Genomic DNA, 57,671 nt, shown 5'->3' with positions numbered 1-57,671 from the left:
ACGTGTCGTCACGGGCGCCGACAGGCGCGTCAAGCGCTTGTAGCCGATATAGGTGTGGATTTGCAGGGTGCGCCAGCGGCCGCTTTCGAGGATGTCGATGGCGAAATCGTCGACGCGCACGCCCTTGCGTATATCCTCGGCGGTGCGGATGACGTCAAAGGTCTGGGCCTTGGGCAGGTCAAAACGGATCCATGCTCCCGCCTTGTCCGAGGTGCGCGCCGCCCAGAAACCATTGGCTTTCAGGGCCTGCGCCGGGCCGAAACCCTCGCCATAGGTCGATGAGGCCGTCACCTTGGCCCCGGTGGCCAGATTGCGGGCAAAGGTCTTGTCCAGAATGGCTTTCCAGCCACTGAGTGAGGCCACATCGGCATCGGGCACGCGGCCGCGACGGTCGGGGGCGAGGTTGAGCAGCAGCGTCGTGCCGCGCCCCACCGACTCGAAATAAACGCGTGTCAGATTGGCAGGGGTGCGCGGAGACTCATCGGCATGCCAGAACCAGCCGGGCCGGATTGAGGTATTGGTCTCCGCCGGGTTCCAGATCTTGCCGCCGCGCACACCAGCATTGCCTTTGGCCATGGTGTATGGGGTTTCATCGACCGTGGGCCAGCAGGGATCACCGGCCTGACCATGCTCATTGCCGACCCAGCGCACATCCATATGCTCATCGGCAAACATGACGGCGTGCGGCTGGTTCTTGCGGACAATGGCGCGGACGGTGTCCCAGCCGTAATAGGTGAGGGCGTCAATCTTGCGCCGTTCACGCGCGCCGCCGTAATAGCCGTCACCGCCATTGGCGCCGTCGAACCACACCTCAAACAGCGGGCCGTACTGCGTCGTCAGTTCTTCGAGCTGATTATGATAGTATTCGACATAGGCCGGGCGGCCATATTCGGCGTGGTTGCGGTCCCACGGCGACAGATAGACACCGAACTTCAGACCGTGCTTGCGACAGGCTTCGGCCATTTCGCCGACGATGTCGCCCTTGCCGTTCTTGTAGGGGCTGAACTTGACAGAATGCTCGGTGTAACGGCTGGGCCACAGACAAAAGCCGTCATGGTGCTTGGCCGTCAGAATTATGCCCTTAAGACCGCCCCCCTTCGCCGCCAGTACGATCTGATCGGCACTGAAATCGGTGGGGTTGAACAGGCCAACTGGCTCGTCGCCATAACCCCATTCGCGATCGGTGAAGGCGTTCATAGTGTAATGCATGAAGCCATAGGTTTCGAGCCGCTGCCAGTCATATTGACGCGCCGACGGAGTTGCCCCGAAGGGCACTGGGCCTTTGGCCGTGCGCGCCAGGGAGGGACCGCCAACCAGACCGGCGAAAACAGACAGGGACAGGGTACGGCGATCCATCATCATGGCCAATTTGCCTCTTTGGTTCATAATTGGTCCCACCCTAATTCAGCCGGATGCAATTGCAAGCCTTAAGTCCGTGTCCCAATTTCCTTAAGTCAGTGTCCGGATTTTTTCGCTTTCAATGCTGAAAATGTAAGGGTTTGACTTGCTTCTGCCTCTCGAAAAACGGTAAGCACTGAAAGTGTGAGGTGATCGCTGACCCACAGGAACAGTTGAAGGTTTTGGCGAGTAAAATGTATTTAATATGTATCGTCCAATCCTGGAGCGTCGGATATCACTACCTCCCGCCTCGCTTTTTGGGGTGTGGAGGCGTACGCGCAATGCTCGAAAATGCAAACTTCCAATTGACTGAAAGCCAGAAGCCCCACATGAAATGTCAGGGGAAATACTGGAAGTGACATGAATAAGTCAGCTCTGCGCTCTGCTTTTCTGAAGGATGACGGCGGCCACGCCTATATGCTCATCCGCAACGCTATTCGTGACGAGATCACTGAGGGCAAGCTGAAGCCGGGGGTGGCACTCGCCCCGGAGCGCGAACTGTGCGTACTCTACGGGGTTTCGCGCATCACCGTGCGTAAGGCCGTGGAGGGGCTGGTCGAAGAGGGGCTTCTGACCCGCACGCGCGGGTCCGGCACCTATGTGTCAACCCCGGCGATTACGCGGGTCGAAAAGAACTTTTCGATCCTCACTTCGTTTTCCGAAGATATCCGCTCACGCGGTTATAAGCCGTCCAGTATCTGGCTGAAAAAGACCACCAGCATGACGACTCCGGAAGAAGCGCTGGCGCTGGGCCTTTCGCCTGGCTCGCAGGTCCACCGCCTTCACCGCATCAGATGCGCCGACGGTGTGCGCGTGTGTCTGGAGTTTGTGGTCGTCCCGGCGCAGTTCCTCCCATCGGTCGATGTGGTGGAGGAGTCCCTATATGAAGCGATGGCGGTTGCCGGCAGCCGGCCGGCGCGAGCCCTGCAACGCCTGCGTGCCGCGCCCCTGAGCGAGGCGCATTCCGAGTTGTTGGGTGTACAAACGGGCGCCTGCGGCCTGTTTATCGAGCGCCGCGGCTTCCTCTCCAACGGCACCGCCGTGGAATTCAGCCAGTGCTATTACCACGGCGAGGCCTACGACGTGATCGCCGAACTGGGCTGACTTGGCCTCGGGGTCCCAAATGTCTCTTGTCTCCGGACGCATCCAGTAGCGGCTTTGAATCGCGGCGGCACACCGTCGTGCGGTCGTGCCCTTCGCGGGTAAGGCGGAATGATTGCATCTCGAGTCGCTAATCCCTCCTGGCAAAGGTGCAGGCTATGGACAGGCGACAAGTTCGTCTATATCCAATACCTATATAGAACCTCTGCATTACCTTTGAAGGACCTGCCAATGGGATTGAAGTCACCCCATCACTCGCACTGGATGCTCTGGGGCTGGTTTGTCTGTGTTCTCAGCGCGCTGATATGTGTGAGTGCTGTGGCTGCACAGGCGCAGCCGATAGCGACGGCGCCGGCCCTCTATCCCGCACCCCAGTCCCTCACCCTGACCGGGCCCGATCTGAAGCCAGGGAGGTCTTTGCTTCTAGTAAAGGGCGACAAGGTTGATGCCGAAACCGAAACGCTGGTGCGCATCGCCCTGACAACGGCAGGGGTCCAAATGGTCCGCGTGGTCAAACGCCTGCCGAAGCGCTTTACCGGCGACTATGCGGTGATCGGCACGGTCAACGACGCCGAGGTCAAGGCGGCGCTCAGCGTGACAGGTGGGGCGGTTCCCACACGTCCCGAATCCTATCTACTGACCACCCGTCAGCAAGCCTCCGGGGCTTTGATTGTGCTGGCGGGTGCAGATGGCGACGGCCTCTATTACGGCGCCCAGAGCCTGAAGCAGTTGATTGCGCAGGGTCGCCTCCCGGCGCTGACGATAAGTGATTATCCGTCCATGCCAGTGCGCGGCACTATCGAAGGCTTTTACGGCAAACCGTGGAGCATGGCGCAGCGCGCTGCCCATATCGCCTTTCTGTCGGGCCTTAAGGCCAACACCTATATCTACAGCCCCAAGGACGACATCTATGCGCGCGACAAGTGGCGCGAACCGTACCCGGTTGAGACGTTGAAAGACTTGGGCGGGCTCGTCGCACAGGCCAACCGACACCATGTCAACTTCGTCTATGCCGTCTCACCGGGGCCGTCCATCTGCTACAGCGATCCGGCCGATCTGGCGCACATCCGCGCCAAGTTTGCCGCCCTGCGTAGCGTAGGGGTGCGCAGCTTCTACGTGGCGCTCGATGATATTGAGTATAAAAAATGGAACTGTGCGGCCGACGAAGCGGCCTTTGGGCCGTCCGGCGACGTAGCGGCGGCGAAGGCCCAGGCCAGCCTCCTGAACGCCGTTCAGGCCGATCTGGCCGCCAGCGGGCACGGCGAACTCATTATGGTGCCAACCGAATATTACGACGCCAAGGTTTCACCCTATAAGACGGCGCTGGCTGCCGCGCTTGATCCGCGCGTGGTTATCCAGTGGACGGGCACGGACACCGTGCCGCCGTCAATTTCAGTGGCCGATGCGCGAAATGCTACCAAGGCCTTCGGACGCAAGACGCTTTTGTGGGACAATTACCCTGTTAATGATTTCGGTGAGTCTGCCGGACGTTTGCTGATGGCCCCCTATGCGCGGCGTGAGGCCGGTCTGTCGGCCGAACTGAGTGGCATTGTCTCCAACCCGATGAATCAAGAGGTGGCCAGCCGCCCGGCCGTAATGGGATTGGTAGCCTTTGCGTGGAATGATCAGGCCTATGAGGCTGAGCGCACCTGGCGGGCCGCGGCGCGTGACCTGGCCGGGAATGACGCGCAGGTAACGCAGGCACTACTGACCTTTTTCGATACCCAGCATCTGGCCCCGACCTTCGGCAATCAGCCGTGGCAGACGCAGGCTCCGCGCCTTAAAGCCGTTATCAACCGCGTGCGAGATGCGTTGGCGGGGACAGATATGGCAGAGCGTCGGGCGGCGCTGAGCGCCCTGTCGCAATGGGCAGATGATCTGAGTGCCGCGCCCGACCGCATCCGCGCCGGCGTGACCGACAAAGGCTTTGTCGAAGAGGCAGCTCCGTGGCTTACGGCAACCGCCCTGTGGGGCAAGGCTTTGCGTCTGACGGTCGATGGGCTTCAGGCAACCGATAACCGAACGGCCATGGATCGCTTCGCGGCGGCGCAAGCTTTGTCAGAAGAGGCCTCAAAACTGCGCTCTATTCCGGGCGCGACCCGTCCTGAGGGACCGATCAAAGTCGCCGACGGCGTGCTCGACGTGTTTATCAATGAGGCGCCCGGATTAGTCTATTGGCCACCCGAGGGCCAATGACAACGGCACTAAGGAGTGGCTGACTTTAGAGATCGGTCGCAATGGTCCAGCGGAGCTATCGTTTCTACCGGCTAAAAGCGGACGGGCAACCGGTGGCGCAGTGGACCCAGGGCAACGCCGGGGCTCTATCATTGCAGCGAAGGCCTCTTTAGCGGTGAACTGCCTTATCGCTTGTTTGCTGACAGCGACATGCAGTCAGACGGAACGGATGCTAGTCCCGAAGTGCGCAATAGCTTTGAGGGCTGACGCCCGCCTTTGGGCCTGGGTTCAGCGGGAGCTCATCAAAACCTGTTTTCGTACTCACTCGCCCGAAAAAGCCTGACTTTCTCTCTAACCGGCTGCATGATCATTTATCGCATCTGGAGGTCACAATGAAAGTAGCAGGGTTTGCAGGTGGGCTCAGCTTAGGCCTTCTTCTAGGTCTGGTGGTCCCGGTTTGGGCGCAAGGCGAGGCGTCACGCGTCGCGGCGCTCGAAGCGCGCCTATCAGCGCTCGAGAGACGTCTTCCTGATCCTTCGGAGCGAAACCTAGAGTTATCGGCGAGTGATCAGCTGCGTTTGACAGTTGGACAGTCTTCAATGACGATGAAAAAAGATGGCAGTATTGACCTTCGTGGCGTCGACATTCATGTGCTCGCCAAAACCGTTGAGGTCAAAGAAACCGGGTCAGTCGCCGTTCGCGGCAGCAAGATCGGCGGAAATTAGTCGCACGCATCACCCCTGTAGATGAGCCAAATTTGTTCTATTTGCTCTCTTCCCTTCATTTGGAGAAGAAATTCTTTGTCTCGCAGGAAAAATGGCGACAGGTTTTGTCTTCTCAAGGGCTTATAATGCTTGTGTTTTACAAAAGAGGAGTTTTATTGCTAAAATTTAATGTATCAGCATGCATCTGATCGGCAATATCAAAGCCTCTATATCACGTAAAGACACCGTCGCCTCGCACAATTTATGTAATGAAGGGTCGCCAAAATGCAAGATTTTGCTTTGATTTCGAATCCGGGCGAGCAGTTAGGGATCGCCCTACTCGTCATGATGATTGTGTTCATAGTCCACTCAATGAAACGCCAAAAAGCCAAGTCTGTCCTCATTCGCGACTTAAGAAATGGCGAGATTACGCCTGCAGACTATGAAATGAGCGTTTCCAAAATTGATAGCGGCCTATGGAGGCGAGCGTTAGTTTATGCAACAGTGGCGACTATCGTCACAATAATGACGCTCTTTGGAAATGGCATTATTTTCTTGTTTTAAATTTTTGTAGAAATTCAGCATTACCCATAAAGAAAATACCTAATTTTATGACTATAATAAAATTTTGCACTGGAAAAAGCGTGTGAAACATTTTTTGCTATTCTACAGATATCATTCAGATTACCCAACTAAACGTGAGGCATTCCGAGTTGAGCACCTGAAGTTAGCGAGGGCTGCATCCGCTGAAGGAAACCTTCTTCTAGGGGGAGCACTTGTTGATCCAGTAGACACGGGGGTCTTGCTGTTCTCAGCGCAGACAGCGGACGTGGTCCACCGGTTTGCGCTGGCAGATCCCTACGTGATCAATGGACTGGTTGAATCATGGCAGGTACGTGAATGGCACACGGTTGCGGGGCAAAATGCGGCATTCCCTATGGATTGAAGGGCCGTCTCGTTCGCGGCTTCCAGATTATTGGCCCCTGAAAGGTGATTTTAGCTTTTGTGCGGACATCGGAATGGCTTTTGAGCCGTTTCTGTTTGCGATCTCGGTTAACGCCTAATGGTATACCCGAAGAGGCTGTCATTGGGGCACGTGACACCCGTAAGACGCGCAGTTATCAGATCTGCCGCCATGGCCGCAAAGGTGATTCCGTTGCCTCCAAACGCAAATACCCCGTAGCAGTTTTGACGACCTGGGATTGGACCTATTGTCGGAAGTCCAGTGACGCTGTTCCCGAAGGCGCCGCACCACGATGTCTCGGCGGTTGCATCGGCCTGAGGGAACAATTGACTCAGCTTTTCCTCGAGAACTTTAGTCTTTGCGGAAAGTTTCGCCTCGCAATGATCTTTGCCATGCCAGATTTCATCTTCCCCGCCGCACATTATCCGCCCGTCGGAAGTTGTTCTGGCATAGAAATAAGGAGAGGACGCTTCTGCGATAAGAGACTCGTGTCGCCAAAGCCGCTCTGGCTGGGGCTTTGTGACCATAACATAGGTTCCAACCAGAGAACTGTTTTCAGGCAGAAGTTCAGGGTCAACGTGATATCCGGTTGCATAAACGACATACCGGCAGCTTACGTCAAAAGAACTTGTTTTCACGAGCACCCGATTGCCAGGTACCACCTCCACGACCTTCTCCGGGGCGACAATTTGCGCCCCTAATGATTGGGCGTGCGCTAAGAAGCCTAAGGTGAGAAGAATTGGATCAGCCGTAAAATTGCCCTGGCAATGGATCGCTGCAGTGTGCCTAAACTCAAATTCGCGCGACAGCGCCTCTGAGGACAGTAGCGAACAGTATAGACCCGCTGCGCGACGTAGCCTTACTTCATCATCCATCTCCGCCGCGGACAGGAGGTTGCCCGCAAGTAAAAGCGAGGGTCGATGGCGTAAGTCGCACTCAATTCCGAGATGATTTATCCTGCCGTAAAGACTGTCGAGCGCTAGGCGTGATCTCTGCCAAGCCTGAACGGCGCTGTCACAGCCTATCTGTGCCGTCAATTTCAATAAGGGCTGATCGAGATCGTATTGCAAAAGCGCAGTGCTCGCACGAATAGATCCCTGCAACGGCGGCCGTTGGTCAATGATGACCACCTCCAGCCCCGCTTCACTTAGTGCGGACGCGAGTAAAGCCCCCGTTATGCCCGCACCTACGATAACAACATCCGCGCTTATGCCTGATGTGAGAAAGGTCGTCGTAACTGCGCCTGCGCGCGCTGACCACGCCGGGGCACCCGACCAGAGCTTTTGTGGGGTTTCGAACATTGGAGCACTCCTCATGTAAGGAGTGCCCTAGTCAGCATCGCCCGAGCGATGCCTAAATTGACCGCGCTTTATAATGAATTTGAAAGCCCGGTTTAAACGCTCATTATGGCAAAATGGGCCAACGGGGCCAACGCGTCCAGAGCGCTGCTCCCAAATTCCTAGACATCAAAAACGAAAACGCCAGAGAGCCCGCTTTGGGTCACGGTGGGGGTGGTTGGCAAGTGGCTGACCAGCAGCGCTCAAGTTGCGGACGCGTGCCCGGTCTAATAGAACCAGGCACGCGCATCGCTTCAACGCAGGTCTCCGCACACGATCCAGCATAAGCGGAGACTGGACGGGTCACTTGGCGTCGATAAACGCCTGATTGACCTCAGCCGATTTGGCCGCTTTCAACGCGCTACAGGTTTTCATCGTCTCCAGCGTGCGGTTGAAGGACAACTCTCCCCGACCGGCGGCGATCACCTTCGGCCGCATCAGGGCGTCGATCTCGTCTGCCTTGGCGGCGTCGCAATAGACACCGGGCAGCGAGGCAATGCGGCCAGCGCTGAAAATGCCCGCGCCAGCAGAGAAGGACGCATAGTTGGCTTTCAGCCAGGTAAAGGCCGTGTCGCGCGTCTCGCGGCTATAGAACAGTCCCCCCAGGAGGCTGATCTTTTCGGAATTACGCAGCCGCTTGTCATTCATGGCGGTATTTAGAACCCAATCCGCCGTATCAAGCTTGGCGCCGGCCGTGACCGCGCCCAGCGCCCGGCCACGGAAACCTTCCTGCGTCGAAGTGACGGCGCGTTCAAACATCGCTTTTGCGGCGGGCAGGCCACCTTCCTGAACGTAGATGCTGAGGCCGCTGCCTAGATAGGTCTGGTCTAGCGCATTGGTGTTGCCATTTAGATAGGCCGTCGCAGCGTCGAGCAGGGTTTTGCGGACAGACGTGTCTTTGGCACTTCCGGCGAGCAGGCTAACAAGGCCACGGCGACGCGACTGAAGCTCTGCGGCTTCGGCCTTGTAGGCCCCATTGGCCGGGTTAAAGCCCATGGCGCCCAGACGTGGGCCATAGATGCCTCCGATGACCCCACGGTATTTGGCTTCGGTTTCGCTGGCCACCATTCCGTCGCCCCACAGGCCTGTCAGGCGTTCGCCCGCGCCGATGGCGACGCTGGAGTCCGGATTGTCGGCCAGAGCCTTGGCCGCGGTGATCAGCTCTGCGGCAGGCAGTTTACCGGCCTCAAACTGCGCCCAAAGGCTGTCGATGGCGGCAATACCTTCGGCGGCGGGCAGGGTCGCTCCGGTGGCCAGCAGCGCGTCCCAGTCGCTGGGGGTCAGCGAGAAGCGATAATAGCCCGTGCCGCCCGCGTTGGGGATGATGGCGCCAGGTTTCGCCGCACCCAGATCCACAGTCGTCTTGTCCATAAGCGTGCAGTTGCGCTCTGACCCTTCGCGCAGACAGACCGGGATGATCCAAGACTGGGGCGTCAGGGTGCTGCCGTAGTAGCTGTAGCGCGACTGGGTGCCAATAAGGCGACCATCTTTGCGAACAATATCGACAACCGGTACGCCTTGTTGGTTGATAAAGCTCTTCATCGACTCCAACACGCGTGGGTCCTTAGCCGCATCGGCCAGAGCACCGAAGAATTCTTCGGTCGTGGCGTTGCCGTAGGGGTGACGTGACATGTGAAGACGCACGCCTTCGCGGAAGTTGTTGTCGCCCAGATAGGCAGCAATCATGGCAATGACCTGACCGCCCTTACCGTAGGTAATACCGTCAAAAGCGGAGTCGATATCGCCGTTTTTGGTGATCTTCTCATGAATGGGGCGCCCCACCTTCATGGCATCAGTGGGCATGGCGCTGAATCCTTCGGCCAGACCGCCCACGCCAATATTGAGTTCAGGGCGCCATTCGTTTCCGATACGGAAGCCCATCCAGTTGGCGAAACTTTCATTCAGCCAGATATCGTCCCACCACGCCGGGGTCACGTAGTCGCCAAACCACTGGTGCGACAGCTCATGGGCGACCACCATCCCGAAGGTTTTTCTCTGGCTGGTCGGCGCACCATCATCCAGCAACAGGATCGTGTCGCCATAGATGTCCGCCCCGGCGTTTTCCATTGCGCCCGGCATGATGGGAGAGCCGATCTGGTCCAGCTTGGGGTAGGGGAAGGGCTGGTTAAAATAAGATTCCAAATGAGCGACGATCGACGGCGTTTCCGTCAGAGCGTAGTTGAGCTTGTCCTTGTTAGGCTTGGTCGCGATGATGCGTATCGGCAAAGGCCACGAACGCTGTGGCGTCGGCGGTGCGACGCCTTCGGCTACCGCGAAGGGTCCGACGACCATGGCTACCAGATAGGAGGGCAGGGGTTTGGTCGGGATGAAGTTGTGGGTGACGAGATTGCCCGATTTGACGCTATCTTTTTCGGGCGCATTGCTCGCTACTACAAGGCCCGGTTCCGTGGTGATGCTGACGGAGTAGGGGGTCTTAAAGCCCGGTTCATCGAAGGACGGAAAGGCAGCGCGCGCATCAATGGACTCAAACTGCGTCCAGGCGTACCAATCGTCGCCGACCTTGACGCGATAGAGCCCGGCAGGGCCATCTCCGAAAGGCGCATCGTAGTCGAATTTCAGCGTTACCTTGCCCGCCTGCAGCGGCGCCTTGAAGTCGACGCGGGCAACACCCAACGGATCGACCTGGGTCCAGACAGCCTCGATCGCTTTGCCGTTTTGAACAGCAACAGCTTTGGTCACGGTAAGGTCGCGGCCATGCATGAATAGCGACGCAACCCCCGTCTTAAGGTCCACATCGATCTCGGTATGACCTGAGAAACGCTCCTTCGAAGGAATAATGGTCAGGCTGAGCCGATAAGCTGAGGGCTTAGCCGTATCGGGTAGGCGACCTTCGGGGTAGTCGGCGGCGACAGCCGCACTTGGGGTCGCTACAGAAAGGGCGAGAGGGGCCGTTACGAGGCAGGTCGTGACCGCCAGGGCGCGCAGAAAAGGACGCATTCAGAAAATCCGTTTTGGGACCGTATACTTTGATACGAACGCATTTGACTAACAGCCGGGTGCAGATGTGCGAAATTAAGTTTTTGTAACCTCAGAGCTCGCCGGTTTGGACGCATCATTTTTTGGGCAAATGAAGCGAGAATCCGATAAACTACACCGATGGCTTCTCAACTCGACATGTTTGGCGTCCCCTCCAATGCGCCCGTAACCAAACCAGTCCGCAAGCCCAAAGCGACTTCAAAACGTCTGGGTTTGAAGGATGTCTCTGAAGATGACATAGCTCGACATTTGGAAATGACGGGACGATACCGAATATTACGACAGATTCGGCCTCGTGACGTTTGCGAGTCGCCTCGACCCGGATTCCCTCTCATTGGCGCAATCGTCGACACTGAGACCACGGGTCTGAACAAAGGCGAGGACGAAGTCATAGAGATCGGGGTTATTGCCTTTCGGTTTAATCCCGAAGGTCAGGTCGGCGACGTAATCGACGTCTACAGCTCTCTGCATCAACCATCTCGACCTATTCCGTCAGAGATTACAGCTTTAACCGGAATTACCGATGAGATGGTAAGAGGACGCTCGATCAATCTCGATGCCTTGGAACGGATTGTTCTTCCAGCCGACCTGATCATCGCGCACAATGCAGGCTTTGACAGACCATTTTGTGAGCGCTTGTCCCATGTCTTCGCGTCAAAACCGTGGGCGTGCTCCAACGAGGAAGTGGATTGGAAAGGTCGTGGTTTCGAAGGGACGAAACTTGGCTATCTCATCAATCAAGCTGGCTTTTTTCATAACGGACACCGGGCAGTCGACGACTGTTTCGCCTTACTGGAAGTTTTGTTGCAACCGGGCCTTCATGAACTGACGCCTTTTGCCGAACTTTATCGGGCGAGCCAACGCGAGCGAGTCCGGATTTGGGCAGAATATAGCCCCTTCGATAAAAAGGACGTCTTAAAAGCCAGAGGCTACCGTTGGTCTGGTGGGGAAGGGGCGACGCCCAAGGCCTGGTGGACGGAGGTTGATGCAGAGCTCTTTGATTCTGAGATCAAATATCTCGAAGCGGAGATTTATAACCGCAGTGATGTTGACCTCACGTCGCGGCGATTGACCGCTGTCGACCGTTTCAAAGGATAAGTAGTCCTTGTTACTGGGCCATGTAATAAATCACCAACGTCGCAGTTTGACCGCAAGGGGTTCGTGGCCCGCTCTAAACAAAGTTCATTTTTCGCGCCGGGGATGTGCCGAGTCGCTTACCGAAGCAAAAAACCGTATCTCAACAATTGGCCTGTGGCGGAGATACTGACGCGGCGGATTGCAAATCCGAAGACCCCTAATCAGATAGGGCAGGCCATCCAACCATCACTATCTCTGGGCCGTTTCGGGTTGCACTGAAATCGGCCGGTCAGCGAGTTAGCCAAAAAGCACATGATCCGTCTTCGCAAAAAGGGGGATTGTTATACGCCGCTATCTCTGCGAAGCCGTGAATGCCACTTAAACCGGCTCGGATTTGCTGGAGGCCGGTTTACAAAAGTTTTGCTGCCATCTCTTGGGTATCGAAAGTGGGGGAGGACATTTGTCAGGCCTCAGCGGGCGGTTTGTTGCCTGCAGGCTAAAACAGTCTTCGGTTATTGAACCAGTCGGTTACTCAAAGGCTATAAACTCCACGGCTTCGAAGTTACGTGCGGCCAGTCTCCTGAGCCACCGACAAGATCGTTGTCCATCTCGATGGAAAATCGGCTCGCAAACCAGAACCATCCGCGCAGACGGCTCACCTACCTCGGGGAAAATTTATTCGCCGTCTTGTTTTTCTAGCCATTTCTACTGACGAGTTAGGGCTTTAGGCAAATCCCGGGAGGTTCACCCGGCTATCCGCGAACGGCTTAACGCGCAATTCAATGGGCCGTGTTACGCCACCCGCCAAACGGTCACGGAAAGCGGAATGGGTCCCAAAAAGCCATTCCGCTCTCATGGTCCTCAAGGCTTATTTGGGGGCATCAACGACTTCGATGGGCAGCCCAAGGCCCGTCAATTGAGGCAGGACCTTCTCCTTATCGCCCACCACGACCCAGACCAACTTATCCGGCTGGATAAGGTTACGCGCCGAACTGTCCAGCGCCTTGGCGTCGAGCCCTCCCAACTTGCCTGCGACGGTTTCGATATAGTCGAAGGGGCGCTTATAGAGCGCATCGCTACGTATCTGGCCCAGTACGGCCTCAGAGGTTTCAAAACTTCCCGCCAGCTCACGCACGCTGCCGTTTATGGTCAGTTTGAGCTCTTCTGGCGTTACACCCTTCGCGCCCAGAAATTCCGCCATCTGAGTACGTAAGGCAGTGATAGAGTCGCCCGTACGGTCAGCCTGAACCGGGGCGATGACCATGAATGGTACCTGGTTTTCATAGCGGTTGATGGCCGAGCGCACACCATAGGACCACCCCTTAGTTTCACGCAGGTCCATGTTAATACGCGACAGGAAGCTGCCCCCCAATACTTCATTGGCCTGCGTAAGGGTCAGGAGGTCGTCCATACCGCTTGCCTTGAGCACCTCACCGGCATAGATCACCGACTGCGGCGATTGCGGGCGATTGACGAGAATGATCCGCGGCGTGGCTAAGGGGATGGCCGAAGTAAAACTTTTCTGACCGGCAGCAGTGGCGGGGGCCTTCCACTGGCCGAACCGGGTTTCAAGCTTTGCCTTTATGTCGGCGAGCGTCGTATCCCCAACAACGAAGATTTCCAGCTTGTCCGGACGAATCCACGCGTCGTGAAAGGCCGAAAGATCCGCAGGTGAAAGGGTGGATACGACGTCCGCCGTACCATTGCCCGATGAAGGACGACCATAAGGGTGGTCGACACCAAAAATCGCCGAAGAGAGGGTGCGCGACGCAATGGCCTGAGGCTGGGTCAGCTCCTGCGCAATGGCCGCCAGGCGCTGGTTGCGTACCCGGGTAACAGCCTTCTCGTCAAAAGAAGGGTTCTTGACGATATCGGCAAGAAGATCGAGCGACGGGTCGAGATTGGCGCTCAAGGCCGACAGGCCGACGACCGTGCGGTCCATGCTGCCGCTCAGTGTGATCGAGGCCCCCAGACGTTCCTGCGCCTCCGCAATCTCCACGTCCGAAAGGGTCTTGGTGCCTTCGTCCATGGCCGCCAGCATCAACGAGTGCACTCCCAGACGACCCTTGCCGTCCGAAGCGTGACCGGCGTTGAAAGACAAAGACAAACGTACGACCGGCACGGCGGTGCGACGGGCAAAGTGGACCTTCACGCCGTTCGAGAGGGTTATGGTTTCCACCGCTGGGAAGTCGATGTTCGTGATATCGCCAACTGGTGGCAACTGGCTGCGGTCAACGGCAGTAAGCGGCGCACCCGCCGCGATTGCATCGGCTTCGGCGGCATCGAGATAAAGTGCCGGACCGGAGGTGATCCCAGCGCGCTGGCCGCCCGCGCTACCGGCTTCCTTATAAGCATCGCGAGGTCCTGGTACGACAGATATGGCAAAGACCGGACGCGTCAGCCACTTACCCATTGCTCTGGTGACCTGAGCGGGAGATGTGGTCGCAAAGGCGTCTAGCTCTTTTTTATAAGCCTCAGGATCATTGAGATAAAGCGCCCCTTCGGCGAGTTGCGTCGCCTTACCGCTGAAACCACCCACCGATTCCAATCCGTTAATGGTGCTGGCGATATGTCGAGTGGCCACACGTGCAACTTCGTCGGCCGTTGGCCCCTTAGCGATATAATCAGCAACGATTGCGTCAAGGCGCTTGGATACTACCTCCGCATCAACGCCCGGCTTCACATCGACGCTGATTTCGAAGAAGGAAAGTTGCGCAAAAGTCTGAAGCTCGGCGCTGACGCGCACAGCCAGTTGTTCGTCGCGGACCAGAATATTGTCGAGGCGCGAGCTGGACAGACCGCCCAGAACACCCGCTGCCATATCAAGCGGGATACGGTCGGCGCTGTCGAGGCCCGGAACCGCCCAGTAACGGTAAAGTCGCGTCTGGGCGACGCGATCCTTCATTACCATGTCCTTGCGGGCGCTGAGGGTAGGGATGTCAACCTTGACCGGAGCAACTGCGGCGCCTTTGGGAATATCGCCAAACCATTTTTCGACCTTGGCTTTGGCGGTGGCCTCGTCGATATCGCCGGCCAGAACCAGCACAGCATTGTTCGGGCCATAGCTGGCGCGGAACCAATTCTTCACATCTTCAAGACTGGCGCTGTCCAGATCAGCCATCGAACCGATCGTAGAGTGATGATAGGGATGACCTTCGGGAAGCAACCCTTCCAGTTGAGCATATTCGACCAAACCATAGGGCTGGTTATCGCCCTGCCTCTTTTCGTTCTGAACAACGCCACGCTGGTTATCGAGTTTCTCCTGGGTGACCGCACCCAAAAGATGACCCATGCGGTCGCTTTCCAGAAAGAGAGCCACATCAAGCGCGGGCGTTGGAACGGTTTCAAAGTAGTTGGTGCGGTCGAACCAAGTGGTGCCGTTGAAATCCGTCGCGCCGACCTGCTGGAGGGGTTCGAAAAAATCACCTGAAGCGTTTTCAGAGCCGTTGAACATCAGGTGTTCAAACAAGTGCGCGAAGCCGGTCTTTCCTTTCGGTTCATGTTTTGAACCGACGTTATACCATACAGATACAGCAACGACGGGGGCCTTGCGATCTGTATGTACGATCACACGCAGTCCGTTTTTCAGCGTGAAAGCCGAGTAGGGAATGTTCACCGCCTTGACCAGTTCGCTCACCGGCGCGGCCTTTATTTCCACAGGCGCAGCCATGACTTGAACATGCCCAAGCGCGGTGGTCATCGCGAGGATCGATGCAAAAGCCGTGAGACCAAGGGAACGAAGGGAAGGACGTATCATGCAGGCATCTCTAAGATAGTGGTGACGACGCAAAAACTATTAACGGCTTTTCGCCAGTCCGATCCCGAATGGGACGGTTGGGGCGAGCATGCCACGCAAAGTCATTATTGCAACGACTTTCCAACCCATGACCCACCAACCTCCCCACTCAAAGCTAGCGCCGGATTTTTTGCCGCTGGAGGCTCCGGCTAAACGGGTATCCACCGATCGTCTGCGCCCTCATGGCCCCGCTATAGGAAACAGGCTCACAACACCGTCAGTTATGCGCGCAATCCTTTACTTTCGTGCATGCTGACTTCGGTTTCATCCTTGTTTCAGTCGGCCCCCTATGAAGCACAACAAATTCTGCATGGGAGACCCATTTCTTCACCTTTGCAAAGCCCGCCCAAACAGCCTTCCTCGCACCTATGTAAGGGACCCGCGTCGGGATGATCGACATCCCGACGGCGAGCCACTCCCTTAGACCTACTCGTTCTTTTTGCCGCCCGGGGTCCCGACATTGCCCTGAGCGCCACCGCCGGCTTGGCCAGGTTCGGTCGGGTTGCCGTTTGAGCGGTCGGGATTAATGACATTGGTGTTGTCGATGATCGGCACCTTGCCATCTACCTTAACCGGCGTGCGAACATTCTCAGGACCGCCAGGATTGACTACGCCACCACCAGGGAGGGTCGGGATCGGAGCTGTTCGGTCCACGCCCGCCGTTGCACCCGTACCATCATCCGGCGCTGGGTTTGTGACATGGCTGCCGTTACGGGGATTTTTCACATCATTGGCAGTCAAGTCAGTCGGCAGCGCTCGGCGCGGGTTGCCCTCTGGGTTCGGCCGGCTGGCCCCGCCACCGGTGAATCTATAACCACACATGACGTCGCCATCGTCGCCACAAGGCGGCTTAGGGCCATACTTTTTGTCCCATTCGGCCTGCATGTCGGCATCGGACTTCGTCAACCAGTCCCAGATGCCGGGATTATCGACATCGGAAATCATCGAGTTGTCGCGCCCGGGGGTGCGCGTCCGTTCGGTGACCGAGGTCAAGGCAGGTGCAGTTACGTTGCGAGACCCGGTCAACGTGTTCTGGGCATTGGTCACCGTGGTCTGGGCGTCGGCGCGTTGCGTCGGGCCGGCAACTCCGGGAGTTACGGTCGTCGAGACACCGGTACGTCTTCCGCTGACAGCGGCCTGCGCTGCGGTGATGGCGTCCAAAACCCCGGCCCCGCTTGTTCCGAGAAGGGGTGTACCGAGATCCACGCCGACTCGTTGCATTTCGTTAACATGGTCGTCGACGAAGCGGTCGCTGGTTGCAAGACGCACGCCCATCGACTGGGCTTCCTGAAGAGTGACCATTTTCTTGGCATAGGCAACCTGCGCCATGTTAGCCAATTGTTGGCGCGCCAAGTTGCGGTTGTATCCCGGCGGTAGGGCATAGGCGGCGCCAGCGGCCAGGATGAGCGTAATGAGGCCGCATGCCGACAGTAGATGGGTTTTACGCATGGGATTATCCTTTGTGTGGAGGAAAAAGACGTCGGGAGAAGCTAAAGGCAACACAAGGTCTTTGAGGATTTCGCTCTGATCGTGTGGCACGCCCGGCCAGGACAGTCGGGCTTAATCCTTGCGGGGACGGGTTAAACCGGCGCCCGTTTGCAGCCGGCCGAGAGGGCTCGGCAGGTTGCTGTTGGGAGAGATGACCGTGCCCGACAAACCGATCAGGTGTATGTCGCAGGAGTCGTCCGGCCGCATCAGGACGGCACGGGCGGAATAACTCTGCGCATCGCCGTAGCGGCCCCTGTGATGAGCCGCCGTGCCCACCAGTGCCACAGGCTTAAGCCCGACGTCACAGCCAACACGTAACGGGCTGCCGCGGCGACCAGACCGGCGCTTGGAACAGCTCTGCGGGCGAAGAGAGACATGCGAAATTCCATCGAACGGAGGTCCATAATGGACCGGGCCAATCATGCCCGAATTTCGCGGATTGAACGTGTTGCAAGCTGTTGCATCCCGCTGCAATTCGCGGCGGTCAGGTGTTGCAACCCGGTGCTTTGTAGGGTCGCGACCTGTTACAGTGAGAAGAGTGGTCTTTCTATCTGCGTGTCCGGAGCTGATTTGGCATGCGCCCTAGCCAAGTTTGGACAAGGTATTTTTTTACTGCGCGAAAAGAATTCGGTAATTTTTATGAGGCCGCATAGGTAGTGGGTCGGATAAATTCGATTTTTGGGCGATTCCGTGGAAGAGACGACCAAGTTAAATCGGGGAGGGAGAACGCGTGGGGCTTCTAGTCTATATGATTTTTACAGGCGTTGCGGTCGCCGGCATTGTGGTGTGGATGGAATTTAGAAGTCAGACCCCTATGTCGCAACTCATCATGCGCCTTATTTTAGTCATCTCTACAGCCGTCATTTTCTGGTGTCTCTGCTTTATGGCCATTCAATCCTGGTCGGGCACCGGAGATTGGCCAAACCTTCTGGTTCTCGCTGGAACCCTAATCTTATTCATATACCCCTCTGTGGCTCCAGCGGTAGGGGGGCCAGTGTTGGATACCTTCTGGCGGTTATCGGGAGGCTCATATTTTCTAGGCACTGGCGGCAATAAGAGCGTCCGCGCTTTCGGCGAGTAGGTCGCAAGGTGTTAGCACCCTCTGTGCCGTGCGCCGCGGCTTCAGAAAGCTTGGAAGATAACTGTTTTGCGAAGTTTGAGGGGCGCGCAGTTCGATGGTACTGGCGCGCGGTTCCTAATCACGATCGCGATAGCCGTGGCGCGGAACCACGCGTTTGCCGGTCTTCTTGCTAAGCGTTATATAAAGCTCCACCCATCTCTTTCTGTCCGCGAAGGAATAATCGCCAATGCTTCAGCGAGCTAGAAACTAGGATGGGGATCATCTCCCACGATATTTGTTATGTATATCCCGTTGACATATCCCATGTTATGATTAGTTTAAGGTAAACTCCTGGAGGTGTATCATGGCTCGCACAACCTTATTTCACTCGAATCGCTCGCAAGCAGTTCGCTTACCTAAGGACGTGGCTTTTCCAGAAGGGGTCAAAGACGTAACTATTTTGAGGGAAGGGGGGCGTCGTATCATCGTGCCGTCGAACAGCGTTTGGGACGATTTTTTTGCGGCCCCAGGCATTGATCTTGGCGAGCGCGACCAACCGACAGAAGAAGTCCGCGAGCGCTTCTAATGCTTCGATATATGCTTGATACAAATCTATGCATCAGAGTGCTCCGAGACCGGCCGCAGTCAATCCGCGAACGGTTCAACGCTGAAGCTGATGGGCTTTGCATCTCCACAATAGTAATGGCGGAACTGTTGCACGGTGCTGAAAAGTCTGACCGCCCGGCTTTTAACCGAACAAAGGTCGAACAGTTTGCTGCGCGGCTCGAGGTGATTCCATTTGGGCCAGAGGCTGCCGCCCACGCCGCAGACATTCGAGCGTCCTTGGAACGTAGGGGTACTCCGATTGGCGGTTATGATGTACTAATTGCAGGTCATGCCCGAAGCAGAGGCTTGGTTGTTGTCACTGGAAATTTGAGTGAGTTCTCCCGCGTTGAAGGGCTTCGTAGCGAGGACTGGCTTTCGTCAGACCCGATGGCGAACTAATTTAGCGTCACCGTTTCTTAGAAAGTCGTGTGGAGTTACATGTTTCTCACTCCAGATTACCGTTCGGTTTTGTACCGCCACCGACGTTGCGCCCAGGTGTTATCCACGGTTGAGTTCGCTCCGGCGGTTGGTTTTGCCGAAATCGGCTTGTGGGCGAGCGTCGGCGGCAGGCGCGGAGTTGCGCATTTTGACGCACAGAACGCAACAAATGTGAGCCTAACTTCTGCCCATTCCGGGCGTGATTGCTATGCATAATGCCTAGAAGCAGATATGCTTGCAACGAAAATGAATTGCTCGAGTTACGATTTAAAAAATAGCCAGCGAAAAACAACTAATTGAGGCGCTGCAATTTCTTATTAATATTGTTGCTCGATTTGAAGACCGCCAAGCGTCATGACGCGAAGTTGCGGACTTGTACTCTATCAATCATTTGGAATACTTCGGTTCTGCTCTGCCGCGCCTTCGATCAAACCTGCTTCACGGGCGCGGGAGATTTTGAACTGGTTCACGGTTTCGCAATATGAGCAGGTTAGGTTGGCGTTGCGCATCCAAACCTTATGTAGGTTAGGATTTTGTGTTTATATTGGTTGCGGTTGGTTGATACTGTCGTCATTGCGCTTACGTGACAAAAATGCGCAACGGCCATGAACCTGATCACTAGCATTTCCCACAATGCGTACCGACAGCTCCAAATCTGGTTCAGACATGGATGTGATGGTTATGCATTCTGCCTAGAACCAGATTTGCAACGAAAATGATGCTAGAGCTACGCTTCAAAAAACTGCGAGAGAAACGCGAATACATGAACCGTGGCAATTTCGATTTTATTTTTAAGTTGAAATGTTTTCTAGATTTGAAGGCCGCTGAATATCATGAAGCGAATTTGGGGTCTCGTACTTTATCAATCCCTTGGGATACTTTGGTTGCGTTCTGTCGCAATTTCGATCAAATTTGCTTCTCGGGCGCGCGAATTTTTTGAAGCGGTTCTACGTTTTTTCTTAGGCTTGCTAGCAACGCTATCGGGTTGCTCAAATCGGCGTCTAAAATCGTCTACATAAGCTGAGATGAAATTGTGGCAGCTTGCCTTTGTAGATACAGTATCCGGCGTCACCGGGATGTTTAGTGCACGCGCAATGACGCAGACATAGTTAACTTGGGCCTCACTGGGCGGAACGAATTTTGAGTCTAAGCTGGCAAGGACGATTTGAGATATCGTCTCAAAAGGATCTTTTAATTTGAAATCCACACCGGCCTGAGTCTGCAGCTTTAATGCCGTGCAGACCGAACGACGGATCGGTACTTCAATGCCGACTTCATCGATTAAAAGAAGGCAAGTTTGCCTGTCTTGATAAAACTGATAATCCATCGACCTAAGCCACTGCCATAATGATCCTAATTCGGGATCATCCTGAAACGGGATTAGATGCTTTCGCTCACCAACGCAAGTCGTGAGCGATGAAGAAGAGCGTTCATTCCCCTCAGCAAATTATGCTGCAGTCCATGCTACGAGATGCGCGGTTGGCCGCAGGCCTTACGCAATATGGTCTCGCAGACAAACTCGGGCGTCCACAGTCTTTCGTGTCGAAATACGAAGGCGGCGATCGGCTCCTCGACGTCATTGAGCTGCTTACAGTATTGCGAGCGATCGGGGTGACCCCTGCAGATTTTATCGCACGTCTGGCTGATGAAGCGGATCATTAACTGACCTGCACCGATACTTTCTTAAGGCCTGATATCCGGCTCGACAAAAAATTTCCCTGTTTCAGAGCGATGGGCGCGACCTTTTCAGCCGCGCCCACTTTACGAGATCACAGACTAACACTCCGATTTACGGCTCGGGGCAACCGGTCTGAGGGGCAGTGGGTCCGCTGAAGGAATAGCTCCCATAGCCTCCAATTCCTTCCTCAGTGCTGCATAGTCGGCGGACATGGTCAGCCAGCCCTTCAGACCTTGAGTTGTCCCGACCGTACGGATAAGGCTTCGTACTGTGGCGATCAGAAGTTCATTTCGCCGCACCATGAGCATTAGATTCTCTTCGGTGCCTGCGAGGCGGGCAAGGAGCTTGCCCTTGGCGTTCTTGTCGGTTTTCCGCGCCAAGTCCCGTAGTCGTGCTTGGCGCTGGCGATACTCATGGAAAAGGGGACCGCGGTTAACAGGCCGGGTGATATCAGAGGGGTGCTTGAACTTATGCGAAGCGGCTACCAGCGCCGATGCAGTGATGTCCATGTCCGCTTCGAGGAATTGCTCCAGCAGTTGCCTCAGATGGTCGAGTTTGGGGTCATCCATATTGTTGTTTCCTTATTGAGCGCATGAGGAAAAAAAGCGTCACGAGCTGTAAATTCAGGTAGGTGTTTCTTTTATGTCGGGTGCCATGGCCCGTGCCCTCCGTACGTTTTCCAATCGCGTCCTGGCTCGAAGTAGCTGGTTTTGACAGCCCCCAGTGGTCGCGGGTTGGGTCATCAGCTTGTCAATGACGCTGATAAGTCGGTCCTCAAGTGCCTGGAGCGATGACGTCTCGCTGGGCAGGCCGGTTCGGGCGAGGTGCCGACAACCATTGAAGCACTCCAGCTGTTTTGGGCATGGATCAACCGTCAGACTGCTCAAACAGAGGCCGTAGGGGGTAACATGTAGCCCGCCGGCCTCGTTGGCGATGTATTCCGCGGCTGCCTGGTCTCCAAAGTCATTCTGGATGCGCCGGAATTCTGTGACGATCGGCCCGTGCACCTTGCCTTGGCTGACCAAATGGAAAGCGCGGCGTGCACCGGGAAACACGGTATCGTCAACGCCACCAGGGACCTCCATGTAGTCCAACTCTTCAGCGAGTGTTCGATGATCATAGACGTGGCTCTGCGAGGCGGAGCGCCGGCCGAACCTCAGTGTGATAAGTGCGTCGCTTACCCCTCCGCGGAACAGTTCGTTGTTCTGAAGGTGACGGAAGTCGTGCGGGTTGATTTTGTAGTTGACAGCGTCAGGGTGGCCATAGCGACTAAAGATGTTCGGCTTATTAAGGCCCAAGTGGATATTGAGATCCAGCTCGCTTCCTAGTCCAACGAAAGCATATTTGCCGACGTCCAATATACCTCCGTCACGGTCCTCGACGACAGATCTGGTCGGAAACAGGAACAGGAAGTCGTGAGGATAGTGGATGCCTCCGGAAGAAAGTGCTAACGCACCAAGATTGGGTCGCTTAGTCGGAAGATATTCCTTTACGTATCGCTCTATATCCTGAACCCTAAAGTAGTGGCGGCCGCCTGGATGCGGGAAGACGGGCTTGCCATCTTTATTCCGGAACAAAACGTAGCTGCCTTTCTCTGCCCAACGTTCGAAATACTCGAAGATTCTTCTGTTGGGCTTACGGTTATAGGCTTGGATCTGGTTTGTCCGGAGGTTATCAAGCGCGTCCTCCGAGAAGGTTTCGCGGTATTTTTCGACCAGAGCCGTGGGCAGGGGCGATGCACCCAGTTGAATGTTGCCTGACACACGTAGATATATATCCCAGTCCGGGACAATCGTGTCCGGCTCGAGGTCTGGAAACAGCCGACCGGTTTCAAGCTGAGCCTCTAAGCGTTCCCGCAGTCGCCGCGTCAACTCGCGGGTCCGCTCAACAATGTCACTGATCGGGTTGGCGAATAAGTCCGGCACATCCTGAAATGATTCCAGGAGTACAAAGCCGTCCTGAACTCTGTCCGTACTCTGCTTTTCAGCGAAGTAACGGATTTGCACAGAGGTCCCGATCCCCCCTTTGATTGCGGCATTGCGCCCCTTGCGGTCGAAATACTCCCTGATCCTGAGGCATCGCACGGGGACTCTGAATGCTTCGCCGACCCTGAAACCAGAGAATATCATCAGGGCAACAAGCTGGAAGCGAACTGCATCAGAAAAACTTCTTGGTTTTACAGTGAAGACGATGCGAACCAGTTCCCAGAACGCCTCCATGTCGGGAAGCTTTTCAGGGTCCTTCTTTTCCGCGAGCGATTTGCGCGATGCCGCCTTGCGGTGCGTGTTCTGAGTTCGCCGGCGCTGTTCGGCGAGCTTGTGGCGGCTGAGGGCTTCTGGGTCGCCAAAAGGCGTGCAATACGACGCCATAGGCCCATAGTCCGACAAGTGGTTGTGATCGAATATGGTGCGGACAACTGTCTGTAAATTCACAGCCACCTTGCCCGACTCGCCAATGTTGAGCGCAATATTGTACGCAAGGCGGATGTCTTCCGGTGTTAATTCCCAGGGAGCCTTCTTATGACAACAACAGGCCAGTATTCGAATCGGCTGCCCTATATTGCACAAAGCCGAATGGGGTTTTTGGTGGCCATCGAAAAAAGCGCAGAGCAAAACTGCAAGGTAAAATTCGATCCATTCTCGCGTCATAGCGCCGTGCTCAACCGGCTCTAGGTCTGCCTTGCGTGAATAGGCATTAAAAGGTTCTACCGCTGGCTTATAGGTATCCAACGTCCGCACCCAAGCAATACGCCCCTGGGTGATTTTGCGGGTTCGGCTGATATTCCACCGTTGGTCTTTGGGAATTAAACCCTTGGCGTCGTGCGCCAGGTTCCAAATAAGTCCTTCGCGATTTGCCAAGGCCTTCCCCCGAGCAATGTATGCGGTATAATATGCGTTCATTGGACACCGCCTCCCTGCAATTGCTCGATTAGCAATTCGATCGCCTCTAAAGTGGTGCGAAGTTGGCCCATAGCTGGGGAGGTCTCCCCTGGACGGACCATCCTGGCGAAATCGAGCACGATTTGGCGCAAGTTGGCTGCGACCTCTTCGTGTACGACCGTATCGGCCAGAGCGAGGAACTTGTGACACTCGTAGCAGCTGAGGACCGGGCTCTTGCTGCAGACGCCGACCTCGGACTTGCAAGCGCCGATGCCGGTGATCGGGACGCCATGCGGCGTTCCCGAGATGATGTTCGTCTCCGCTGTATTGTCCAAATCCTCGCGCGAAAGGATACCAATTCGAGAAGTCTGCGCTACCACGCTATAAATTTCTGACAGACCGAGCGCCTTGTTGATCCGATCTGCCTGTGTAGGCGAGGATTGGATATAGACAAGTGCGGTGGAAAGGTCCGCGTGGTTCATAAATTCTGTGATAGCAAAGTGGGACGCACCTGAATCCGCCAGCCGCTGCCCGGCCGTATGCCGGAAATCGGTCAAGGTCCGGCCCTCAATCCCAATACTCCGAAGGTATTTTTTGAATTCGGCGGCCACTTCGTCAGGGGTACAACCGAGGAAATAAGTGGAGTTATCGTTGGCTGGTCTCCGCTTCTGATACTCCAATAAAATCGGACACCACTCTCGTCTGATACTTCGCAAACGCTCCTCGGCGGATGCGTTCTGGCGCTGCTTGGTGACAGGGAACTGGACGTGCACCGCGCCGGTCGGGAATGTTTTAACGCCAGAATTTTTGATGCGGGCGATTTGTCCAGAACGCAAGCCGTGCTGAAAAGCGAGAATCAGAACGATGGCGCCGCGTAGGGTAGTTGTATGTACGTTGGTTCCTCTGCCTTTGACTGTCGCCGCTAGGTCATCCAACGATTGCGCCACGATCGACTGCTGATAAAGATCGACGAAGCAGTCGCCACTGCGGACCACGGCGTATTTGTCTAAAGGGCGGCCTTTAAGGCTCGACACGAAATCGAGATGATCGGGGGACCATTGGCCGTAGCCGTGGTTGCAGAAAGTGCGGCAAAGAGACCGCAATCCTCGAATCTGAGCGAGCGACATCTTGGGTAGTAGAGAAGTCACCCAGTAGATCCTGAATTCGCTCGGATGATCCTCGATCAGATGATTAATGATATCGCTGACGACGCCATTGCCAAGGGACAGAACGGACTGGAAATAGTTTGATGCGGAAACGGGTTTGATGTCCATTAGGAGATCGACAAGCCATCGCTTTAGGAGAGGCCGGTCAATGGCCAATGAATTGTTGAAATTGCAACGGAGCGTTTTGCCATCGACTGCCAGGTCCCACACGTCGGTTTGGGACAGGTTCAGGATGGTTCGGTATCTGTTTGCTAAGTCGTCAAAATATTTGACGCTTGGCGGCAGTTGGATGGCGAAGCGGATGGCATGGGGTTGAGAATCAAATTCGGAGACGCTCATTGATCGCCTCCCATGATTTCCCGCAACGCTGCGAGATGGTCTTCGAAGACCTCTTCCCAGACCTCGGTGAATTGGGTCTCGAAATAAGCTCGGCCATAGCGAAAAGGCATTTTCGATCCCGGCGACCACCCATAATAGGGACGCAACCGCTCTATGCTCTCGTCAAGCGGCACACCGGCGTTTTTGAACATCTGTAGCCTAGCGACGACCGAAGTATGACGAAGGTCGTGAGGTCTGACGCCGCTCATTCCGCGGATCTGCAGTGACGTGCGGGCCTCAGGCGAAAGGGCGCGGCTGACTGTCTCCAATACCAAGCTGACCGCAGGCGCAGAGAGCGGTAGCCTCTGGTTGGACGTGAAAAGGAACGGATGGTTTGGCTGGCCCCTGTGGTAGTCGACAAAATGCTGAATTCGGTGGGCCAAATCCACCGGGACGGGTATGGATCGCCAGCTCGTCGCCGTTTTCAGCGACCCTTTCAGATAGCGCGGATCTTCTTCCGCATGATCTTGCGCCACGTTCAGCCAAAACCGTGTTCGCCCGAGTTGTGTGTCGAATTCCCACTGCAGGGCATCGACGCCCAAGGCCAACAGCTCCCCGCGCCGCAGGCCCGTTCGAAGAAGGATCTCAAAGATTAACAGGTTGCGCTTTTTCTCGGGCACGCTGCGGAACGGATTGCGATGGCCTTCCAACGAGAGGATGTCATATAACTCGCTAATGACAGATGCCGGAACTGCAGTGATATGACGAGGGCGCGACGGAGCTGCTGGGCTAAGCTGCCCGTACAGATTCTTCAGCTCTCGAAGTTCACTATGCAGCCGCGTGGCTTCCAACGACGAAACGCCGAGAATCTTTAGCATGTCATAGACAAAATCGAATGCGGCGCGCCAAGTCTGATCAGCGCTGACAGAGTGGCCCTGGGCCGTGGTTCGCAGGTGGCTAAGAAAGCCGACCATGAGATTCTTCAACGCTTGAATGTCGAGTCGAGTGAGGATCTGGTCGATGTCATGGACAGGCACCATTCCTTCGCCGAATCGGCAGAGCCGATCGATAGCGCTTAGAATACGTCGCAAAGTAGCGGGTTTGCGGGCGGCTTTGAACACATCACAATAGACCGTTGCCCAAAAGCGCGGCATATAAGATTTAGATGTTGCGATTGGACCGCGAAGGGCGTGGGGAACCTCCGCGGACGAAATGGTAATTACTGGCATTGGCTGCATTCCAAAAATAAGAAGATTGGATGAGCCGGCGTGAAACTAGCGCGTAGGGTCGCGCACTGCCCAAAACCGGGGGCAGTGATTGACTTTTGCTGAGCGATGAGGGACAATCTCAGTGTCGTGGTACGACGAGAATACACCTAAGGACCTGGTCGTTGGCGCGACTCAGGTCCTTTTCACTTCCGGCAACGGATAGAGATGTCGTAGTGATTAACGGGGTGGCATGGCACCTCCATTGTTAGAGGGAGCCAAGGGGGCATAGCCCCATATCTCGGCGGGTGAATATCCAATAATTTCAGCTATCGCCGTTTCGACGCGACTGGACCGGCTTTTGCCTTTCGAGACATAGTACACAGCAGCCGCGGTCACGCCGGTGCGGCGGGCGACATCGGCAAACGAACTGCCGCGAAGGCGCAATGCCCCCTTGATCCATTCATGATGGTCCACGGCCGACTCCTTTCCAATCTTGTCTAGACTACCATAATCATGGTAGATGTATCGAGAGGTTTTGTATCCGAGTCAATCTTTAAGTGATGCTGAATGGCCAAATTTCCAAAATCCATTTCAAGACAAGATATTAGCGAACGGATAGTGTTTTTCCGCGAGCACATCGCAAGTCTGACCCAAACAGAGTTTGCAGCAAAGGCCGGAGTGTCGGCACGCGCCCTGCAGACCTATGAGCAGGGGACGGCAGACGTATCCAGCGAGTTTTGCAAACGCGCGTTTGATGCATTCGGGCTTGATCCGGTATGGTTATTGACGGGGCAGGGGGCTCCGGAAAGCCAAGTCGGGCGCGGTGGTGCAAAGCCGCTTGCACAAATTGCTTACCAAGCCGTCGATGAAGCGGTCAGCAATTCCGGGCAAGAGTTGACCAGGGCGCAAAAGGGATGGCTCGTGCAGGCGGTCTATGAGCATCTTGTCAAATCTAACGGCGACCTTAAAAAGGTCGACATTCCACTGCTCATGAGGCTTCGTCCCGTATGATTACTCGTTTGTCCTTAGCAATAGAACAATTATTACGTCATCTGCACTTGATGTTTATTCTGGAGGAAGCGAAGCAAAATGCGGCGTGGCTGAGTTTGTCGACTGCGGATCAGGCTATTTACCTCAGACATCAAATGAACAATCACGGCCCTCTGATACAATTGGCGGCAGTTGGAATGGCTATAGTCAGCTTACTCGCTGCCGCCACCACAAGGGATCTGGAGTGTTTTGCCATATGTCTAGCATACACGACGACTTCCGTGATTTTTCTGCTTGTAGCGAGGCAGAGATACCAACAAGCCGAGGAGCAGATTTTCAACTTATAAGAGCACGAGCGGTGGCATTATGTATCGACCGTATACTTTGTTCTATTCTGAGAACGATAACGTTCTACGCTGCGAAAGGCCATCCGCACCGGTATGGAAAGAGAACCTGCCCCAGCCATCGCAATCGCTACCCCAGGAGATATTCTCTTGGAGGAACTTCTCACGCCTATGAATATCTCGGTCGAGGTTTTCGCCGACCAAATCGGGCAGGACCGACATCCCATCGACGGTTTCGTTAAAGGGGAGCATCGGTTTGAGCCCGATGTTTTCATTTCATTCGACCGCGCCCTCGGCCTGAGCGATGGCTACTGGAGCAACGTGCAATTCATCTACGATACCCGAATGACTAAAAAGCACACTGAGTAAGTTGGATATGCCGTGGCAAAAGTCGGTACACCGGATAAACGCCTGCCACCTAGTGAGACTAAACGAGATTGCTTTGAGGTTGCCTGGCATCGTCGGCACCATCCATTTTCCCGCTAATTTTCACGACTGACAGGGCCCCGTCAGGCTGTGGGCGCTGAAGGACTTTCGCCTCAGACCACCCGGCTCGCAGCCATGTTTTCCACTCGTCAGGCTGCGTCAGGATGACGGGCATGGCCGTAACCACGCCGACCTGTGTTCGGTCGTCACGCGATATTGGACCTGTGGGACCTTGTGCGATGTCGCGCGCGCCATGGGCCTGCCGGAAGACCTGATAGATACCCTATAGTCTCATGTGTCGCACTGGTTGCGGGACGGATTCAAGACCGAAGACGATGACGGACTCAGTATCAATCTGAATGATCGGCGCATCCGTTGGGTCTTTGAGCTGTCGCGTAAGCTCATGGGCACGCCCCGCCATCTTAGCCTGCAACCTGGCGGATTTGTCCTGTCACATGACGGGCTGGATGACATGTGCCCCATCGAACCAGCAGCGATGAAGAACCGGCAGGTTATCGAGTTCGACAAGGACGATATTGATGCCCTCAAATGGATGAAGGTCAATTGCCTGGCGCTCGGCATGATTGTAAATTCGCATGCAATTCTGACCCCCTAAAGGGTGGTGGGGATGCGATTTGACAGCCGTGACAGCCTCTACCGGATCAACAACCTGCTCTAACGGCGAAAAAATCGCTGTGGTAAGCCAGTTATTGATATTCTCAAGGACAGCCCCCAACATCTCTTCTTTCCCACCAGGAAAAAAATTGTAGAGGCTGGCCTTCCCAAGACCCGTTGCCTTGGACAGAGAGGCCAGGCTAGCCCCCTCGAAACCGTGCTCACGGAATGCCTCCGCTAGTGCAGGCAGAGCACTTTCACGGTCGGTGAGGATGCGCTTGGAACTCAAAGGCCCAAATTGCTCAGTGATGGATGATCGTCCGGGCGGCGGCCGAGAGGCCAGTGGAACAAGCGCTCTGCTTCCTTGATGGGCATCTCGTTGATACTGGCATGGCGGTTCGACATCAGTCCGTCTTCGGCAAAATGCCAATTTTCGTTTCCGTATGCGCGGAACCACTGTCCCGCGTCGTCACGATACTCATACGCATAACGGACGGCAATACGGTTGCCGGTAAAGGCCCATAGTTCCTTGATGAGCCGGTATTCGTGTTCTTTGTTCCATTTGCGCTCCAGGAAAGCTTGGGCCTCTTGTCGATTGGTTGCGAACTCGACCCGGTTACGCCAGTGCGTGTCAAGCGTGTAGGCTAGGGCGACCTTGGCAGCATCGCGGGTATTCCAGCCATCTTCGGCCAGGCGAACCTTCTCGACGGCAGTGTCGTGGGTGTAGGGGGGCAGCGGCGGACGGGACATTTCGTTTCCTTTCAGGATGTTTGAGCTACTGGCGAATGGGGCCGCGAGCCTAGCGCTTCGCCCTTACCCAATTACACCACACGGTGGGACGCGACCCCTCCACCATCTCTTGGCTTTAATCAATAAGTCCTGAGCGGGCCGGAAATTGACTTATTACCCTAAAAAATCCAATTTACGCCGTTTGTACGCCATCTGGTTTCAGGTGTCCGGTAATGACGAGAAAGCGTGTTGAGGTTTCAGAGTGTGGAGCATGGACAATGCTGGGGTTAAGCCGGAGCCAATCGCCAGGCTTGAGACGTTTCGGGGCACCGGCGAGTTCACCGGCCAACAAATAGATTTCTTCGCCTCTATCATGGCGATGCGGGCGGATGCGGGTACCCGAAGTAAAGTCCACCAAGGCTACAGAATAGTCTTGCGTGCGAAAATTACAGCGCCTGACGCCCGACTGCAATCCGTCAAACCAACTGAGATTTTCCGCTTTGATGATGCTCTTAGGTCCACCGGGCACTATGGGAGAAACCATGTGAAACAAAACAGCCCCCCAAGGTCCAGCACGCAGTTTTCCTTTACCGTCCAGCCCGATATAGCTTTGCGGACTAAGCATGACCGGTCCGGAAGCTAGCGATCCTAAAAGGATGATAACGTCGTGACGGCCGTTGCGAAGGTTGAGCACGGTGTTAGGGTCTAGCTTGACTAATCGACTGGCAGGGCTTTCTTCCGGTCGAGTTAACGCATGGACGCCGATCGATAGATCACTAAGGCGTGACTGCAGTTGGTCTAACGAAACCATTTTACTCTCACTTATATCAGCGTTACGAACTCAACCCGCGGCCCCCCAGGTATGGTGCACATCATGTGGCGGGCCTTGCCGTCGGCTCGTGGTTCCGGCGCGAACTCAATTGTGGCGCCGCCGGCCTGAACTTCTGCATAAACGGCTTCTAGTTTTTCCGGGCTTTCGACCAGAAAGGCGACATGATGCAGACCGACATTGCGCCGCCGATCGAAGGGCGCGCTTTGCGCCGCATCGGCAACCTGCCATAGCGAAATCATTGTCTTGCCATCTGTCACCATGGCTGCAGGGTAGGCAGGCATTTCCCTTATCAGAGAAAAACCCAGGCAATGTTCGAAAAAGCTCCTCGCTGTTGCCAGGTCATATACACTTAGGCCAACATGGTGGACCCCTAAGGTCATGGGAGGCGTCGGCTCAGGCAACATATGCAGGTCTCTTTCCGTAAGTGAACAGGTCTGTTCACATTGAATAGTGGACAGATTTGTTCATGTCAACTAAAGTTACCTCCAACCACTGGAAACCGTCTCATATGGCCCATCCACGGAAAGACCAATTGATTGCGGTCGCGTCGGATCTGTTCAACCGGTATGGCTATCATCAGGCCGGAGTGGACATGATTATGCGGCAGTCCGGCGTCTCGAAAACTACGCTCTATAAGTATTTTCCGACAAAAGAGGATTTGATCCTCGATATTCTGAAACGGCGCAGCGATGACTTTATGGAGCGAGTTCACCGACGCCTTGAGACTACGCATGCAACATCATCTGTCCCGAAATCGCACGCGGCGATCACAGTCATTCTGGATGTTTTTGAAGAATGGATCCGAGGTTCGGCGTTTTTTGGCTGTAATTTTGCACGCGCTTCCGCCGAGTATGGTGATCCTGAACACGCAATCTACATCCATGCGTGCGCACACAAAGACCGTGTTGAAACCTTGCTCGCTTCGGTTCTTACTGAGCTTGCACCCGAAGACGCGAAACGCGCCGCCCGTCAGATAATGCTGGTTATTGATGGAGCCATCACCACGGCTCAGGTTCGGGGCTGCCGCGAGATTATGGATGAAGCCCGTCAGCTAGTGTCTATGATCCTCGTTCAATTCTCTCCGATTTAGAGTTCACTTCTGGTTTAGGTTGAACCGCTACAGGCAATTTCAGCTCGTCGCGCTAGACGTCGAATCGACAGGGTCAAAAGTAATGCAGTTGCGGGGCGAATGCTTGTCGAAGTCCTTTAAGTCGCGGCGGTTTCGGTCGGTCCAGGCAAAACGCCTTTGAGGACAGGGATGCCAATTGGTTTCACGCCAGCATGAAGAAGGTCACCCGCGGTATCGGTCAAGCTTCGGTGTTTGACCGATTGAACCTTATTCCCGGCAATATAACCCCAAGGTCGTCACTTTGCTTAAATCTGACGCCGTTGCTGTCTATCACGCCGGCGTTCTCAGAGGATTCCCTGCCTCTTGCTGCGCGCTGCCAAAAGCAGGATTCGGTCTTGATATGCGCCGAGAACTGACTTCCATCCGCTCCCTCACTGACCTTAGCGGTGCTGCAGCAATCTTTAGGCCCCGCATCGCTAAAATCCAGCCCGGAGACACCGGCAAAACAATTTAGCAGGTTGACTCTGTCGGTAACCGGCAATAGTTTTTTACTGGTTACGCGATGGGAGATTATTTATGTCCACCAGTACAAGAGCTCCGTTTTATGGATGGTATATCGTTGCCGGCGCCTTCCTGGTTTTGTTTAGTTCCTTCGGAATATTTTACAGTTTCGGAGCGTTCCTCCCCGCGCTGCAACAAGCCTTTGGCGCAAATCGAGGCATTATTACCCTGGGGTTTTCGTTGGCGGGTCTGGTGTACTTTGCGTGCGGAGCGATCAGCGGTCCTTTGGCCGACCGATTCGGCGTCCGTCCGCTTTGCTTCGCGGGTACGGGATTTCTGGCGGTAGGACTCATCAGTTGCGCCATCGCACAGACGCTACCGCAGCTTCTCGCGGCTTATGTGCTGGGATTGGGCCTCGGAATCGGCTGCATGTTCGTGCCGGTGATCGGGGCGGTGCAAAAATGGTTCATGCGAAAACGAGGCATCGCCACCGGGATCGCAATGTCCGGCATAGGTGTTGGCACGCTACTTGTTCCGCCAGCGGCAGCCTGGGCGATAACGAACATTGGGTGGCGCCAGACGTTCGTTGCACTTGTCTGTATAGCTTTGGCATGCGGCCTGATCGCAATTGTCACATTGCGCGACACACCTGCGGAAAAGGGCGTGTTGCCAGACGGCAATAAGTCTGAAGCTGCCCCCTCACAGCTTCCGGGTATGACGGTTGGCGAAGTTGTTCGCATGCCAGCTTTCCGCCTTTTATACTTAGCTTGCTTGCTCTACGGCGTCGGTGCGTTTTTGCCATTTGTTCACCTTGCACCTTACGCCATTGACAAAGGCATCTCCCCACAGAACGCAATCTGGCTTGTCGGACTGATCGGCGTTGGAAGCACAATTGGCCGCTTCGCCCTTGGGGGCCTCGCCGACCGCTTCGGGCGTTTGCAGTTCGTCGTTGGGATGACTGCAGGAATGGGAGCGAGCCTGGTCATGTGGTTGTCTGACAGCTTCGCGGTGTTGTCAGTCTTTGCCGTCGTGTTTGGTGCCTTCTACGGTGGATCGGTCGCTATCATGCCTGTCTTCGTCGCTGAGCGCTTTGGGCCACGGTACGTGTCGGGTATAACCGGTGTGTTGTTCACAAGTACGGGAATTGGCACGCTCGTAGGTCCTGCGGCCGCCGGCTTTCTATACGACTCCCATCATTCGTATGTAGTCGCCATTTGGGGCGCTGTATTGGCGACTTTGGTGAGCGCATGCCTGATGTGGCTTTGTCGTGCACCGAGCCGGTCAGCGACTCAGGTTCCAGTTTCGAAGGGCTAATCTTGCCCTTGATGGCAAAAACGCAGCTGCTATCTGTAAGATATGAGATTTTCCGAAAAATACGACATCCCCAACGAGTTTGCGCTGCTGTACGACTTCGTGAATTCGGGAGAACCGCGAAAGGCTCCACGCGGAGTTCGCAAAGCGAATGAAGGGGACGCCCTTCGGACGGTCGGGGACTATGTAGTTTGGTTGGATGCACACGGGCTTCCCACTGCTGAGCCCGAGCAATCCTATGGCCCAGCCTTAGCATTGCGGAACGCCCTGCGTGAATACTTTCAAACCTCATCGGGCGAAGGTGGTGTTACACCTGCCTCTGCTGCGGCTGTCCAACAAGCAGCCGTTTCTTTTCCGATGGTTGCGAACTTTTCACACGGCGGGGTGACGTTGCGGCCGCTGGTTTCCACGCAGGCGATCGGTCTTGTGCTCGGAGAGATGGCGCGGCTGTCGATGGTTGGCGATCTCGGTCGACTCAAAATGTGTGCATCAGACGATTGCAATTGGGTTTTCTTTGACAGATCAAAACCGGGCAATCGCCGTTGGTGTACCTCCGAACGCTGTGGCAACCGCAACAAGACTAAGGCCTTCCGAGCACGCCGACGCGCCATGGAGGCCGACGGTGCGAGCCAGACAGGGCAAGGATTTAATAGGTGATAAAAAACCAGCTCAAAATCTTAGCAATCTCTGGCAGCACGCGCAGGCATTCTACAAACACCGCACTCCTTCGCGCGATCGCAGCGGTCGCGCCTGCAGATATCTCCGTCGAGATTTTTGACAAAGTGGGAGACTTGCCAATTTTTTCGCCGGATATCTCGGACGAGAGCTTTCCTGACATCGTTCGTCAGTTTGCGGACCGGATTGCTGCTTCTGACGGGTTGATCGTCTCAAGTCCCGAATATGTGCATAGCATCCCCGGCGGCTTGAAGAACGCGATTGACTGGTTGGTCTCCGGCAGCGAGGTGATCGGAAAGCCGATCGCGTTAGCTCACGCATCCCACCGCGGCGATGACATGTTGACGGGGTTGCGCCTGGTACTCTCCACAGTTTCCTCAGGATTTAACGAGCGCATTTTCTTTAGGCTCCCAGTGAAGCAGGCCACTCCAGTCGAGATCCTCGAACGCGTAATGGAGCCGGGCAACAGGCGAGAAGCAGAAGCATTCCTTCACAACTTTGCTACGTTGTGCCGGGGTGCTCCGCGGTGAGATGGGGTGGCATAATTCAGATTCCGCGCTTCGACGCGCGCAAGCGGCTATTCAGCGTAAACCCTGGTGAATTCGCGGCTTCGCTGCATTAAAGCCATCGTATCCTGTGCCAAATTCCTAAGACACTCGGTTCGCCGTAGCCTGACTGGCAACACCTTGATTCCGGCGGTCGAGCAGGTTTCGGCTGCAATCAGGCGGAGGGACCGGTGCCAGAGGTGGGAGCTCGAGCAACATGACCGCGTTAGACAGAAGATCAATACTTACGGCAGGCCTGGCGGCAGCTGCAGCGGCGTCCGCGGCTCCCACATTCGGAGCGGTTAGCACCCGTGATGCCGAGCCGGTCATCGATGTACACCTACATGCTTATCCGCAATCGTTGTCGTTGCCTGCGGCTGCGACAAATCCCATCACTGGCGAAAAATCGTCCATCTTGAATGGCGCAGACCACATGGAAGCCTGCCTTACCGAAATGCAGCGGTGGAACGTCGTAAAAGGCGTTGTGAGTGGTGGCGACGGGGATCGCATGCAAGCAGCGATCGATTGGAAAAAGCGGGATCCTGATCGGATAATGGCCGGCGCCGGGATCCGAGGTTCAAAGGACGTCCCTCTCCCGCCCATTGAAACCTTGCGCGCCGCGATCCAACGTAAGGAGATTTCGGTCCTTGGGGAAATAACGGCTCAGTATGCCGGCCTCACCTTGAGTGATCCGATCTATGATCCCTACCTCGCCCTAGCCGTCGAATTCAATATTCCGGTCGCGGTTCATTTAGGGACGATGCCGCCAGACACGCCATTTGATCCATGCTGCACGACGGCGCGAACGCGGCACGGGCGTCCAGAAACGATTGAGGAAGCGCTTGTCAAGCATCCGGGCTTGCGGGTGAATATCATGCACAGCGGCTGGCCCTATCAAGAGGAAACCATCGCGCTGCTGATGCTTTATCCAAATTTGAATATCGATACCGGAGCAATATCCTGGCTTCTGCCAATGGAAGCTTTCCACGCCCACTTGCGGAAGTTCGTGGAGGCCGGTTTCGGTAAGAGGATAATGTTCGGTTCCGACAACATGTTCTGGCCTGGAGCCATTGGCCTCGGCATAGCCGCCGTTAAAACGGCGAGCTTCCTGACCAAAGCACAGCAGCGCGATATATTGTACAATAACGCGAAGGCCTTCTTGAATATCGCTTGATCGACACTTTCGATCAATCATTTCTCCGCCACCTCACATCAGTATCGGAGCCGTTCGTGAAGGCCCTTCTCCTTACCGGTCCATCGCCCGATTTGGTCAAACCGGTCTCACTGCCGGACCCCGAGAAGCCAGGCCGGGGCGAAGTTCTGGTTCGCATGAAGGCGGCGAGTGTCAATTTTATCGATACTGCTGTAGCCTCAGGGCTCTACCCCGGGATATCCTATCCAATCGTGCCCGTGGCCGACGGCGCGGGGGTGGTGATTGGCATAGGCGAAGGGGTTACGGGGGTTAAAGTCGGGCACCGAGTGGCAATCCACCCAAAATCGCGATGGATAGCCGGGCGCCCTACGGCGGAGCGCGCACGTACTATGCGAGGCGTCACCCACAATGGTTCGTTGCAGGAATTTGCAACGGTGCCATCGGATACGGTGGTTGTCGCTCCGGGCTTCCTCGATTGGCGCCACATAGCGGCACTACCCATCGCCGCGACGACAGCGTGGAATGCTCTTAAAGCCGCAGTTATCCGGCCAGGCAGTTGGGTGGTCTTGCTCGGCACCGGAGGACTTTCGCTGATGGGGTTGCAATTTGCCAAGGCCCTTGGCGCCCATGTGATTGTCACATCAACGTCCGAAAAGAAGGCGGAGCGCGTCAAAGCGCTGGGTGCCGACCATGTCATCAAAACAAGCGCTGGGTCCGACTGGAGCTGCCAAGTCCTGGATCTGACCGACGGCGTTGGAGCGGACCTCGTACTTGAGACAATCGGCGAGGCGACCTTCAATTCGGCTGTTAGGTCAGTCCGCCAGGGCGGGACGGTGTTCACCGCGGGCTTCGTTTCCGGGTCCCGGGTCGAAGTCGACCTTATGAGCATCATTACACGAGCTGTTCGGGTCATAGGTGTCAACACTGGCTCCGTGGAAGATTTAGAGGAGGCAATGGCTGTCATCGCTAGTGCTGACATCCGCCCGGTTCTCGGCACTGAGTTAAATGTTGCCGCCGCAGCTGACGCGTTGAGGGGACAGCCTGGTTTCGGCAAGACGATCATTCATCTCGACTGGTAACGGCTGAATTCGAAACGGTGCAACACGGCACAAAAAGTGAGATTGCTTCACACGGCATCTCACCGCGCCGTCGCGGCCGCTCAACGAAACCAGGCTGTGTTTCATGAGTAATCGTGTTACGAATCATCGCTGTATCCAATTCGGAGGGCGCGCGGTGAGCGAACACTCGGCTCTTTGTCAAAGTCTAAATCCGGTGCATGGACAGTAAGGGAGCATCTTATGAGAAAAATCGTTCAAGCTGTTTGGGTCGCTGTGGCGCTGGCGGCCGTTGGGGCGCCGGCAACGGCTATGGCGAAAGCGTCAAAGGAAGGTATTGTTGCCATCTCGTCTGGCGTCACCATCGCCTACCAGGATATGGGGCCGAAAACAGGCCGGCCGATCATACTTGTGGCTGGCACAGGTATGCAGATGGTCGAATGGCCTCAGGCTTTGCTCAAAGGACTGACTGCGCAAGGCCGTCGGGTCATCATTTTTGACAATCGCGATGCCGGTCGTTCGACATCTTACCCTCAGGCCGGGCTGCCAGATTTCGGAGCTCTGTTCATGGCCAAGGCGAGCGGATCCAAATTGCCCTTGCCCTACACTGGTGAGGACATGGCTCAGGATGTTACCGCCTTGATGACTGCGCTTAAGATTAAAAAGGCAGACATTCTGGGCATGTCAGGCGGCGCTACCCTTGCAGAGCTGGCGGCAGTCAAGTCTCCAGACCGGGTTTCTTCGCTGGTTCTCGTAATGTCAAATTCCGGTAATCCCGCGCTTCCGGTCCCGGCCGATCCGAAACGTATGGCGACTGCGCAGGTCCCAGGTGGCGATGCGCTGGCCAACCGAATTGCGCTCGGCAAGGCTCTCGCCGGCAAGGACGCGAATTACGACGCCCTAGAGACTGAAGCATTCGCCAAGGCTGCGTTGGCTCGCAACAATGATCCGTTGGGCGGCATACGCCAAGGCGCTGCGCTGTTGGCTTTGGGGGATTTGAGAGGGGAGATAGTCCGCATCAAGGCGCCAACTTACGTGATTCATGGAGTTGACGATCCCCTCGTCCCATTGGCCGCTGGCGAGGAGGTCGCGAAGACCGTCCCGGGCGCGAAATGGCAAGCGGTCGAAGGCATGGGACACAATCTGACTGCTGGCGGCGTGAGGGCCGTGCTTAGAGCGATTTCTGAAGTTGCGCCTGTTACCCGGTGACGTAATAGCGGGCGCAAAGCTACCACGGGCCAGGGGAAGTGGCCCGTGGTAGCTCTTTTATGCGGATTGCAGCTGTATCGACGGCAAGGTAGGCCTCTGGGATTTGTAGCACGAGGCTAATCTGTGCCTCAGCGTCTGGTCCTATTACGTCGGCTCAATCGAGCGTTAATATATTCGTTGAACAATGTTACCCGGCAATAAAAAGACGGTCATAATATATGGAGGCTCGCCCGTCTGACCTTAGCTTGAGCGATAGTGTGAGCACTTCGATGACGTATATTCGCCAGATGACCGCAGTCCGCACCAAGGTGATGATCTTCGCTACCCTGGCGGTATGGATTACTGCCTTTATTGCGTGGACCGCCGACTGGTACGCAATGTCATTCCCTTTTGGATTGCAACGGGCGGCAGGGCGCGGGATCATGTGTATGATCGGGATGGCCACGTGTGGATGCTTGTATCAAATTTTGACCCATTTGGAGTTGAGGACCTGGTCGTACAGGATAGCTACGGGAGCCGGACTTGCGCTTCTGGCGTCGGCGATCTACGCAGGCTGCAGTGGGTTGGTCTTCCAATTTTTTAATCCGGCGTGGGAGACAAACGGACTGGCGGAGGGAATTAGAACAGCCGTAGGCGTAAGCTGGGTTTTCTTTCTTTGGATTGCTATTTTCTTTATTTTTCAAATGGCGGCCGACGCACAGGAGGCCCGATTGAAGCTGGCAGAAGTCAGCGCGGCCGAATTCAAAGGTCGTTATGAGGCGCTCGCTTCACAGATCCATCCGCATTTTCTTTTCAACGCGTTGAACACTGTGTCGGCCCTGATCCTCGATGGTGCCTATGATAAGGCGGAGCGTACAACTTTATCGCTTGCGTCGCTTCTCAGGCATTCACTGGAGGCAGACCCATCCGGTCTCGTTCCCCTGGAGCAGGAACTGAGTGCTGTGCGGAGATATCTGGAAATCGTACAGGTTCGCTTCGAGACGCGCTTGAACATCGTTGAAGACATTCCGGCTTCCCTCTTGAAAACTGAAATTCCTCAACTGCTGATCCAGCCCCTCGTCGAAAACGTTATTCGCCACGGAGTTTCTCGGACATCGGACCGTGTTACCCTAACTTTGCAAGCCGAAGCGATTGGAAGCGATCTGTGTTTCCGCGTTCTGGATGATGCGATATCGGACTCCCGCGCACCAGAGAATCCCGGTTCTGGTATCGGGCAGGAAAATATCCGAAAGCGGCTAAAGTTGATGTTTGAAGGCCGTGCGTCTCTTGAATGCGTGGCATTGCCCCGCGGATATTTATCTGCTTTGCGCCTGCCATTGGAGACTCGTCTCTATGCTTGACGTTGTCATAGTCGACGATGAACCAATGGCCGTACGCCGGCTTGAGATTCTGCTGAAGGCATTTGATGATGTTCGGGTAGTTGGGACTGCGACCTCATCGATCGCCGCCCTGGACCTTTTGACTAGAGTTCGACCTAACCTGATCCTTCTCGATATCGAAATGCCCGGGATGGATGGTGTCGCTTTGGGTCAGAAGCTGAAGGCAGAAGGCAAGGCAGACTATATAATCTTTGCGACAGCGTTTGCCCAATTTGCCGTCGATGCCTTCAAGCTCGATGCGACGGATTACCTGTTGAAACCTATAGAGCCCGAGCGGCTCCGAGCGGGCATCGACCGTGTGAAGGCGTCGATGGCCACCAGAGCAAAATCCGCGAGGACGGAGGTGCTTGAACGAATCGTCAGTGAGATCCAATCTACGATACCACAGGGAAAGTCGCGATCTATCTGGGTCACTGACAGCCGCGGCCGGCTCAGATTAGACATCTCGGACATAATATGGCTCGGCGCGGATGGGGACTACGTGCGTATTCACCTATCGGAGCGCAGCCTCTTCGTGCGGGGAAAAATCAGCGCGTTCGGCGACGATTTGCGCCCTTACGGCTTTATCCAGGTCCACCGGTCCGTGATGGTGCAGAGATCTTATGTCAGTAAGATCGAGTTCATTGGCGACCGCCGATTCAGGCTGACACTTATAAACGGTACTCAGATCAGCACCAGCCGCGGGTTCGCTGAAGCCATCCGAGGCCTGTCATCGATACACGTCGCCGGATCGTTAGAAAGCTCCGGCGACGCCCATCTGCCCAGCGGCTAAATTGCAGCCTTATCCTCCTCAACCTTACGGCACGCCTGCGCGGTGATTGCTAGAGCGGACGAGGCCAATAGCGTCGCGATGAAAATAAGCGTCCAACTGAGCTGAATCATTTTAGGGTTGTTTGCCAGAATCATTGGGATGTGGACCAAAATCACGAAGATCCACATCATTGTCGCCTCTAGACCTGCAGCAAGGCGCCAAACTTTGGGAAGGAAGGGGCCCGCAAGGATTGCCAATCCGGCGCAGAGGTGGCCTGTTCCAGTAATGTAGGCGAGGGGGAGTCGTGCGGGTATCCAGTGGGGGATCATGCCCGCGGTAAAGTCGGCGAAGCCGTAGTGGGAAGCTCCGAATTGGACGCACGCCAGCCCGAACAGAATACGGCCAATACCCCATGTCGAGTTCCAGCGCGTAAGGTCGCTGCGGTCCTGGATCAACCCGTAGAGAACCAACGCCCCGCCGAGCATGGCGACTTCTTCGGAAAATGGAGTTAGAAACCCGACCCAGCTAACGAACTCGTTGATCTTGCCGAATAGTGCGACCGTCTCAGGAACTTTAAGGGCCAAAAGCCATACAGCAAACATAGCTGGTGTTAGAATAGCCGCCCACCGCTTTGTCTTCGAAAACAGGAGGCCGACCCCCGCGAGAATGAGGAGTGCGTTCGAGAGGTATGATACCTGGATCGGTACCCAAGGCGGCGTCGGTTGCCATTGCATGGCGAATGTGCCGGCAATGAGTGATGTCAGGCCAAGGCCGAAAAGGCCGACAGCGAAACCGATCTGCGCTGCGCGCGCGACCTTTATGCTAGTTTCCATTTGTTCCTCCAGTTGTGCGATCAAAGATAGCTATGCCACCACTGCTTATGCGCAGTGCGGTGGCGTTCAAAAGCTCGGGAAAGCGGATATAGGGCGGCAAGAACCCCAAGCCACACCAAAAGGGTAAGCGATAGGGGCAGACCCCAGTTGGCTTCGATTAGGGCCTTCGGGCCCGAGATGTAGTTTGTAAAAGCACTAGCTGGCAGTCCCTGGGACAACCCTATGAGCAGCGCAGCGCCGTGTGCGATATAGACGTGCAGCAGGTAGGTGAACATGGGAGTTCGCCCAAACGCCAGCAGCGGCTTCTGCAATAGCGTTGGGAGATGTTGAAGACCAAGGCTGATCGTCAGGGAAACCCCTAGGGTCAACAGGACATAGTCGAGAGACGGCGGATACTTGTTCACATTGATGAAAGACAGGAAGGTAAAGATGTTATCCTTCTGCTGCGACCAGGGAACTGGGTCGCCATAACCATTTGCCATCCGGATAAGGATAAAGGCCAAGATGGCCGTTGCCGCCACGCCGGCAATTCCCCGGTTCCGAGCCTCTGGCTTCTGATTGAACATGGGCCCCAGCGCATAACCTAGACAAACTATCCCGAACCACGGGATAACGGGATAGACGACGATGCCAGGGAGAGGCGACAGTGCCCCTGGCGCCATGGCGAGGTTCCACAAGATTTGTAGGTCGCCGCCCTGAGGCGCCAGCCCTACAAACAGCGCATGGCCGAAACAGATCGCAACGCCAATCATACCCACGATCGCTCGTGGTAGATGCACCAGGCCAGAAATGAGGATCATGCTCATGCCGAGTGCCCAAATCACTTGAAGGAAAATGAAAGGGCCGCCGAAATTGAAGCCGAAACCTATGAGGGTTAGTTCAAGAAAAACCAACCAAAGCCCGCGGGTGATGAGGTGCTTCGATAGGCGCCATCCTGTTTTCCCGCCAGCTTTCTGCAGAAAGATGGATACGCCGGCCAAGAAAGCGAAGGTGGGCGCACACAGGTGGGTTATCCACCTAACGAAGAATAAGAATGGGTAGGTCTTTGTCAGGTCGGCCGGATTGAAAACCAATGCATCGTGATGCACGAAGTCGCGCGTATGGTCTAAGATCATCAGGCAGATGACAAGACCGCGCAGAAGGTCGATTACGGCAATACGCGACCTGATGTCTTCTTGCTTCCGATCCATTTTTATTGGCCCGCCGGATTATGGTGTCATCGCACACGATCACGATTTCTTTGCGTTCTCGACTGCCTATCGATGAATAGCCAGTTTGAGACGATGAAGCGCCGCATCGGGACCTTGTAATTATTCGGCAGTTCGGTACATTTCAGTGGTGTTCAACATTCGAGAGGAGGTGGTCTGATGTCTCATTGTCAAATGCCGGAAGCGGTACAACAAACGAGCTCAACCTTCGCCGGCGATAGTAAGCTCGTTTAATTCTGTCCGCATAACCGGACGACAATGGAAGGGTCGCTCAATTGAGCGGCCCTTTATTGCTTTTGCATGATAGGGGTGATGCGGTCCGATAAGTCGAGTTACTCCACCCTAGGCCTTCATGACTTGAGCGGCTTGGGGCCAAGTGCAAGGGCGAGTGCGGCCCCAAGACACATGCCGGCCGCAGTATAAACGATCGCCCCCGTGGCGCCGAACCGGTCAACCATCAGGCCGCCAAGGATGGCTCCGCTTGCAATTGCGATTTGAAAGGCAGAGACAAGTAAACCGCCCGCCCCTTCAGCCTGGTCCGGTGCTGCGCGCACGATCCACGTCTGGAAGCCGACGGGAAAGGCACTAAACGCAAAGCCCCACATCGCAATCGCAACGCTAACCGCGAGACCGGATGTTGGAACCAAAATCAGAACTAAAGACGTTACAACAACGATACAGGCGCCTAATCCAATGGCCCATTTCTCGCTTCGCTCGGCGATAAAGCCGCCTGCAATATTTCCGAGAAATCCGCCAATGCCGAAGGCGAACAGCACGTAGGATACGGAATTCACATCGAAATGTGCGACGTTGTCGAGAAACGGCCGGATGTAGGTAAAGCCAGCGAAGTGGCCGGAGGCGACCAACAGAACGATCATAAGCGCTGTTCGCACATTTGGACGATTCAGGAGTTCGCCTAGCGTCTGAAGGTTGGGATTGTCGATTGACGGAAGTTTAGGGATCGCGAAAATCTGAATACCAAACGCGACGACGCTCAAAATGGCTGCAGCGCCAAAGGCTGTTCGCCAGCCCCATTCCGCACCGATATAGGCACCGATCGGCGCCGCGCAAACTGTGGCGAGCGACACACCTGTCAGGATGACTGACATGGCTCTTGCGAAGAGGTGATCGGGGACCAGGCGCATCGCGAGCGCGCCAGCCATAGACCAGAATCCTCCAAGCGCAACACCTAGGAGAATCCTGGCGCCCAGGAGAATTGTCAGGTCTGTTGCAACAGCTGCCAGAGCGTTGGACAGAATGAGCAAGAGCGTCAATCCGGTCATAACGAGCTTGCGATCGATACTACGGGTCACAATAGGCATCGCCGGCGCCGCAATGGCGCCAACGATCGCCGTGGCGGTTACAGCCTGTCCCGCGGAGCCATCGGACACGTGAAGGTCTGTGGAAATAGCAGTCAAAAGGCTCGCCGGCAGAAACTCTGCCGTCACCAACCCGAACACCCCTAGCCCAAGAGATGCGACTGCGATCCATTGGGCTTCATTAGGCGAGGGGGCGGCTGAAGTGGCTTGGTCTGGGTGGGTCATATGTCACCTTGCTGGGGATGACGCACAGTACGCATTGCAGCTTGTGCTTTATATGGTAGCAATTCCCGTATCTCTGACTTTTCGTCCGTAAGGTTTCTATCGGTCCAGCTCTGATCCGCGGCATGCCTACAGCTTTTGGTCTGAACAGCAGCAGAAATAAGCGGTGTCGAAGCGGATCTGCCCTGCGAGAACTGGATGGCTGAGAAGACTGTGCAGTTATTGGTGGCGGGTCTCGGACGGCTTATCCCATCCCGCGTTGTCCCGGCACTTTGGCAATGTGCAACGGCGCCGTGAGTACCTCGTCGACATTTAGGTCATCTAAGGCGCCGAGTTGGACCGTTAGGAAGGCTCCACCAATCTCTTCGATGTATCCTCGATCATAGGTACGGACATCGCATTTAGGGCAAAAATGATGCGGGCCCGATTTCGTTCCGAAAGAGCAAGCGGCCAAGGTTGCGTGACCGGTGAGGAGCCGGAAAGCATCCAGTTTAATAGCCTCGGTCCATGAACGTCCCTTTGTACAGATTGAGCAATTGCACGTCCCCATACCTTTGCAGAAGTCGACGTTTGCGACGAATGTGACCGCTCCACGGTGACAGCTGCCCTTGTATGTCTTGAGTATGGGTTCTCCATAACCTGATCCATGCAAATTCTTAAGGGCGCTGGTACCTTCGCCACGTCAGCTCCAAAGAGCGGTAAGTTCGGCGGTCAGCTGCGCAGGGTACTCTTCCGCGAAGAAGAGTTTCGCGCCATCGATGCGGCGCACGCCCCTTGAGTTCCTGAACAGACCATCGAGGTAAGCCGGACTGTCTTGGCGGAATACCGTGTCCCCTGTCCCCCAGACTATCCGAACGGGAGTGTCGACCTGGCGCAGCTTGGTTTCGATTCCCGCCAGTGAGTTATCTTCTAGCGCCAGAAGATAGGCATTGGCGCCCGCGCGGTTGGCTACCAATGGCGCAAGATACATTTCGATCGTTGCGTCTTTTACCTCGTGCGGCCTTGTGAAAGTAGCTCCGATGAGGCCTTGAGGCGATCGCGCCTTTGCCTTGTCTGCTAGGGAAGGGCCAAGGTAGTACTTTATGAACGTGTCGGTTCGCGCCAGCTCAATCAGAGGCACTAGCTGAGGAGGCGGACAGTCCTTCTCGGTGTCACAATTGGTCAGCAAAAGCGTGCGGACACGACCGGGGTTGTTGACGAGGAAAAGCTGTGCGACCGCGCCGCCAGAGTCATTTGCGATAAGATCGACCGAGTCTATTTTGAGCGTGTCGAGGAGCTCGGCTAGCATCGCGGCCTGATCGCTCGGCGTCACCGATTGCATCGAATTCACCCGCGTGGCGCCCACTCCGAGAAAATCGGGAGCTATGCAATGGCGTAGAGGCGAAAGCGCAGACAGTTGATGACGCCATTGATAGCCATTCAGGGGAAAGCCGTGAAGGAAAAGAGCGGCTTGCCCCTTGCCTGTTTCGTAATAGGCTATGTCGCCAAAACGCGTTCGGGCAAACTTTTGTCCTTTGGAAAAATCCGCAGGGCTCAAGACTGGTGTGCTTGTATGCGCATAGCTGCTCGTGGCCAGTCCAGCCATCGCTATTGCAGAGGAAAGGAACGTACGGCGTTTCATATGAATCTCCGGCTTATAGCCTTGATCTCAAAAACACCTTCGCACAGCGAATGCTAAGCGCCGGCTTGCCGGATGTTTGCGATGAACGGGGAACTCTTTTGCAATAAATTTAGATGTCGCTATCTCGACCTCAGCATCGGGGTTCTACAATATCGGCCAAGACCACGATTCTACTGGGTGCATTTATCGGCGCGCCGGGTACCGCGTTATTGTTGATTGGCGCCGATATTGGCTCCTCATATATTCTAGTTGTTCCCGGCCTCCTTTTATCGGGTTTGGGGCAGGGGATTGTTTGGACAGGGATGTGGATTATTGCCGCCACCGGCGTGCCTGCCGAGGATCAAGGCATTGCGTCTGGGATGGCGTCCACAGCGCTAAGCGTCGGTAATGGTGTCGGGCTAGCGGTCCTCATCGCGGCAGCAAATGGCGTTTCGGCAACTCACACCTTGGCACCATCGCACTCCGGCATGGTGAGTGGAATTCAACTCGCCGTTTGGCTCATAACTGCGGGCATTGGTCTCACAGCGGTTGCAGCGGCTCTATTGCCTGCCAGAATTAAAAGCTGACATGTCTCGTTTGTCGCAGCGCTCAAATGAGCCGAATGCGGCCACCACGGCAGTGATGCAGAATGATCGCCTATCGCTTCATTACCGGACCTGATGACGCCGAGTTCTGTGCCCGGGTTACCGCCCTCCTCAACAACGGGTGGGACCTCGCTGGCCCCGCGGCGATGACCTTCGACCAGGCCACCCGCCGCGTTTTGTGTGGGCAGCCCATGCTGAAGGATATCCCCGACATAGTGTACAGCACCGGGTTGGATCTCTCGGCATTATGAACCTGGAACCGCCTATCTTCTGAAACCGAAGGACCGGACATGCCGCGACATGAAATTGTATCCCACGATGAGTGGCTCAAATGCCGTCTCGATTTGCTGGTGCACGAGAAGGAGGCCACCAAGTCCCTTGAAGACTTGGCGCGTAAGCGGCGTCAAATGCCTTGGGAGCGGGTCGAGCAGGAGTACCTTTTCGACACGGCGTCAGGCCCAAGGACGCTTGCAGAGCTATTTGAGGGACGTAGTCAGCTGATCGTCTATCACTTCATGTTTGCGCCAGATTGGGAGCAGGGATGCAAATCATGTTCATTCTGGGCCGATAATTTCAATGGCACAACTGTTCACTTAAACCAAAGAGATGTGACCTTTACGGCCATATCTCGCGCGCCACTCTCAAAGCTCTTGGCGTACCGGGATCGAATGCAATGGAGTTTTCCCTGGGCATCCTCTGGAGGCAATGCCTTCAACTACGATTTTCACGTCTCCTTCACCGCTGAAGAGGTTGCTTCGGGGGAGGTCTATTACAATTATGGTGTGCGGGAAATCGGCACGACTGATGAGCAGGGTATCAGTATATTCTATCGGGATCCCGACACTGGAGCCGTTTACCACACGTACTCCAGTCACGGCCGCGGCATCGACATTGTAAACGGCGCTTACCAGTTCCTTGACATGACACCCAAGGGGCGCGACGAGGACCATTTTGATTTTTCCATGAGCTGGTTGCGGAGGCACGACCAATACCCACCCCAAGGCGAAACATATTAGTATTGACTTATTTTATTAGAATTCGCTAATATGTGCTCATGCATTCAGTCTCGCAAATAGACACCGTTATACGGGCTCTTTCTGATCCAACACGCAGGATCATATTCGAACGCGTTGTCGGGAAGAGCGAGATGACTGTTGGCGAACTCACCGATGGGAGCGGCGTGACACAGGGCGCGATCTCCCAGCATTTGAAGCACTTGAAACAAGCCGGGTTAGTGGCCGAGCGTCCTGCGGGGCGGAAGGTTTACTATCGCGCGACGCCGGATGGCCTTCAACCTCTGGCAGACTGGATTTGTCACTACGACGTTTTTTGGCGCGATCGTTTCAACGCATTGCGCAGCTTATTAAAGGAGATAGACCAATGAACGGAGTGTCGCTCAAATCCGAAACCAAGGATATCGTGGTCGACGAGACCTTTCCGCATTCCGCTGCATCGTTATGGCGAGCATTGACGACGCCCGAACTAATGGGCCGTTGGCTGATGACCCCTGCCGATTTCGAGCCCATTCAGGGTAAGCGCTTCACCTACCAGACGACCGCCAAAGGGCAGTGGGATGGACAGATCAATTGTGAGGTCCTTGAGGCCGTTCCTAATGAAAGGCTTTCTTTCTCATGGAAGGGCGGGCATGAAACAAATGAAGGTTACGGCTCTCGTCTCGAAACGACAGTGACCTTTACCATTACACCGACAGAAGAGGGCAGCCGCCTTCAACTTGTTCACGCGGGGTTTGAGCTGCCCAAGAACGAGGTGGCGTTCACTGGCATGGGTTCTGGGTGGCCCGACGTCTTGCGGAAAATAGGCGCAGTCGCCGGGACAAACGAAGCGCTCTAGGGGTGGTCTTTCGTCCAACGCTCCGAACTGCCCGGCTTACGCTGCGGCCACATATTTTGGCTGACTTCCCGGCAATGTGCACTATGTATTCGGACCCGCTGTTTCTACGCTTCGTCAACGCACCGCCCCAGACAGGTGAAGAGGTCTGGAATCGACTCCTAAGGTACATGGGACACTGGGCTGCTTTCGATCGAGGTTTGTTTGCTATCGTCGAGAACGACACGGGCGAATTTGTGGGTGAAACCGGATTTGCAAACTTCCACCGTGAAATCAGCCCAGACTTTGATCCCTTCCCGGAGGCAGCATGGGCGCTCAAGTCGAGCGCCCAGGGAAAGGGCTATGCTCGCGAAGCCGTAAGGGTTGCTCACGCCTGGTTCGACAAGGTGTATTCCGAACGTACAGTGTGCATCATCGATGGTGCAAATGCACCCTCACAAAAAATCGCTGCCGAGCTTGGCTACCGACCTTTTGGAGTCGCGGGTTACAAGGGTAAGGACGTTAGAATGTATCAGCGCACCGCCGTCAGTAAGGGCAGCAGTAAATAGTCCGCGCAAACGTTTTGATCGAAAGGTCTAAGGCTAGAGCGCGACGGCGCGGGAGCACTTGGTCTGAGTAGCTGTCACCTATCGCTGGCTAGCTCTTAGGAGTCTGAAGAACGCCCTTATGTCTTGGACCAGCAAATCGAACTGCTCATTGCCCGCGAATTTTGCAAAGCTGTGCCGATGGTGTCGATGCTGCTGGCGGTAAATAGCCACGCTGAGTTGTCGATGCGCGACCTTTTCAACGCGGAGCAAACAGACCAGAGAAGCCTGAATATTCGTATGTCTGCCGCGCGTATCGCCGAACAGGCGCAGGCGCAGCTTTGTTTCAACGACGGCATAGACCCGCGCCGTATCCGCGAAGCGATAGAAGCCGAACTCACCCGGCAATGTCAGAAAGATGGGATTGAGGCATCGCCGCGCGATGTTCGCCGAACGATCAATCTGGCGATCCTGCGCCAGCCGCAGGCGTTGAAAGAGGCGGTCCGTGTCGCGCAGAGCCTTCATATTCGCAGCGAAAACATCGAACCTATCCCTGAAATGCTGTTCGGCCCGAAAGACGCGGAAAGGGCTAGGAAAGGCGCTTACGGGGCGTTTCTGGGGCGTTTCAACCGCCCGGAGCTGGCCTTTGCGAAGATGCTCGAAAATGACGATACCGGGCGCATCAAGTGGTGGCTCAGGAACCCTGAGAATGAGAAGTGGGCAACGCGGCTGATCCTGCCGACAGGTAAACGTTTTTTCCCGGACTTCGTCGTCGGCGTGGCGGGACGAAACACACCCGACAATATCGCCCTTGTCGAGATCAAGGATGACGGGGATACCGGGCGTCTACAATCGGACAGCAATGCCATCAAAATCCGTAGCGTGCACCGCGAGTACAGAAAAGTTTTCTGGTCATTTCAGGAGCAGGACGGGGTTTTTGTGAAGGCGGTATGGAACGACTCCCATAACCGTATCTTTGGTGCCGGGCCGTTCGAGATCGGCGAAATGGTGTTCATCCAATGACAGTTCACTAATAGCGATCGTCAAGACCCTGAGGACATTAGCCTATGATCCAGGGCTGCGGTGCCATTTAATCGTCGAGCCAACGCGATCTTCTGACAAGGAAAGGTGAGTGATGGAAAGAGACTCTGCCCCACCCATCGCAATCGCTATCCCCGGAGAAATTCTACTGGAGGAATTTCTGAAGCCGATGAACATCGCGGTCGAGGCTCTTGCCGATCAAATTGGGCACGATCAATGTCTTATCGACGGTTTCATTAAAGGGCAGCATCGTCTTGAGCCCGATGTTCTCATCTCAATCGACCGCGCCCTCGGCCTGAGCGATGGCTACTGGAGCAACGTGCAAGCCCAGCACGACAACCATATGGCCAAGACCCGGTCTGAGTAGCGCGGATACGCGCATTGCGGGGGGGGGGGGGGACACCGAAGAACCGCCTTGCTACCACTGAAGACTATAGCAGATTGGCTTGAGGTTGCCCGGCATCGTCGGCCCCATCCATTTTTCCGCCTATCTTCACCACAGAAAGTGCCCCATCGGGCAATGGCCGCTGAAGCGCTTTCGCCTCAGACCACTCGGCTCGCAGCCATGATTCCCACTCGTCAGCTTCCGTCAGGATGACCGGCATGGCCTTGGGGTGGACCGCTTTGACCTCAGAATTGGGCTCGGTAGTCAAGAACCCGTAGAGGTCCGTCGTGACTTCGCCCTCTTTAAGCTTCCGCACGCTAGTCCAGTCCGGAACGTAGACGCCTGCAAAAAACGCGAGTGGTCGGTCCTCACCGAAGGCGAACCAGTGATTGGCCTTGGTGCCGCCGGCCTGATCAGGCTCGGCGAACGATGTGAAAGGCACGAGGCACCGGTTTTCGACGCCCAGCCAGCGGCGCCAATGTGGCGAGGCCGTACTCCGAACATTGGTCACGCCTCCGTCGGTCTTTTTCCCTCAAGGGCAAAAGCGGGGGACGGCAGACCCCATCGCGCCATTTGAAGCGTCCGACCTGCGGGTGTATCGCGCACTATTGGGGCCGCATAGTCGGGGTAAACGCCTGGCATAGGCGGCAGGTTTCCAGCCAGATCGAGAATGGCTCGCGTAATATCGCGGATGGCCTGCTGATTGGTGCGGACGGAGTAGGTTGCACATGAAGCGTTCCAAACTGTGAGGCCAGCCGTGTGCGCGTTAGGCCTTGGTGGGTCAGTAGGGCTGTGACCTACGTGGATACCCAATGTGGTTAAGGTCGCCGTGGCACGTAGAGGTGTCTTAACTTTCAGCGATGAACCTTAAATATTCGGCCTCGGTCTCAAATCTAGGAAACTCAAATATCTCAAGCTTTCCGTTGTCAAAGTCGTCCATAATCTTTTTCAGATCAGGGTGTGTTCGCTCAAGCTGCGCCATTATCTCTTCGCCCGTCCAGGTCCCGCTCCATTCACGGATTTCGCTTCGCTGCTGGACACGGAAAGAGCCATCACAGGCCGTCGAGAGAGGCGTTTTATACTCCGCAGGCCCGGTGCCAGTCCTGTGTAAGGCAGCCTTTTCGATGCCGATCGCGCGCATGAGTAATCCTTTCTGCGGGGCCTATGGGCTTTAACGTTCGCTAAGAAACTGAAGGATCTCGTCCTCTGTCTTGAGATCGGGCAGTTCATAGAATTCCAGAAGCCCATTATCGAAGTCATCCATGATCTTTTTGAGCCTGGGGTTCACGCGCTCAAGTTCGGCCATTATCTCTTCGCTTGTCCACGTCTCTTTCCATTCGCGTGTCTCGCTCCGCTGCGGGACATGGAAAAACGCGTCATTGGCGGTAAACAGCGGCGTTTTGTACTCCGCACCCTGGTTGCTGGCCTTCTTCAATACAGCCTTATCGATGTTGATCGCGCGCATGGGTGATCCTTTCCCCATTGAAGGTCCGCCTCTCCCGCATGATTGTCAAACGACGCAGCAACAGCCGGTGTAAAATTTATTCGATGGCGTATGTCTCAGCCAAGCCTTTGCGAAATCTGTTCTTTTCCAACTCGGACGCCTCAGTCAGGCAGTGGGGAGATAGGAAGCTGTCAGCAGCCCCGCTTGACTCTTAGGAAGACAGGGAACAAAAAGGGAACATAATTCATTGCAGTCAGAAAGGATAGAGCATGTCATGTACACCGACAGCCGATCCAGTTTTCAGGCGCTTCGGGCGCGCTTCAGTGAGGCACGGTCATTCGACCGCTGCGTCCTCCCGCTTGGTATTGACGCAATCGATGCCCGCCTTCCCGGGGGGGGCATGGTCAGAGGGGCGCTGCATGAAGTGGCCGGTGGCGCCAACGGAGCAGTAGATGGTGCCGCCGCAGCGGCCTTTGCGGCGGGTACCTTCAGGATGCTTTCATCGATAGGGGGATTGACGAGATCAGGCATGAGGATGTGGCGAAGTGGATGGTCGAGGCGGCGCGCCGCGGCTCTCCGGGCGCGGTAAACCGCGCCTTTGACCGCTTGCGCGCCGTCATGAGCAAAGCCGAGGAATGGGGCTTTCGGCCGGAAGGCAGCAACCCGTGTCACCAGGTCAAGGCCAATCCTCGACGCAAGATGGACCGCTTTCTGAACGCTCAGGAATTCGGTCGCCTCGGCTGTCCTATCGACCAAAGCCGCAAAGAAAGCCCCGCCCATGCTGCCGCGCTCATGCTGCTCTTGCTGACGGGATGCCGGAAAAACGAGATTGTCGGCCTGAAATGGCGCGAGGTACGGGGAAGCCGCATTTATCTCGATGACAGCAAGACCGGCGCGCGAACCGTGTTTGTTTGCACCCAGGGCCGCGATATTCTCGCCAATATCAAGCGCGGCAAGGCGAGCGAGTTGGTTTTCAAGGGACAATACGGCAGCCGGATCGATATCGACAACTACTGGCAGACAATCCGGCGAAAAGCCAATCTGGGGGTTATTCGACTTCACGATATCCGTCACAGTTACGCCAGCCAGGCCGCGCGGTTATCTCTACCGCTGCCGACAATTCAGCGCCTGCTTGGTCATGCACAGTTGGAAAGTACCGCGCGCTATACACATTTTGACGACAGTCATTTGGCAGACGCAGTGCAAAATGTAAGTGACTTGATTGCTGCCGCCTGTGCGATTGCAACGTCGGCAAAAAACAAATGGTCCGACGCGGTCCCAGTTGCTGATTGAGCTATGACAATGAGGGAGCGTGCAGCATCGATTGCCGATAACACTGTCAGGTTTTCACAGCTGGTGTCTACCTCTTCCTAGGCGGTCGTGGCGGACGAGCGCGTGAAGGCAATGGCCTAGACTGTTTACGGCGTGCAGGTTGGCGGTGCGCGCTAGCAAGAACCCTTGCCTTTTCGACCTCAAAATTCCTAATGCACCGATAAGTGAACATATCCTCTTCTGCCATGCCCAAGCTGAACTGCGCCTTTTCGCGTTCCTCTTCAGAATGCAAATATGTTATAAAATTTTCGACCCTGTCCAAGCGAGTTTGAACGCGCTTCACACGGTCGTTGTTCAAGAATAAAGTGTATTCTTTCTTAGCTGCTTCCACGAGGTAATTACTAACCGATTCTTCGAACACGCCAGTGTCTGTGCAAACTAGGTCCAAATATGTAAATATATGGGACAGCTCCTTGAACATATACATTCCATATCCCGTGATTTTCAAACTATCGACGTCGTCGGAATAGCTATCCAGACGATTATTTGATTCAACAAAGCCGTGCTTCAAAAGCATATCTACATTCTTTATAAAATCATCCAGCATATTAAATGTATCTAAAAAATAGCTTTTCAGTGCTGCCATTGACATGTAAGCGGCGGTCGCGCCGTCCAAATTCTTCGACAGTTTTCGCAGAATTCTTAAAGCCGTAAAATGAGATCCATTCCTATTGAATCTAAGTTGGTATATATTCGGGATGTCGCTAAGTAATTCATCGTAGAAGTAGCGAGTTGGTATCATTACAGGTTTAATAACCTGATGTATCTGGAAGTTCCAGGTGCCTGCGGCGAGCATTTCCTCGACGTTGGTGTAGCCAGACAACAAAAATGCCCTAAATAAATCGAGAGACATTCTAGTGTCTCCATGTGCACACGCAGTTAAAAAGCCGTTTAGAGGTGACCTTTCATTGTAAAATTCCCTATTAACAATTGTGAGGTACCTAGCAGCATCCTCTATAAGCGCCTTGTCGGCATCTTCAACGATATGTTGGCGCGCCCTCGGCGACGTCAGGAGGCCAGACGTGTATTCCAAACGCTTTTTAAACACCTCTGCCGGTTTTGGAGAGCTGATATGAAAGCCAGCATTTTGAAATGCATCCAGGACGCCGTGTATCTTTGAATTGTAAAAACGCTCTTCGCGCATCGATATGAGAGTTACACAGTTAAGTTCGCTTGCAATCTCTTGCGCACTTGCGAAGCAAAAATCTTGATTTTGCCCACTATACTGATCAGTGTTGTCTATAACAACGATTATACCGCAATCTTGCGATTTCCAGTATTCCATAAGGCGCGTGGCGCAATATTTCTTATCATTTTTCCAAGCTGAAACGAGTGCGTTCAGTTGTGTATTGTAAGCTTCTGAAGTCTTTGGGAGGCCATGCAACTCTTGGCGATTTGCGATATCAAACCTGTCTTTAAAAAGCTTTTCAAGGAGATCAGACCTTTCGCCCGCGAGAATATTGTCCTTATCGAGCTTAGCGACAAGTCCGCCCCAAATTCTTTCTCTGATTACATCGGGTTCCTCGGGGACCTTTAATAGATCAATAATTGCAATTACGGCGTGATCTCTAAGCCAACGCGGCGGATTGTGATGCAAAAGCCGCTTTATAAAGGTCGATTTCCCAGCACCTTTTCCCCCAAAGAGGACAAGGACCTCGCCTCTGCGTCCCTTTTTTATATTCTTTGTAAGGCGCCCGCCTAAACTTCCGCCTTTACCCGAATCTTCAAGTTGTCTGATGCCATACTCGGCGAAGTACGGAGAGAGCGAGTCTTCAATTAACGTGCGCATACCAGCAAAAGTCTGCTGGTAGTCTCTCTGTGAGACGTAGCAGCGGTCCATGAACTCGCTATCATCATCACCAATCACGCCGAAGTAATGATTTACAATTGGGCGCAATGTCGATGCTAGCTTGTTCGCGGTAATTGCGTGTGAGTAGAATGGAATCCTATCCTTAGCGTAATAAATTGTCCGGTCGTGGTTAGGGGCGCTATTTAGCAGGGAAATCAGAGACAGCCTCGAGGTAATGGAAGAATAAGATAAAGAATTGTACGCCGCCGTGTAATTCTCAGAAAAGTATTCAAGGCCTCTTATCACAAATGCATTTAGCGTCTCCCACCGCCGGCCTCGCTCGAAGGTCTTAAAAAAGATCCATTCATTACCATTAGTGACGCAGGCGTACTCGCAGCCGGTATCTTGGCAGTACGCACGTACTTGCTTCATGGCTGAGGAAATGTTCTGATCGGTCAGAAGCTTATTAATGGCGATATATGTGCAGCGTTCGCTTAAATTGACAGCATGTGGAAGTTCAAAAAAAATGCCATCACGCTTAGCTTCAATAAACAAAATTGCGTCTTCGTTGCTCTTTGTAAGAACGTAATCTGCGTATCCTGGAGCAATGTATTCTTCAACGTTCACGCGATTGCGCGGCCAAGCGAGGACGTCGTGCAAAATAAAATCTATAACTCTATGCCGAGTGTCCGCCTCATTTAGATCTCGGCCCTTTACTTCAGATATCAATGAGTGGATTTGACCGATAATGTCCGAAGCCATGCGAACCCCTATGACCTGTCTTCAACTGCGATATCTGAACTTAAATGGCCAGTTCATTCAAAAATGATTCGCGACAACGTCACATCGCGTGATGCTCTCGACATGATTGCCTACCTCAGGTCAAGTCAGTTAATCGCGATATCAAGCTCATGTGACCCCGTAAATTTTCGCTCTTCGGGTGAACGCTTCGCGGGCGCCCTCGAGTACGGCACACGCGAGGTCGCGCGTCCCGGTATCATCTATCGAGCCGCGCGACATGATCGCGGCGCGCTCATTCGTTGCCTTAAGGGTAATTATCTGCTCCGCGTCGCCAAGGACAGCGATATTTGGGTTGTGTGTTACAACGATGATCTGCCGGCGCTCTTTCGCCATCCGGAGAACCGGCACAAGAGTCTTATAGATGAATTCACCATCCAGATTGTCTTCTGGCTGGTCGATCAGCAACGGATTCGGGTTGTCTGCCGATAGCATCAGTGCGAGCAATACCGACTGTTGCTGACCAAGTGAGAGTTGATTGAACTCACGCACGGGATATTGCGCTGTTCCTGCGTCGATTGACGCTTTTGAGACTGTAAGCTTCGGCCTGTCGGATACTGGCATGGTCGCCAAATTTGCAAACGTCGCCGGATCGCCCATTCGCTCGATGATCAAGTCAGCATCCTGCCTATTAAATACCGCAATTCCCTCGGCGGTTTTTAGTGCTTGAATTGTGGCCGCGTCTTTCAGGGCAATGGCGTCTAGCAGCTTCGGCAGGGTCAATTTTTCAACGAGCACCGTAGCGCGCGGCACTTGGTTTGTTCGCCAGCCCATTTTCTCGACAATAAGTTGGCAGGCCAACGGCGAGTAGGCGTTCGGTTCAAATTTCATGGACACGTTCAGGTCGCTTAGAGCCAAACGCAACTTCGCTGTTGCGGCCGAGGCGAATGCCACGCGCTTACCTTCTACCCTCGACCTCGCCGTCCAACGGGTGGTTGCTAACTTGGTACGTTGCCGTTCCAAATCTTTCAGACGTGGCACCCATGAATTTAGGTTTGCCAGGGCCTGCGTTAATTTTGATTCCTCCTGAGCTAAGCGGTTTATATAGGCAGAATCGACCGTAACGCCTTGGCTCTCAAGAGCTCGCTTTTTTTGGTCGATTTGTGTTACCAACGCCGCTTCTTTCGCTGTCCAGTCTTGAAGAAGCTTTTGGACTGACGTACTTAGTTTTGATGAGGCTGCGCTTAAATTGGACTCTGTCCCCGTTAGGCTGGCTTCAAACTCTTCTATACTTTTCTGGATAGCTGCGAAGTCGTCGGCGCCAACCTTTAATTCAGATGGATTTGACGACGCTTTAACTCTCGTAACACTCGATTTGATCGCCCTATAGTCGAGACCGGTGCGTATCGCTTTCACTTGTTCAAGGATCGTATTTCGGACTTGCCGTTCATGTTCGAGCTGGCGGCTTGCCGCTATCAATTCCTTTGCCTGGCCATCTTGAAGGGTTTTCAATTGTTTGCGCCGCACGGCTAGGTCGCGCGTCGTTGGCTTTATTTGATCGACGTTGGCTTGGGCTTCAGCAATTTTTGTATAGATTTCCGCGAGGGCGATGCGAGCCTCTTCTTCCGTGCGCAGCTCTGCGCCGACGTTGGTAAATCGGTCCAAGTAGCTGAGAAGGGCGCCCGGGTCAGTTTGCGCTTGCTCACTGATCCTTTGGGTTTCCCCCTGACCATAGCACTCGATCGGAAGACTATCAGGGCCCTCGAAGGTGTCGAATACGTTGTAGACGAAGCCGTCTTTGCTTCGGGCAAGGCGGTGGGTGGTGCCGGTTTCGTCAATCATTTCCACTTCAACCTTGTCGGGCCAAACGTCCGAGTCGACTACCTTTGGGGCGCCGGGGTGCATGGAAAAACAGCGAAGAGCCTCGAATAGTGTGGACTTCCCTGTCCCGCGCCCACCGATCACGCAATTCAAATTCTTGTTGAAATGGACACTTTGGTCCTTGAGGAAGCCGCCGGTAAGGCGCAAGCCGCTAATGACGGGGATGTTGCGGGGGACTTCCTCTTCAATCCTGATCCTAGCGTCGCTATCCATCAAGGCGAGGCGCAACGCGTCGAATGAAAGCGATTGCATCTTGAAACGCGTCACCTTCTGGTCGCCAGACGCGTTCCGCCCCATGGCGTTTAGCGTGTGGGAGTCTGAATTGAGGACACGCGCCAGCGGGGCGTTGGCTGCATTTTTTTCCAGCCTCTGCTTGCCAAGTTGAGCACAAACTGGATCAGAATCCGACGAAGTGAGTCGAATGGTGGACGCGGCGCTTTTCAACTCAATACCTAAAAGCGCCGGATGCGATATTATGTCCGCCTTGTGCGGTGGGCCACCAGGCACTTCTATATGAAGTCCCTTAGGGCCGTCGACGTGCGCAAGCATACAGAACCCGCCTAGCGCCTGTGTCTTGGCAAGGCAGTCCGTCATGCCGTTGGTGCACCGTGAGTTCGACTGATGCCGGTCTTCGAGCGCCAATTGTGCGTGAAATCGCTTGAGGGCGTCGAGAGAAGGGAAGTAGCAAAGAAGATGGCCCTGTGGCGTCGTTAGCTCGATCGCCGGGACAACCATAACACCGGTCGAGGCGGACGCTTTCAACGCGCGCTCCACCGCGTCGATTTCATTGTGATCGGCGATGGCGATAATATCGAGCTTTTCGGCAACAGCCGTCTGAACGATGTTCTCGGGTGTTGCATTAGTGTCCGTAACGTCGTGCGAGCCGACAACTGTGTGTATGTGTAAATCGCCACGGAAAAAGCGCGCG

At 55.0% G+C, this 57,671-nt stretch carries 53 protein-coding genes and 1 pseudogene (2 of these 54 running past the window's edge); 29 read left to right on the top strand and 25 right to left on the bottom strand.

Going from position 1 to position 57,671, the window contains the following annotated elements:
• On the bottom strand, nt 1-1,362 hold the 5' portion of the coding sequence (locus PQU94_RS08390; RefSeq protein ID WP_272741013.1) for an alpha-L-fucosidase. It extends 720 nt beyond the left edge of the window; only the first 1,362 of its 2,082 coding nucleotides appear in the window; its start codon is at nt 1,360-1,362; the stop codon falls past the left edge of the window.
• Between the two features lie 396 nt (nt 1,363-1,758).
• Between PQU94_RS08390 and PQU94_RS08385 the strand changes: the two genes are divergently transcribed.
• From PQU94_RS08385 to PQU94_RS08365, 5 genes are all read left to right on the top strand, one after another.
• A complete protein-coding gene (locus tag PQU94_RS08385) occupies nt 1,759-2,502 on the top strand; it encodes a GntR family transcriptional regulator (RefSeq protein ID WP_272741012.1) in 744 nt (247 codons plus the stop codon).
• A gap of 228 nt (nt 2,503-2,730) precedes the next feature.
• Nucleotides 2,731-4,695, top strand: a complete 1,965-nt coding sequence (locus PQU94_RS08380) for a glycoside hydrolase family 84 protein (RefSeq protein WP_272741011.1) — start codon at nt 2,731-2,733, stop codon at nt 4,693-4,695.
• A 371-nt stretch (nt 4,696-5,066) separates the two neighbouring features.
• Nucleotides 5,067-5,399, top strand: coding sequence for a hypothetical protein (locus PQU94_RS08375; protein WP_272741010.1), 333 nt, complete (start codon nt 5,067-5,069; stop codon nt 5,397-5,399).
• 264 nt (nt 5,400-5,663) lie between these two features.
• Entirely contained in the window at nt 5,664-5,942 is a 279-nt protein-coding gene (locus tag PQU94_RS08370) for a hypothetical protein (protein WP_272741009.1), read from the top strand.
• An 82-nt stretch (nt 5,943-6,024) separates the two neighbouring features.
• On the top strand, nt 6,025-6,324 hold the full coding sequence (locus PQU94_RS08365; RefSeq protein WP_272741008.1) for a YciI-like protein: 300 nt from the start codon (nt 6,025-6,027) through the stop codon (nt 6,322-6,324).
• 107 nt (nt 6,325-6,431) lie between these two features.
• On the opposite strand, the gene PQU94_RS08360 is transcribed toward PQU94_RS08365, so the two are convergent.
• Nucleotides 6,432-7,643: an NAD(P)/FAD-dependent oxidoreductase gene (locus PQU94_RS08360; RefSeq protein ID WP_272741007.1), complete on the bottom strand. Its 1,212-nt coding sequence runs from the start codon at nt 7,641-7,643 to the stop codon at nt 6,432-6,434.
• Nucleotides 7,644-7,982: 339 nt separating this feature from the next.
• Nucleotides 7,983-10,637: a M1 family metallopeptidase gene (locus PQU94_RS08355; RefSeq protein WP_272741006.1), complete on the bottom strand. Its 2,655-nt coding sequence runs from the start codon at nt 10,635-10,637 to the stop codon at nt 7,983-7,985.
• Nucleotides 10,638-10,796: 159 nt separating this feature from the next.
• Here PQU94_RS08355 and PQU94_RS08350 point away from each other — a divergent pair, with 159 nt between their 5' ends.
• Nucleotides 10,797-11,774 (top strand): 3'-5' exonuclease, encoded by a 978-nt coding sequence (locus PQU94_RS08350; protein ID WP_272741005.1) that lies wholly within the window; start codon nt 10,797-10,799, stop codon nt 11,772-11,774.
• A gap of 847 nt (nt 11,775-12,621) precedes the next feature.
• On the opposite strand, the gene PQU94_RS08345 is transcribed toward PQU94_RS08350, so the two are convergent.
• From PQU94_RS08345 to PQU94_RS08335, 3 genes are all read right to left on the bottom strand, one after another.
• Complete coding sequence (locus PQU94_RS08345) at nt 12,622-15,510, bottom strand: M16 family metallopeptidase (protein ID WP_272741004.1); 2,889 nt, start codon at nt 15,508-15,510, stop codon at nt 12,622-12,624.
• A gap of 465 nt (nt 15,511-15,975) precedes the next feature.
• On the bottom strand, nt 15,976-16,998 hold the full coding sequence (locus PQU94_RS08340; protein WP_272741003.1) for a hypothetical protein: 1,023 nt from the start codon (nt 16,996-16,998) through the stop codon (nt 15,976-15,978).
• 245 nt (nt 16,999-17,243) lie between these two features.
• Nucleotides 17,244-17,414, bottom strand: coding sequence for a hypothetical protein (locus PQU94_RS08335; protein WP_272741002.1), 171 nt, complete (start codon nt 17,412-17,414; stop codon nt 17,244-17,246).
• A gap of 1,047 nt (nt 17,415-18,461) precedes the next feature.
• Here PQU94_RS08335 and vapB point away from each other — a divergent pair.
• Both vapB and vapC read left to right on the top strand, forming a co-directional pair.
• Nucleotides 18,462-18,683, top strand: a complete 222-nt coding sequence (gene vapB, locus PQU94_RS08330; protein ID WP_272741001.1) for a type II toxin-antitoxin system VapB family antitoxin — start codon at nt 18,462-18,464, stop codon at nt 18,681-18,683.
• Nucleotides 18,683-19,102: a type II toxin-antitoxin system tRNA(fMet)-specific endonuclease VapC gene (gene vapC, locus PQU94_RS08325; RefSeq protein WP_368407068.1), complete on the top strand. Its 420-nt coding sequence runs from the start codon at nt 18,683-18,685 to the stop codon at nt 19,100-19,102. Before vapB ends, vapC begins: the two co-directional genes overlap by 1 nt.
• A gap of 901 nt (nt 19,103-20,003) precedes the next feature.
• On the opposite strand, the gene PQU94_RS08320 is transcribed toward vapC, so the two are convergent.
• Nucleotides 20,004-20,468, bottom strand: coding sequence for a hypothetical protein (locus tag PQU94_RS08320; protein ID WP_272740999.1), 465 nt, complete (start codon nt 20,466-20,468; stop codon nt 20,004-20,006).
• Between the two features lie 89 nt (nt 20,469-20,557).
• On the opposite strand from PQU94_RS08320, the gene PQU94_RS08315 reads away from it, so the two are divergent.
• Nucleotides 20,558-20,803, top strand: coding sequence for a helix-turn-helix domain-containing protein (locus PQU94_RS08315; RefSeq protein ID WP_272740998.1), 246 nt, complete (start codon nt 20,558-20,560; stop codon nt 20,801-20,803).
• Nucleotides 20,804-20,917: 114 nt separating this feature from the next.
• Here the strand turns inward: PQU94_RS08315 and PQU94_RS08310 are convergent, their stop codons facing one another.
• The 5 genes from PQU94_RS08310 to PQU94_RS08290 form a co-directional block, all read right to left on the bottom strand.
• Nucleotides 20,918-21,388, bottom strand: a complete 471-nt coding sequence (locus tag PQU94_RS08310; RefSeq protein WP_272740997.1) for a hypothetical protein — start codon at nt 21,386-21,388, stop codon at nt 20,918-20,920.
• 54 nt (nt 21,389-21,442) lie between these two features.
• Nucleotides 21,443-23,677 (bottom strand): hypothetical protein, encoded by a 2,235-nt coding sequence (locus PQU94_RS08305; protein WP_272740996.1) that lies wholly within the window; start codon nt 23,675-23,677, stop codon nt 21,443-21,445.
• A gap of 38 nt (nt 23,678-23,715) precedes the next feature.
• Entirely contained in the window at nt 23,716-25,203 is a 1,488-nt protein-coding gene (locus PQU94_RS08300) for a tyrosine-type recombinase/integrase (protein ID WP_272740995.1), read from the bottom strand.
• Complete coding sequence (locus PQU94_RS08295; RefSeq protein WP_272740994.1) at nt 25,200-26,336, bottom strand: tyrosine-type recombinase/integrase; 1,137 nt, start codon at nt 26,334-26,336, stop codon at nt 25,200-25,202. The genes PQU94_RS08300 and PQU94_RS08295 overlap by 4 nt, the downstream gene beginning before the upstream one ends.
• A gap of 291 nt (nt 26,337-26,627) precedes the next feature.
• Nucleotides 26,628-26,864 (bottom strand): helix-turn-helix domain-containing protein, encoded by a 237-nt coding sequence (locus PQU94_RS08290; protein ID WP_272740993.1) that lies wholly within the window; start codon nt 26,862-26,864, stop codon nt 26,628-26,630.
• A gap of 93 nt (nt 26,865-26,957) precedes the next feature.
• Here PQU94_RS08290 and PQU94_RS08285 point away from each other — a divergent pair, with 93 nt between their 5' ends.
• The 3 genes from PQU94_RS08285 to PQU94_RS08275 all read left to right on the top strand — a co-directional run bounded on the left by PQU94_RS08285 (nt 26,958) and on the right by PQU94_RS08275 (nt 28,766).
• Nucleotides 26,958-27,401: a helix-turn-helix domain-containing protein gene (locus PQU94_RS08285; RefSeq protein WP_272740992.1), complete on the top strand. Its 444-nt coding sequence runs from the start codon at nt 26,958-26,960 to the stop codon at nt 27,399-27,401.
• A gap of 419 nt (nt 27,402-27,820) precedes the next feature.
• A complete protein-coding gene (locus PQU94_RS08280) occupies nt 27,821-28,093 on the top strand; it encodes a HigA family addiction module antitoxin (RefSeq protein ID WP_272740991.1) in 273 nt (90 codons plus the stop codon).
• A 460-nt stretch (nt 28,094-28,553) separates the two neighbouring features.
• Complete coding sequence (locus PQU94_RS08275; RefSeq protein WP_272741198.1) at nt 28,554-28,766, top strand: hypothetical protein; 213 nt, start codon at nt 28,554-28,556, stop codon at nt 28,764-28,766.
• Nucleotides 28,767-28,886: 120 nt separating this feature from the next.
• Here the strand turns inward: PQU94_RS08275 and PQU94_RS08270 are convergent.
• From PQU94_RS08270 to PQU94_RS08255, 4 genes and pseudogenes are all read right to left on the bottom strand, one after another.
• Nucleotides 28,887-29,054 (bottom strand): annotated as a pseudogene (locus PQU94_RS08270) (TetR/AcrR family transcriptional regulator); the annotation flags it as partial.
• Nucleotides 29,051-29,515: a nuclear transport factor 2 family protein gene (locus PQU94_RS08265; RefSeq protein WP_272740990.1), complete on the bottom strand. Its 465-nt coding sequence runs from the start codon at nt 29,513-29,515 to the stop codon at nt 29,051-29,053. The pseudogene PQU94_RS08270 and the gene PQU94_RS08265, both read right to left, overlap by 4 nt.
• A gap of 172 nt (nt 29,516-29,687) precedes the next feature.
• Nucleotides 29,688-30,305, bottom strand: a complete 618-nt coding sequence (locus PQU94_RS08260) for a cupin domain-containing protein (RefSeq protein ID WP_272740989.1) — start codon at nt 30,303-30,305, stop codon at nt 29,688-29,690.
• Between the two features lie 11 nt (nt 30,306-30,316).
• On the bottom strand, nt 30,317-30,730 hold the full coding sequence (locus PQU94_RS08255) for a VOC family protein (RefSeq protein WP_272740988.1): 414 nt from the start codon (nt 30,728-30,730) through the stop codon (nt 30,317-30,319).
• 62 nt (nt 30,731-30,792) lie between these two features.
• Between PQU94_RS08255 and PQU94_RS08250 the strand changes: the two genes are divergently transcribed.
• The 9 genes from PQU94_RS08250 (at nt 30,793) to PQU94_RS08210 (ending at nt 39,995) form a co-directional block, all read left to right on the top strand.
• Nucleotides 30,793-31,416 (top strand): TetR/AcrR family transcriptional regulator, encoded by a 624-nt coding sequence (locus PQU94_RS08250; protein ID WP_272740987.1) that lies wholly within the window; start codon nt 30,793-30,795, stop codon nt 31,414-31,416.
• A 555-nt stretch (nt 31,417-31,971) separates the two neighbouring features.
• Nucleotides 31,972-33,210 (top strand): MFS transporter, encoded by a 1,239-nt coding sequence (locus PQU94_RS08245; RefSeq protein ID WP_272740986.1) that lies wholly within the window; start codon nt 31,972-31,974, stop codon nt 33,208-33,210.
• Between the two features lie 42 nt (nt 33,211-33,252).
• Nucleotides 33,253-33,864 carry a CGNR zinc finger domain-containing protein gene (locus PQU94_RS08240; RefSeq protein WP_272740985.1) on the top strand — a complete coding sequence of 204 codons (612 nt, stop codon included), beginning with the start codon at nt 33,253-33,255 and terminating at the stop codon, nt 33,862-33,864.
• Nucleotides 33,861-34,412 (top strand): NADPH-dependent FMN reductase, encoded by a 552-nt coding sequence (locus PQU94_RS08235; protein ID WP_272740984.1) that lies wholly within the window; start codon nt 33,861-33,863, stop codon nt 34,410-34,412. Before PQU94_RS08240 ends, PQU94_RS08235 begins: the two co-directional genes overlap by 4 nt.
• Nucleotides 34,413-34,644: 232 nt before the next feature.
• Nucleotides 34,645-35,601, top strand: coding sequence for an amidohydrolase family protein (locus PQU94_RS08230; RefSeq protein WP_272740983.1), 957 nt, complete (start codon nt 34,645-34,647; stop codon nt 35,599-35,601).
• The gene (locus PQU94_RS08225; protein WP_272740982.1) at nt 35,598-36,659 is read left to right on the top strand and encodes a zinc-dependent alcohol dehydrogenase family protein; all 1,062 of its coding nucleotides are present in this window, start codon (nt 35,598-35,600) and stop codon (nt 36,657-36,659) included. Before PQU94_RS08230 ends, PQU94_RS08225 begins: the two co-directional genes overlap by 4 nt.
• Nucleotides 36,660-36,878: 219 nt before the next feature.
• Nucleotides 36,879-37,844 (top strand): alpha/beta fold hydrolase, encoded by a 966-nt coding sequence (locus PQU94_RS08220; RefSeq protein ID WP_272740981.1) that lies wholly within the window; start codon nt 36,879-36,881, stop codon nt 37,842-37,844.
• A gap of 269 nt (nt 37,845-38,113) precedes the next feature.
• Entirely contained in the window at nt 38,114-39,184 is a 1,071-nt protein-coding gene (locus PQU94_RS08215; protein ID WP_272740980.1) for a sensor histidine kinase, read from the top strand.
• Entirely contained in the window at nt 39,177-39,995 is an 819-nt protein-coding gene (locus tag PQU94_RS08210) for a LytR/AlgR family response regulator transcription factor (protein ID WP_272740979.1), read from the top strand. The genes PQU94_RS08215 and PQU94_RS08210 overlap by 8 nt, the downstream gene beginning before the upstream one ends.
• On the opposite strand, the gene PQU94_RS08205 is transcribed toward PQU94_RS08210, so the two are convergent.
• The 4 genes from PQU94_RS08205 to PQU94_RS08190 all read right to left on the bottom strand — a co-directional run bounded on the left by PQU94_RS08205 (nt 39,992) and on the right by PQU94_RS08190 (nt 45,177).
• Nucleotides 39,992-40,807 carry a hypothetical protein gene (locus PQU94_RS08205; protein ID WP_272740978.1) on the bottom strand — a complete coding sequence of 272 codons (816 nt, stop codon included), beginning with the start codon at nt 40,805-40,807 and terminating at the stop codon, nt 39,992-39,994. The genes PQU94_RS08210 and PQU94_RS08205 overlap by 4 nt on opposite strands.
• Nucleotides 40,808-40,827: 20 nt before the next feature.
• The gene (locus PQU94_RS08200; protein ID WP_272740977.1) at nt 40,828-41,997 is read right to left on the bottom strand and encodes an acetyltransferase domain-containing protein; all 1,170 of its coding nucleotides are present in this window, start codon (nt 41,995-41,997) and stop codon (nt 40,828-40,830) included.
• A 368-nt stretch (nt 41,998-42,365) separates the two neighbouring features.
• A complete protein-coding gene (locus tag PQU94_RS08195; protein WP_272740976.1) occupies nt 42,366-43,559 on the bottom strand; it encodes an MFS transporter in 1,194 nt (397 codons plus the stop codon).
• A gap of 679 nt (nt 43,560-44,238) precedes the next feature.
• Nucleotides 44,239-45,177, bottom strand: coding sequence for an alpha/beta fold hydrolase (locus PQU94_RS08190; RefSeq protein ID WP_272740975.1), 939 nt, complete (start codon nt 45,175-45,177; stop codon nt 44,239-44,241).
• A 628-nt stretch (nt 45,178-45,805) separates the two neighbouring features.
• Here PQU94_RS08190 and PQU94_RS08185 point away from each other — a divergent pair.
• The 7 genes from PQU94_RS08185 to PQU94_RS08155 all read left to right on the top strand — a co-directional run bounded on the left by PQU94_RS08185 (nt 45,806) and on the right by PQU94_RS08155 (nt 49,541).
• Nucleotides 45,806-46,012, top strand: a complete 207-nt coding sequence (locus PQU94_RS08185; RefSeq protein ID WP_272740974.1) for a DUF1737 domain-containing protein — start codon at nt 45,806-45,808, stop codon at nt 46,010-46,012.
• Between the two features lie 39 nt (nt 46,013-46,051).
• Entirely contained in the window at nt 46,052-46,777 is a 726-nt protein-coding gene (locus tag PQU94_RS08180) for a DUF899 domain-containing protein (RefSeq protein WP_272740973.1), read from the top strand.
• Between the two features lie 38 nt (nt 46,778-46,815).
• A complete protein-coding gene (locus PQU94_RS08175) occupies nt 46,816-47,145 on the top strand; it encodes an ArsR/SmtB family transcription factor (protein ID WP_272740972.1) in 330 nt (109 codons plus the stop codon).
• Nucleotides 47,142-47,612, top strand: a complete 471-nt coding sequence (locus PQU94_RS08170) for an SRPBCC family protein (RefSeq protein WP_272740971.1) — start codon at nt 47,142-47,144, stop codon at nt 47,610-47,612. The genes PQU94_RS08175 and PQU94_RS08170 overlap by 4 nt, the downstream gene beginning before the upstream one ends.
• A 2-nt stretch (nt 47,613-47,614) precedes the next feature.
• A complete protein-coding gene (locus PQU94_RS08165; protein ID WP_272740970.1) occupies nt 47,615-48,157 on the top strand; it encodes a GNAT family N-acetyltransferase in 543 nt (180 codons plus the stop codon).
• A 123-nt stretch (nt 48,158-48,280) separates the two neighbouring features.
• Nucleotides 48,281-49,156 carry a hypothetical protein gene (locus PQU94_RS08160; RefSeq protein WP_272740969.1) on the top strand — a complete coding sequence of 292 codons (876 nt, stop codon included), beginning with the start codon at nt 48,281-48,283 and terminating at the stop codon, nt 49,154-49,156.
• A gap of 112 nt (nt 49,157-49,268) precedes the next feature.
• Nucleotides 49,269-49,541, top strand: a complete 273-nt coding sequence (locus PQU94_RS08155) for a HigA family addiction module antitoxin (protein WP_272741197.1) — start codon at nt 49,269-49,271, stop codon at nt 49,539-49,541.
• A 64-nt stretch (nt 49,542-49,605) separates the two neighbouring features.
• On the opposite strand, the gene PQU94_RS08150 is transcribed toward PQU94_RS08155, so the two are convergent.
• The 3 genes from PQU94_RS08150 to PQU94_RS08140 all read right to left on the bottom strand — a co-directional run bounded on the left by PQU94_RS08150 (nt 49,606) and on the right by PQU94_RS08140 (nt 51,024).
• Nucleotides 49,606-50,070, bottom strand: coding sequence for an SOS response-associated peptidase family protein (locus PQU94_RS08150; RefSeq protein WP_272740968.1), 465 nt, complete (start codon nt 50,068-50,070; stop codon nt 49,606-49,608).
• Nucleotides 50,071-50,406: 336 nt separating this feature from the next.
• Complete coding sequence (locus PQU94_RS08145; RefSeq protein WP_272740967.1) at nt 50,407-50,700, bottom strand: hypothetical protein; 294 nt, start codon at nt 50,698-50,700, stop codon at nt 50,407-50,409.
• Between the two features lie 30 nt (nt 50,701-50,730).
• The gene (locus PQU94_RS08140) at nt 50,731-51,024 is read right to left on the bottom strand and encodes a hypothetical protein (protein WP_272740966.1); all 294 of its coding nucleotides are present in this window, start codon (nt 51,022-51,024) and stop codon (nt 50,731-50,733) included.
• Between the two features lie 516 nt (nt 51,025-51,540).
• Between PQU94_RS08140 and PQU94_RS08135 the strand changes: the two genes are divergently transcribed.
• A complete protein-coding gene (locus PQU94_RS08135; protein WP_272740965.1) occupies nt 51,541-52,296 on the top strand; it encodes a tyrosine-type recombinase/integrase in 756 nt (251 codons plus the stop codon).
• A 67-nt stretch (nt 52,297-52,363) separates the two neighbouring features.
• On the opposite strand, the gene PQU94_RS08130 is transcribed toward PQU94_RS08135, so the two are convergent.
• Both PQU94_RS08130 and PQU94_RS08125 read right to left on the bottom strand, forming a co-directional pair.
• A complete protein-coding gene (locus PQU94_RS08130; protein WP_272740964.1) occupies nt 52,364-54,886 on the bottom strand; it encodes a hypothetical protein in 2,523 nt (840 codons plus the stop codon).
• Nucleotides 54,887-55,033: 147 nt separating this feature from the next.
• Nucleotides 55,034-57,671 carry the 3' portion of a TrlF family AAA-like ATPase gene (locus PQU94_RS08125; protein ID WP_272740963.1) on the bottom strand. It continues 62 nt past the right edge of the window, so only the last 2,638 of its 2,700 coding nucleotides appear in the window; the start codon falls outside the window, past its right edge; its stop codon occupies nt 55,034-55,036.

The sequence above is a fragment of the Asticcacaulis currens genome, from assembly GCF_028550395.1.
GTDB classification, from domain to species: domain Bacteria; phylum Pseudomonadota; class Alphaproteobacteria; order Caulobacterales; family Caulobacteraceae; genus Asticcacaulis; species Asticcacaulis currens.
Note: the sequence above shows the minus strand (reverse complement) of the source record. Positions and strands in the feature narration are given on the sequence as shown.

Coding starts and splice junctions, on each gene's coding strand:
- PQU94_RS08385 (WP_272741012.1), top strand. CDS start 1,759: ATGAATAAGTCAGCTCTGCGCTCTGCTTTTCTGAAGGATGACGGCGGC.
- PQU94_RS08380 (WP_272741011.1), top strand. CDS start 2,731: ATGGGATTGAAGTCACCCCATCACTCGCACTGGATGCTCTGGGGCTGG.
- PQU94_RS08375 (WP_272741010.1), top strand. CDS start 5,067: ATGAAAGTAGCAGGGTTTGCAGGTGGGCTCAGCTTAGGCCTTCTTCTA.
- PQU94_RS08370 (WP_272741009.1), top strand. CDS start 5,664: ATGCAAGATTTTGCTTTGATTTCGAATCCGGGCGAGCAGTTAGGGATC.
- PQU94_RS08360 (WP_272741007.1), bottom strand. CDS start 7,643: ATGTTCGAAACCCCACAAAAGCTCTGGTCGGGTGCCCCGGCGTGGTCA.
- PQU94_RS08355 (WP_272741006.1), bottom strand. CDS start 10,637: ATGCGTCCTTTTCTGCGCGCCCTGGCGGTCACGACCTGCCTCGTAACG.
- PQU94_RS08350 (WP_272741005.1), top strand. CDS start 10,797: ATGGCTTCTCAACTCGACATGTTTGGCGTCCCCTCCAATGCGCCCGTA.
- PQU94_RS08345 (WP_272741004.1), bottom strand. CDS start 15,510: ATGATACGTCCTTCCCTTCGTTCCCTTGGTCTCACGGCTTTTGCATCG.
- PQU94_RS08340 (WP_272741003.1), bottom strand. CDS start 16,998: ATGCGTAAAACCCATCTACTGTCGGCATGCGGCCTCATTACGCTCATC.
- PQU94_RS08335 (WP_272741002.1), bottom strand. CDS start 17,414: ATGTCTCTCTTCGCCCGCAGAGCTGTTCCAAGCGCCGGTCTGGTCGCC.
- vapB (WP_272741001.1), top strand. CDS start 18,462: ATGGCTCGCACAACCTTATTTCACTCGAATCGCTCGCAAGCAGTTCGC.
- vapC (WP_368407068.1), top strand. CDS start 18,683: ATGCTTCGATATATGCTTGATACAAATCTATGCATCAGAGTGCTCCGA.
- PQU94_RS08320 (WP_272740999.1), bottom strand. CDS start 20,468: ATGGATTATCAGTTTTATCAAGACAGGCAAACTTGCCTTCTTTTAATC.
- PQU94_RS08315 (WP_272740998.1), top strand. CDS start 20,558: ATGAAGAAGAGCGTTCATTCCCCTCAGCAAATTATGCTGCAGTCCATG.
- PQU94_RS08310 (WP_272740997.1), bottom strand. CDS start 21,388: ATGGATGACCCCAAACTCGACCATCTGAGGCAACTGCTGGAGCAATTC.
- PQU94_RS08300 (WP_272740995.1), bottom strand. CDS start 25,203: ATGAGCGTCTCCGAATTTGATTCTCAACCCCATGCCATCCGCTTCGCC.
- PQU94_RS08295 (WP_272740994.1), bottom strand. CDS start 26,336: ATGCCGCGCTTTTGGGCAACGGTCTATTGTGATGTGTTCAAAGCCGCC.
- PQU94_RS08285 (WP_272740992.1), top strand. CDS start 26,958: ATGGCCAAATTTCCAAAATCCATTTCAAGACAAGATATTAGCGAACGG.
- PQU94_RS08280 (WP_272740991.1), top strand. CDS start 27,821: ATGGAAAGAGAACCTGCCCCAGCCATCGCAATCGCTACCCCAGGAGAT.
- PQU94_RS08275 (WP_272741198.1), top strand. CDS start 28,554: ATGGGCACGCCCCGCCATCTTAGCCTGCAACCTGGCGGATTTGTCCTG.
- PQU94_RS08265 (WP_272740990.1), bottom strand. CDS start 29,515: ATGTCCCGTCCGCCGCTGCCCCCCTACACCCACGACACTGCCGTCGAG.
- PQU94_RS08260 (WP_272740989.1), bottom strand. CDS start 30,305: ATGGTTTCGTTAGACCAACTGCAGTCACGCCTTAGTGATCTATCGATC.
- PQU94_RS08255 (WP_272740988.1), bottom strand. CDS start 30,730: ATGTTGCCTGAGCCGACGCCTCCCATGACCTTAGGGGTCCACCATGTT.
- PQU94_RS08250 (WP_272740987.1), top strand. CDS start 30,793: ATGTCAACTAAAGTTACCTCCAACCACTGGAAACCGTCTCATATGGCC.
- PQU94_RS08245 (WP_272740986.1), top strand. CDS start 31,972: ATGTCCACCAGTACAAGAGCTCCGTTTTATGGATGGTATATCGTTGCC.
- PQU94_RS08240 (WP_272740985.1), top strand. CDS start 33,253: ATGAGATTTTCCGAAAAATACGACATCCCCAACGAGTTTGCGCTGCTG.
- PQU94_RS08230 (WP_272740983.1), top strand. CDS start 34,645: ATGACCGCGTTAGACAGAAGATCAATACTTACGGCAGGCCTGGCGGCA.
- PQU94_RS08220 (WP_272740981.1), top strand. CDS start 36,879: ATGAGAAAAATCGTTCAAGCTGTTTGGGTCGCTGTGGCGCTGGCGGCC.
- PQU94_RS08215 (WP_272740980.1), top strand. CDS start 38,114: ATGACGTATATTCGCCAGATGACCGCAGTCCGCACCAAGGTGATGATC.
- PQU94_RS08210 (WP_272740979.1), top strand. CDS start 39,177: ATGCTTGACGTTGTCATAGTCGACGATGAACCAATGGCCGTACGCCGG.
- PQU94_RS08205 (WP_272740978.1), bottom strand. CDS start 40,807: ATGGAAACTAGCATAAAGGTCGCGCGCGCAGCGCAGATCGGTTTCGCT.
- PQU94_RS08200 (WP_272740977.1), bottom strand. CDS start 41,997: ATGGATCGGAAGCAAGAAGACATCAGGTCGCGTATTGCCGTAATCGAC.
- PQU94_RS08195 (WP_272740976.1), bottom strand. CDS start 43,559: ATGACCCACCCAGACCAAGCCACTTCAGCCGCCCCCTCGCCTAATGAA.
- PQU94_RS08190 (WP_272740975.1), bottom strand. CDS start 45,177: ATGAAACGCCGTACGTTCCTTTCCTCTGCAATAGCGATGGCTGGACTG.
- PQU94_RS08185 (WP_272740974.1), top strand. CDS start 45,806: ATGATCGCCTATCGCTTCATTACCGGACCTGATGACGCCGAGTTCTGT.
- PQU94_RS08180 (WP_272740973.1), top strand. CDS start 46,052: ATGCCGCGACATGAAATTGTATCCCACGATGAGTGGCTCAAATGCCGT.
- PQU94_RS08175 (WP_272740972.1), top strand. CDS start 46,816: ATGCATTCAGTCTCGCAAATAGACACCGTTATACGGGCTCTTTCTGAT.
- PQU94_RS08170 (WP_272740971.1), top strand. CDS start 47,142: ATGAACGGAGTGTCGCTCAAATCCGAAACCAAGGATATCGTGGTCGAC.
- PQU94_RS08155 (WP_272741197.1), top strand. CDS start 49,269: ATGGAAAGAGACTCTGCCCCACCCATCGCAATCGCTATCCCCGGAGAA.
- PQU94_RS08145 (WP_272740967.1), bottom strand. CDS start 50,700: ATGCGCGCGATCGGCATCGAAAAGGCTGCCTTACACAGGACTGGCACC.
- PQU94_RS08140 (WP_272740966.1), bottom strand. CDS start 51,024: ATGCGCGCGATCAACATCGATAAGGCTGTATTGAAGAAGGCCAGCAAC.
- PQU94_RS08130 (WP_272740964.1), bottom strand. CDS start 54,886: ATGGCTTCGGACATTATCGGTCAAATCCACTCATTGATATCTGAAGTA.